This is a genomic window from Streptomyces sp. NPDC005925 (assembly GCF_040638805.1).
Classification (GTDB): Bacteria; Actinomycetota; Actinomycetes; order Streptomycetales; family Streptomycetaceae; genus Streptomyces.
Genome location: NZ_JBEXVL010000019.1, coordinates 1 through 57,671 on the forward strand (window position 1 = coordinate 1; position 57,671 = coordinate 57,671).

Here is a 57,671-nt window from a genome sequence, read left to right on the forward strand (position 1 = left end):
TGTCGCAATCCACACCAGGCCAGAAGGCCCTCACCCATTTCAAGATCGGTCAGCCGTGAGCCCTGTCACCGTCCACAACCTCCCGGGACAGAACACCTAGTCGGGCTGCCGGGGTCCGGGGCGAGCACCCCCGGACCCCGCCGCACGCTCCGGCCGCCCACCCCGTGCCCGTACGCGCACCGCCCGGTCCGCGCCCCGGCGGCCGAGGCTGTCGCTGGTTTCACGCTCAACGGCGTCGACCGCACGGGCCCGGACAGTCTGCGCACACGGGAATACATCTGTTGTTAACGTCGTCAACGAGTACTTGCATTGATAGCACCGGTGGCCCTGTGTACGGTTGCCTGTATGACGGACACCCCCCACTCGCAGGCCAACCCGCTGGTCACCGGCTCTGAGATCGCCCGGCTGGCAGGTGTCACCCGCGCAGCCGTCTCGAACTGGCGCCGGCGCTACGACGACTTCCCGGCACCGTCCGGCGGCGGGGTCAACAGTCCGCTGTTCGACCTGGCCGAGGTACAGGCGTGGCTGGACAAACAGAGCAAGGGACAGGACATCTCGGTCGAGGTGCAGCTGTGGCAGGCGCTGCGCGGAGTGTACGGCGACGACATGCTCGGCGGACTCGTGGACACCGCCCGCCTCCTCGCCGGGGACAAGGCACCCGAGGAACTTCCGTCGGAGATCGTCCGGCTCTCGCGGGAACTGGCCGGGGCCGATGGCGCGGCAGAAGCGGTGGGCGTTCTCGCGGAACGCTTCACCGACTCCGTACGCCGGGCCGGATCGGACCAGATCACCTCACCGCGCATCGTCCGCGCCGTACGCCACTTCGCCGGCGAGGTGGCATCCGACGCGGTCCTCTTCGACCCGGCCTGCGGCATCGGCTCCCTCCTGCTGGCCGTCGGACCCGAGCAGGGCCCCCGGCGCCGCGGGCAGGAATACGACACCCGCAGGGCCACGTTCGCGCAGCTGAGGGCCGACCTCGGCGGGCGCGGCGGCGCCGTCGTCGTCACGGGGGACTCCCTGCGTGACGACCAGTGGGCCGACCTCAAGGCCGACCTCGTCGTCTGTCATCCGCCCGTCGGTGAACCCGACTGGGGGCGCGAGGACCTGCTGCTCGACTCGCGCTGGGAGTTCGGCCTCCCGTCCCGCGCCGAGAGCGAACTCGCCTGGCTGCAGCACGCCTACGCGCACACCGCGCCCGGCGGCCGGGTCCTCCTGGTCCTGCCAGCCTCGGTCGCCTACCGCAAGGCGGGCCGCCGGATCCGCCGCAAGCTCGTCCAAGGGGGCATCCTCACGCAGGTCACCGCTCTTCCCTCCGGCACGGCGGCCGCGCACGCGCTCCCGGTGCACCTGTGGCACCTGCGCCGCCCCCGGGCCCCGAAGGACGTGGTCACTCATGTCCGGATGGTCGACCTGACGACGGGTGATCCGGACGGCCCGCTGGAACCGGGCCCCGAGCAGGTGGCCGACGTTCCCCTGCTCGATCTCCTCGACGACGCCGTGGACCTCACACCGGGACGTCACGTCGAGGACTCCCACCGCGACTACGCGGTGGAATACCAGGCGCTGCGGCGGGAGCTGACCGAGCAGCTGCGACTGCTGGCGGAGCTGCTGCCTGCCCTGTCGGCGGGCGGCAGGCCGAGCTCCCCGGACGGTCCCACCGTGAGCGTCGCCGACCTGGCGCGCGCGGGGCTCGTCGAGTACGGCGACCCGGAGCCCGTCTCGATCAGCGACCAGCTGGACACCGACTACCTGCGGGGTTTCCTGCGCAGCGCGGCCAACACCAGGCGCTCCACGAGCAGCAGTGGCACCTTCCGTCTCGACGGCAAGGGCTCCCGCATCCCGCAGATGGACATCGTCGAACAGCGGCGGTACGGGGCGGCCTTCCGCGCGCTCCAGGAGTTCGAGGAGCGGACGCGGAGACTGGTGGAGCTCAGCCGGGACGCGGCGGCCCTGGCCAGGGACGGCCTCGGCAACGGCGCGCTCACCCCGGAGAGCTGACACACGGCGTCACGGCACGAATGGGCTCGCCGACCCGCTCCACGTCACGGCCAACGCCTCCCGCGCCCGTGTGCACGCCACGAACAGCAGGCACCGTTCCCGCAGCAGATCCGACTCGTGCTGCAGGGCGTCCACGGAGGCGGGGGTCACCTCGCGGGTGAACGGCACCGCGCTCGCCGTCACCCCCAGGACGCCGACGCAGCGGAACTCCAGCCCTTTCATGGCGTGCATGGTGGCCAGCCGCACCCCCTCCGCGCCGGGCCCGGGGTGGTCCCGGACGCGGACCACCGGTATCCCGGCGGCGGACAGCTTGTCGTGTGCCTTGTCGAGCAGCACGTTGAAGCGGGTGCAGACGCCGATCTCCGACGGCCGGACGCCCCGGGCGATCCAGCCCTCGACGCGCTCGACGAGCGCCGCGACCTCCGCCTGCTCGGACCCGTACCCCGCCGCCTGGGGCCTGCGGCCGTGCAGCAGGGAGCGGTAGCCGGCCAGGCTGTCGCTGCCCTCGCCACCCAGGTCGTCCACGGGCACCGCACCGAGGATGCCCGTCGACCAGGCGAGGATCTCCTCCGTGGAGCGGTAGTTGATGCGCAGCCGGTGCGTGCGTCCGGCCACCGGGATGCCCAGGGAGCCCAGCGACACCTTGGCGTCGTAGATGCGCTGATGCGGGTCGCCCGTGATGAACAGGTCGTCGCTGCCGGGTGCCACCGCGCCGCGCAGGACGCGCCACTGCGAGGGATGCAGGTCCTGCGCCTCGTCGACCACGACGTGGTCGTGCGTCGGCCCGGAGGCGGCCAGGAGGTCGGCCGCACGCGCGCACACCGACAGGTGTGTGGTGGCCTTCTGCGCCCGCAGCATCGACTCGAACGACTCGACGGCCGACCACAGCTGGTCGCGCCGTGACGACGGCAGCGGGCTGCCACGACCGCGCCGCCGTGCGGTGCGGTAGGCCTCGGCGGTGCGCAGGTCCTGGGCGAGGACGACGTGCCGGTACTCCTGGGCCAGGAACTGATCCGTCCACGGCAGTCCGAGCTGTCTGACGACGCGCTGCCACAGCTGCCGTTCCTCCCGGTCGCCCACGGGGGCCGGCGACCTGCCGTCGAGGCGGGTCACGACACCGTGCGCGTACGCGTTGACCGTGGTCACGTCGACGCGGCCGAGGAGCGTACCGTCGCCGTCCAGCAGCATGGACAGGTTCTCGCGCAGCGAGCCGGCCAGCGCGTTGGTGTATGTGGTCAGCAGGATCCGGGTGCCGGGGGAGCGGGTGAGGAGGTGCTTGACGCGGTGCAGGGCCGCGACCGTCTTGCCGGTGCCGGGACCGCCGGTGATCTGGACGGGCCCGCCGTACGAGACCCGGTAGGCGACCCTGCGCTGCGACGGGTGCAGGAACACGCACCAGGCCGCGAACGGCTTCTCCAGGATGTCCGCGAGCTCTTCGGGTCCGGTGACCAGGGTGATGCGGCTCGTGGTGTTGGCGATGGCGACGGCGAGGCTCTCGTCGGGGTCGGGGCCCGCGTCGACCGGACGGCGGACGGCGACCACGTCCCGGTACACCTCTTCGGGGCTGAACCCCTCGGCGAGGTACTGGAGCACCTCGCACTGGTCCTCCGGCAGCAGCGTCTCGAACGCCGCGAGCTGTGCCTTGTCGACGATGGTCCGCACGGCACGCAGCACCTGCTCGTCGATGCCGAGTTCGCGCAGCACGGTGTCCGAGTACGCCGCGAAGAGCAGGGAGCCCGCGGCGGCCGCCGCTTTCCGCAGGGCCGGGGTCAGCTGCTCGATGGCGACCACGTTGCGCACCTCGAGGGCGCGCGTCGCGGAGTTCGTCGTGTACAGCCGCTTGGCCGCCCAGGTGTACGCGTCGTCGTGGCGTACGACGTTGACGAGCAGGAAGACGCCGCTGCCGTCGTCCGGGGCCAGGACGACTCCGCGCCAGAAGTCGTTGATGCGGATGGTCCGCATGCGCGGGTCCTGCGCGCCCTGCACGGACTCGAGGTGGAGGCCTTTGTCCGCGTGCAGTTCGGCCACGGTGAGCTGCTGGAACTTCTGCATCGCCTTGCGAACGCCGGCCTTGACGGGCTTTTCCAGGACGTCGTAGCTCTCCCAGAAACTGTTGGCGAACGCGAGCTGCGGCACGAGGCGAACTCCCCACCCTGAACGGACACTCCGCAGTCGATCATACGCGCGGCGTGTTCATCAGCCGTCCGGCCACCTCCTCGATGCCGGCGAGCAGTCCGGCCGGTTCCTGGTCCAGGTCGAGGGCGTGCTGGTGGAGGACGATGCCCGCGTGACGCACCCGGTGGGAGGTGTGCGGGGCGTTGCCCTTCGCGTACACGAGATGGCCCTCGCGCAGGCCGAGGGCGGTGCAGTAGGCCAGCATCTGGTACAGGTCGGCGTCCGGATAGCCGCCCGGCCGCCCGGCCTTGTACTTGGCGTCCACGACCGCGCAGGGCGTGCCGTCCGGCCCGTACAGCACGAGGTCCGGCCTCATGCGGATCACGGCGGCCTCGTCGAGGTGGTGCGGGTCCTGGAGGCGGGCGACGTACCCGCCCGGGCCCCGGCCCCGGTCCTGGACGGTCTCGCGCAGGGCGGTCGTCACGAAGTCCTCGAAGAGCTTGTTCATGTCGAAGAGGAAACCGTCGACGCGCAGGTCGCCGGGGGTGTGTTCGGCGGAGGCGCCGTCCAGGACGACGCGCGCGAGACGGAGGGCCCGGTGGTAACGGGCGTTGAGACGGGTGGGACGCCAGTCGGGAATCACCTGCCCCCGCACCGGCGCCGTGACGTCGGTGAGGCGGGCGCGCTGGTGCAGCAGCCGACGGCGTACGTCGCGGGGTACGCCGGGCAGGCGCAGGAGCCGTTCGACGGCCGCGCGCAGGATGCGGTTCTCCGCGATGTCGGTGGTGAACTCGTCGTACGCCACCTCGACCGGCGGCATCGTCCCGAAGCGCCGCCGTATCTGTTCGGCCTCCCGGATCCGGCCACGGACGACGAGCGCGGATGCCTCGGTCTCCCGGTATCCCTGCAGCAGGCCCTGGCGCAGGGCCCGGTCCACCTGCCGTTCCACGGCGTGGGCGAGCGCGGGCAGCAGGTCGCGGTGCTCGGCGACCTCGACCTCGCCGTCCCGCCAACTCCGTCGCGGATCGGCGCTGTAGCCGAGCAGGAAGAAGATCCGGGCGACGGGCACCTTGGGCGTGACGCGCACCGTGACCGGCCCGTCGCCGCCCGGTGCCGTCACGGCCACGGCACCGACCTTGCTGCCGGCCCGCAGCGTCCAGTGACCCGGGGTGTACGGGTCGGGGTTCGCCTCCACGACGCGCAGAGCGGCGAGGGCACGGCCGACGGCGTCCGGCAGGGCGAGCCGGGTCGCCGGCGCGTGCTCGACCAGCTCGACGGACCGCACCGGTTCCCCACCGGACCCTGTGGGCACAGCGGGGGAGAGGGGGGACACGGCGGGGACGCCGGGCACGGGGAAGCTCACCCCCCTGACCCGCGCAGCGCCGCCAGCCCGTACCGCTTCTCGATGTCCACGCCCTCCCCGTAGTGGTGCTCCTCCAGCAGGGGCAGGATCTTCGTCCGCCACGTGCGCTCCAGTCCGCCTTCCCGGTACACGCCCTTCTTCATCAGGTACGAGGGCCCCACGCGGAAGTCGGGCTCGTCGATGCGGGCGTTGAGCGCATCGAGCAGGTCGGCGGGTTCCGCGTCCTTGCCCTCCCTGGCCAGCCAGCGGCGCAGCAGGCCGCGGGTCGGTTCCGTACGAGGCGAGAGTTCGACGAAGGCGAAGCGGCGGCGCATCGCGGTGTCCACCAGCGCGATGGACCGGTCGGCGGTGTTCATCGTGCCGATGACGAACAGGTTCGGCGGGAGCGCGAAATCGTCGCCCGAGTAGGTCAGCCGCACCGACTTGTTGCGGTACTCCAGCAGGAAGTACAGCTCGCCGAAGACCTTCGCCAGGTTGGCCCGGTTGATCTCGTCGATGATCAGGAAGTGCGGGATGTGCCGGTTGCCCTCGCGGGAGGCCAGGTCGGCGAGTTCACGCAGCGGCCCGGCGGTGAGCCGGAAGGCGACCTCCCTGGTCTGCGGGTCCTCCTGGGGCCGGAAGCCCTCGAAGAAGTCCTCGTAGGCGTACGACGGGTGGAACTGCACGAGCTTGACCTGCTCGGGCCCGCCACCGAGGAACTCGGCGAGCTTCAGCGCGAGATACGTCTTGCCGGTGCCGGGCGGACCGTACAGCACCAGCTGGCGTTCGTCCCACAGCAGATCGCGTACTTCACGCAGCCACTCGGTGTCATGTACGAGTAGTTCCGCGGAGAGTGCGTCGGTCGGTTCGGGCAGCTCGAGCTCGCGGCGGGCGGTGATCGCGGGAATCTCCGCGCTCGGATCCTGTTCTGTGGCCTCGGCCTCCTCCACGAGCTCCTGGTCGGTGAGACCCAGCCCGTCGAGGTGGGCCTGGACGGAGGTGAGGTCGACGATGTCGTGCTGGACTGACAGCTTCTGCTGGAGCTCCTCGGGCAATTCGTCGTACGCGTATCCGGTCATCCGCCAGTCCACCGGTCTGCGCAGATTTGATCGCCGGTCTTCGGACTCGACCTGCTCGGCCTCACCGGTGATCTCACCGATGTACAGCTTCCCCGCGGAGATGGTGCACACGCTGTCACCGGGCCTCATCCGGGAGAGGAAGGCGTAAAGGTCCTCGACGAGCTGCTGCTTCTGGCTGTAGGTGGCGGTGGATTCGTAGTCCTCTTGGACGAGCATGCGTAATTCGTCCTTGCTGGTGCCTGGCCGGACCCCGGGCCGTAGGCGGGAGGCGGCCAGTGCCACGAGTGCTTCTGGCAGCCAAAGGCGCTGGACCACGTCGAGGCCGGCGACATTCGAACCACGGACGAGCCAGGAGCGGTTGGGGGCGGCCGACGGCTGCCCGAGGCACTCGATGAGTGAGCGGCCGTCGGAGACGGATTTCCAGACGTCCCACCCGTTGAGGCTGCATCCGCTGACAATTTCAGCGGCGGCCGACGGTGAGGTGCACTCGATGTCCGACACCGTCTCCAGACATCCCGGCCACCGCTCGGACGCACGGATGATTCCCTGGTCGATCAGTCGTCGACGTGTTGCGTACGAGGGGGGCTTCCGGGCCAGGAAGGAGGGGACGGGCTTGGCCCTGACCGGGGATCCCGCCGCCACGACGAAGGTGATGCTTCCCCGCGTGCCCGGCTCGGCCGGCGCCCACCCCCGGGCCACCGGGCCCCCGTTCGGCAGCCGTAGCTGAAATGCTGGATATGGCATGTGTGTGTCGCCCATGGTCGCCGCTCCCGCTGAACAAGTATCCGCCAAGACAGTAAGGGCGCCCACCGGCACCCGAGGCCCGGCAACCGGGCGCCTCTCCGTCGCGCATCCGCCGGCCCGCCCCTCAGGTCAGGGTGTTGGTCAGGTGCGGGCCCATGTAGCCGACGTAGATTCCGTGGTCGGCGCACGCCCCGTCGTAGTAGTGCAGCCGCGGTGCGATGGTGTTGCCGCCGCCGATCCGCAGGTGGGCCCCCATGAACAGCTTGCCGTCGGGGTGGACGTGGCGGGGGACGGGGAAGGTTCGCGCCCGGCTCCACTCACTGTTCGCCTTCACGGACTTCGACTCGTCCCTGACGACCTTGCGGGGCGAGATGACGTGCATTCCCTCGGGCGCGTCCGCGCACCACTGCTTGAAGTCGCTGTGCGCCGTGCCGCTGACGACGGCCTCCGCGAAGTCCTGGAGTGCCAGCAGGGCGTCCCAGGCCATCCGGACCCACGACGATCCGTAGGCCTGGTCGTCGAGTTCCAGGGTGTCCTTGCGCCGGCCGCTGAAGTGGACGTGGGGCATGCCGGTGATGCGGTCCAGGATCTCGGCGAAGGACGTGGGCGCGTTCACCGAGGGTTCCACCGCCGCGTACGCCTGCTCGGCGGAGGCTCCGAGCCTCAGGAGCTCCTTCTGCAGTTCGCGTACCTGCGCCTTGGCCCGGTGGAGTTCCTTGTACTGCTCGTCGTAGTCGACGACGATCTGGGTCTCGCTGTCCTCCGCCCGGCGCAGTTCCCGCTTGAGGTCCCGGATCTCGTCGGCTCTGACGCGCTGCTCGCGCGCCGCCTCTTCGAAGATCGCGTGCAGGGCGTCGTTCTCGTCGCGCAGCCGTTCCTGTTCGGAGCCGCCGACGGCGTCCCTGGCCCGCGTGCGCATGAGCGGGACGGAGTCCAGGGCGTCGGGCAGCGGCAGCCGGGTGGCGAGCCCTTGGGGGAGCTGGTTCAGGATGCGGGCGGCCAGCCGGGGGTTCTCGGTGATCAGCCGCTTCGACATCACGCGGTGCCGCTGGCCGTCGGCGGGCCAGGCCGGGTCCACGCCGGGCAGGTAGGTGCGGACACCCCCGTTGTACACGCGGTGGTGTTCCAGCGCCCGGTTGAAGACGGTCTCGGCCGCGGGAGTGAGGACGTAGAGGATCGCCAGACCCACCACGGGCCGGACGAGAGGGTCGATCGTCCCTTCGAGCCACGTGTCGAAGTCGACGTCGTGGGGTGTGCTCGCCATGATCACGGGGAGGCGCCGGTCGGCGTCGCAGAGTTCGTCGATGACCGCCTCGACGTCCTCCGCCTCGACGACCTGGGGCATGGCCGTCACGTCGGCCGGGCCGTCGTGCGCGTCGAGCGCCTCCAGCAGGTGTCTCGCGAGCCGGGGTGTCTTGGCGGCGTCGGGGACCGCCTCGGCGGCGTCGGGGAGGTGTTCGACGTCGAGTTGCACCCAGGTGGGCCCGTCGGCGATCTGCCGGGTCACGACGGTGGTCTGCCAGGTCCCGCGGGGCGCCGTCTCCCGGAGCCGCCAGCGCCCGTAGGTGCCGGTGGCACCCGTGACGGAGTCGTGGTCGAGCGTGACTCCCGGGGCTATCTCGTTGCGGCCCTCGGCGAACGCGTCGATGTTGTAGCGCTTGGGCGGCTGGGCGAGCCAGTTGCGCAGTCGCTCGTCGACGAGTGCGCCGGTGCGTACGTAGTCGGACCTGCTGGTGACCACCATGCGGTAGCGGCGGGCGTCCATCGGGCTGCTCCTCACGTGTACGGAAAGGCGGGTGGTTCAGGCGGTGGCGGCGGACAGGACGCGGAGCAGTTCACTCACGTCCTGGTGCCAGGCCCGTACCTCGGCGGGTGTGGGGGGCAGGTCGTACGTGTGGTAGTGACAGGCGGCGCTCAGACCGGACCAGACGGTGTACCACTGACGCGCGACGGAGGGACTGACGTACCACTGCAGGCAGAGCATGCGGGTGCGTCCGGTGCGGGTCATGCGGGGGCTGACCGACCGCCAGAAGGCGTCGAGGCTCTCGTCGAGGGCCAGCCGGAGCAGGGTGGCGGCGGCGCGGGCCCGGACACCGGGGGAGAGCGTGGTGCCGTGTGCGGGATCGAGCAGCCGGCCGGCGGCCGTCAGGAGTTCGTTCGTGGGGAGAACGCGGGTGGAGGGCGTGGGAGCGGTCACCGGGCCAGCACCTCCCTGGTGAGCCGTGTGGTGCGGCTGACCAGGTCCATGCGGTCGCCGACGGGCCTGGTCGGCGCCTGGTGCGACGCCTGGTTGAGTTCCTGGATCAGCTCCCGGGCCCAGGAGCCGTGGTCGTGGGCGACGGCGTTCAGGATCTCGGTGCGGTCCTTGTCCCGCATGCCCATCGCGAGGGCTGCGAGGGCGGTGAGCGGTCCGGGCCGGGTGACCCGGTCCTGGATGTCGCGCTGTCCGGTGCCGGCCTCGCGCAGGACGCGCCGCGCGGTGTCCTGGTAGGCGGCCTCGAGGGCGAGTCGGCACATCGAGGGCAGTACCCGGTCGGCGACCTCGGGCGGCAGGTGCGGATCGAGGGCGATGGCCCGCGCCTCCTCCAGGGCCTGGCTCACCGGGTCGCTGACGGAGGAGACGTGCACGACCGAGTCGGTCTGCCGGGACACCCGCATGACTCTCGCCCGCAGTCCGAGGCGCCGGACGGCCTCTTCGAGCCGGGTGTCGTGGGTGAAGACGACGACCTGCCGGTGCTGTGCGTACAGGTCGAGCACCCTGGCGAGACCGTCGACCTTCTCCGGGTCCATGGACTGCACCGGGTCGTCGATGACCAGGAAACCGAACGGGCTGTCCTGGTGGGTGGCCCTCGGGACGAACAGGGAGAGGGCGAGGGAGTGCAGTTCGCCCTGGCTCATGACACCGAACGCGGGCGCGTCGGCGTCGTCCACGGAGACGGGGAGACTGACCTGCCGTTGCGGGCCGACCCCCGTGAGCCCGATCGCGCCCAGCCGGACGCTGCTGCGCTCGCACAGCAGGCGCCAGATCTGCTCGGACTGGTCGGCGAACGGCTTGAACCGGGCGTCCCGCAACTCGTCGGTGAGCGCCCGCAGCCACGCGCGTACGGCCTTGACCTGTTTGAGGGCGGGCTTCGCCGCCTGCGCGGCCTCGGCCTGCGCGAGCCACGCGGACAGGCGTGCGGCGACGGGCTGCCACCGGCCGTCCTGGGCGGTGAGCTCGCCGCGGGCATGGTCACGGACCTGGTCACAGGCGTCACTGAGGACCGCGACGGCGCGCTCCGCACGGTCGGCCAGCTCCCGCGGATCCCGCACGGTGCGGCAGGCGGCCAGATCCCGCCAGAGCGCGGCGAGGGACGACTCGTCGGCATCGAGCCAGGCGGGAGCCGGGCGGGCCAGATCGTGCGCCTCCCGTACCGCGTCCACGAGTTCGCGGTGCGCCGCCTCGGCCTCGGCCGCTTCCGTCCGGAGCCTTTCGACCTGGGCCCGCGTCCTTTCCGCCCAGGACCGGTCGAGGAGGTCCGTGCTGCCGCAGACGGGGCAGTCGGAGCGCTCCGGACGGCGGCGGCGGTGTTCCAGCGCGGCGTCGAGGAGCGCGATCAACTGCCGGGCGTCCTCGGCGGTGCCGTGCCGTGCGTCGTCGGCCGCGGCGGCCGACGAACGCAGCCGGGCCACCGCCCGCGCGATCAGCGGCCGGTCCGGGCCTTCCAGATCGGCCAGTCTGCGCAGCCGGGCGAGGTACGCCCTCTCCGTGGCGCCGTAACCCTTCAACAGGGCCCGGACCGTCTCCAGGTCGGGAGTCCGGCCGGAGAGCGCGGTGATGGCTTCCCCGGCACGCGGGTCGTCCACCGCCGTCAGCTCCTCGATCACCGTGGCGGTCAGGGTCTTCGCGGTGTTCTCGGTCTCGGTCAGGGTCCTGGCCCGCGCCCGTGCCGCCGCGTCGGTGTCACTGAGCAGTTCGAGGCCCAGGATGCGGGAGATCTCGTCGTGCAGGGTGGTCAGTGGCCCGTTGATCACCGCACCGAGCTGGGTGTACGGCAGGAACGGCCGGTACAGCGACAGTTGCCCGGCGTCGATCACGTCGTGCGCGGTCTCGCCGGTGGCCCGTCCGGCCTTCTCCACGACGGTGCGGGACTCTTCGAGCTTGTCGCCGTGCCAGATCCGGCGTACGGTCACCGGCTCCTCGGCGTCCGCACGGTGACCGTCGCTGTCGCTGCCGGGGTCGAAGCAGAGCTCGACGGCGACCTCGGGGGCGGAGTGCTCGTGGAGGTTGCGCCAGCCCTTCTTCCATACCTGCGTACGCCCCTGCCAGCGGAAGTTGTCGCCCGTCAGGGCCATCTCGGCGGCCTCGGCGAAGCTCGACTTGCCGGAGCCGTTGCGGCCGACCACCAGTGTCAGACCGGGGCCGGGACGGAGCTGGACCGTGGTGGCCGGCCCGACGCCCCGCCATCCCGAGGCGGTGATGGACCGCATGTACACAGTCCCCGAGCCGCCGCCGCTCCGGGGCTGGGCGGCGGGCAGCAGATCCCGCACCAGCTCCTGTTCGCCGCTGGAGAGCCCCGACCCGGGCAGACGGGTGAGTAGCAGGTCACGCAGGTTGGTGTCGCTCATGCTCGGATCCCTTGGGCGCTGTGGACGGCTGCGGCGGGCGTGCCCACGTCGACGCGAGGGGACGGTGAGCCGTTGTCGGTCCGAGCATGGCGGAGCCTGTTAGCGCCGTCAACAGAACTGTATGAATTCCAGACAGGCGGCGTGTGTACGGGTGTTCGGGTGGGGTGTACGGAGGGGAGCCGCGCGACGTGTGCGTGTCGGCGCAGTACTGATCCGAGCCGCGCCGCACCCTGCTGGGGGTGGCGCGGGTGTCGACGCCGAGGATGTGGACGCTGCCAACTGGCGGCGCGGACAGCGCACTCGGAGCGATCGCCCGCTGTGACTGCCCGCTGGAGGCGGACGACGACGGCCCTCGGAGCGTCGGCGGACCCGTAGCCGCTGCCGTAGGTGAAGAGCCGGGTGGACGGTCGTCCGCGCTCACGCCCTGGCAGTCGTCGTGCGTGTGCGTGGCGTCCCATGGACAGCAGCGTGCGCGCGGCCGACCGTCGTGTCCCGGAGGGCTGAGCAGGAAGCCGGGCCGGAAGGCCGAGGGGTGCACAGGTCTCCGGCGACGGTGATGCCGGAGTGCGAGGCGGGGTCACGCGCCTCGCACGACCGCAACGGGTGCGAGGGTTCCCCCTACGCCCCGCCTCCGATGCGCCGTACCGCTGCCTTGATCTCGGCGAGTTCGGTCATGAGCCGGTCGGCGGCCGCGTCCAGAAGCAGCACCGGGTCGTGGGCGGACCAGAAGCGGACGACCTCGCGCAGTTCGTCCTCCCAGTAGGTCTCGGGGTTTTCCACCGGGAGCCGGAGCTGCCGGGCCAGCTCCACGAACCCGGGCCCGGGAACCCGTGAGTCCTGCGCCACGACCAGGGCCGACAGCATCGGCCTGCCGTGCTCGACCTCGTACGCGCTGACGCGTCCGAGCGCCGGGAACAACGTGCGGAACGGAGGCCGGCTCATGCCCGTGTTGAGGCCCTCGGGGTCGATCAGCAGCCCCAGTTCCTTGTAGGTCAGGCACGCCTCGCGCGGCTTCGCGATGTCGGCGTCGCGGGCGCGGACGCTGAGGACGCGGTGGATGTTCCGCTCTGTCGAGGTCAGGGTGATCACGGCGACTCCCGGAGTCGGAACGGCCCGTGGGCCGTGGATGCGTGGACGGTGGCCCGCGGGCCGTGGCAACTGTAGGGCCCTGGACGGTGGGCCGGAGCCGGATGCGCGTGGCCCGCCCTACTCGGAGATCATTCGTCGGCGTAGGCCCCCGGCGGGGCCGGACACCGTGCCCGGCTGCTCGCCGTGCCGGTCGAGCTCCGCCCAGATGGTCTTGCCGGAGGGCGGGCGGGGCTCGGTGCCCCAGCGGTCGGCCAGCGTGTCCACCAGGAGCAGTCCGCGGCCCGACTCCTCGTCCGCGCCCCGCCCCCGCAGGACCGCGGGCAGTCGTTCGCCCCGCGTGTCGCTCACCGCGATACGCAGCGTGCCGCCCCGCGCGTCGTCCGGCCCCAGCGTCAGCGCCAGCAGGAAGTCACGGCCCGGGACCCGCCCGTGCAGCGCGGCGTTCGCGGCCAGCTCCGCGACGACGAGCTCCGCCCGCTCGACGACCCCGGGCGACACCTCCCAGGCGGTCAGCTGTTCCACGGCCCTCACCCGGGCGAGCCGGGCACCGCGGCGGGTGGAGGAAAGCTGCTGCACGAACGTGCGTACGGTGGCACACAGGTGAGGCGTGGAGGCGTTCATGGGGAAACCGTGGCGGGTGAGAAGAGGCGTATTCCAGTGACCCGGCTCGTACGCTGCGTCAGCGTACGGGCGCATTTCGTGGACGGTACGGTGATCCATCCGTCACGCTGGGTGAGTTGATCGCGGGAGAGCAGCGCGTACGTACCTGGAGGTGGCCGCGGATGACGAACAGCACCGGCGGGAGTGACGACCTGGCGGCGTGTGAGGTGGAGCGGGAGCCCGAACCCTCGGACAGTCTGCGGACCTTCGGCTCCGTGGTCCAGGCCCTGCGCGAACACGCGGGCCTCAGCCGGGCCGAGTTCGCCGACCTCGTCCGCTTCTCCAAGCACACGGTGGAGTCCGTCGAACTGGGCCGCCGGATGCCGGACGAGTCGTTCGTGGAGCGCGCGGAGGAGGCCCTCGGCGACACGGGCGCGCTACGGAGGGCGGCCCGCCACCTGACACGGGGCGAGGCGGGACTCGCCGCCTGGTTCCGGCGATGGGCGCGGCTGGAGAAGGTGGCGGTGAGCCTCTATACCTACGAGTGTCGGCTGGTACCGGGGCTGTTGCAGTCGGAAGGGTACGCGCGAGCAGTCTTCGACAACAGCATCCCGCCGCTCTCGGACGATCAGTTGGAGGCGCAGGTCGTCGCACGGATGGAGCGGCAGAAGACGCTGCACGAGCGGCCGAACGTGCCGTTCAGCTTCATTGTCGAGGAGCACCTGTTCCGGCGGGGGCTCGGTGGACGGGACGTCACGCGCGGACTACTCGATCACGTCTTGGAGCTGACCGCGCCACGCAATGTCACGCTGCAAGTCATGCCGATGGATGCCGAGTTCCATGCTTGTCTGGACGGCCCCATGCGACTTTTGGAGACCCCCGAACGGCGTCGCCTCGCATACTCCGAAGGGCAGCAGAACGGGCGTCTCATCTCCGGCGCAAAAGAGGTAAGTCTCCTCTATCAGTGCTATGACACACTGCGGTCGCAGGCCCTCAACCCCAAAGACTCGCGGGGTCTGCTGGAGCGACTGCGAGGAGAGCTATGAGGACGACGGAACTCACCTGGTTCAAGTCCAGCTACAGCGGAACCCAGGGTGATGACTGTGTGGAAGTGGCCGTCACCAAGTCGGCCATCCGGGTACGGGACTCCAAGGATGTGACGCTGCCGTCCTTCGCCGTGGGGCGCGAGGAGTGGACGCGGTTCGTGCGGTACGCGTCGCACGGCTGAGCCCCTTGGCAGGGCTCAGCCGTACGGCTGCGGGAGTTCAGCCGACCTCGGGCCGGGGGTCGTGTCGAGGACCCTGGCCCGGGGGCGGAGTGAGGGTGGACGTGTAGTTCTCGCCGTCCACGAGGGGAGTCTCCAGGGTGAGCCCGGCCCTGGCCATGCGGTCGTACTCGGCGAGGACCAGACGCTTGGTGCGGTACTCGCCGTACTTGGCGATCTCGTTGTACTTGAGGCCGCCCTTCTTGTCCGTCTGGAAGGACTCCAGGATGTAATCGGCGTCCTCGGCGGAGACTCCGTAGAGGTGGAAGAAATAGGCGTCCAGTTCGGCGCGGAGCTGGGCGCGGCGGTGCTCGTTCCAGGTGAAAGGGGCGCCGGTGTCGCCGAGGTCCCTTGCTAAAGGTTGCATGTCCCAGGCCGTGTAGAAGAGTTCTAGGGTGCGAGGAGTAAGGAAAAAGGTGTGGCGGGCAAGGTCAGCGGGACGAGGGACAGGGAGCTGTTTCCAGGTCATCAGGGCCATGTGAATTCCGCCGACCTTTTGGCGGGCCACGAAGTCGAAGGCCAGGGAACTTTGGGTAGCGACCATGGCGGCCGTGAGTTCGATGTCGCCCTTGGGAAACATGAGCGGGAAAGTGTGTCCCACAGCCGTCTGCGGTAAGAACGCCGGGATGGCGGTCCGCTCATCCGTCGTCCTGGCGACATCGCGCCATCCCAATAGCCAGCCACGCTCCCACTTCAGCTCTTTCAGGCGGAGGGCGACACCGGCGATGGAGATTTCCTTGCCCTTGCGCACGGTGGGGATGCGCCCGATTTCCTGAATCCAGTGACGAGGCAAGGACTCGCCGTACGCGTTCTGCTTGTCCGTAAGCGAGGTTCGCTCGTAATCGTCATTGCCCACACCGTGGTAGCTGTTCCAGCGGTGGTCGAAGAGATGGGCCATCTTTCCTTCGTAAAGGGGCAGCATCCGTTCCCCGTCGCGTACGAAGACGTTACCTAGCAGCTCCCACCCCTGCGCCTCCAAGCTGGCCCGATCGCGGAAGAGATCGGAATCATCGGTCATGTCGAATAGGCGCTTGAATGTGATGCGCCACGGGTTGTCATCCGTCAATTCTTCATCAACCAGAACCGGGATGCGTCTCTGAATGGCAGCGGTCAGGTCGGCGTCCCTCCGTGTGCGGAACACTGGCAACGTCCCCGTGTTCGGATTGATCAGCGCGATCTCCTCGAATGAGAGCGCGAACACCGCGTCACTCTCGGCGAGTTCGTCGGGATGCCCAAGGAAGAACGCGAAACGCGCGGCGCGCTCGGCGATTCCGCGCCCGGTGAGAGAGATCACCGCGAACTGGTAGCTGGAGTGTACGGCTGGGAAGAGCCTCTCCCGCTTGCCGTTCTCGAAGTCGTACAGATGCTTTACCGCACCGCGTCGTGTCAGATCCTGGAAGAGGAACTGGGCGCCCGCGCCGGTCGCGATGGCCGTCGGGACCACGGTGCCGCAGCGACCGTCGGGAGCGGTGATGGAAACGAACCGCTCTGTGAACAGCTGATCCGTCTGGAGCGAGTTGACGCCCTTGACCGACAGTCCTTTCTGTAACTGCGGATACGCCCCCGAAGACCCCAGGAACAGAAACGAAGACTTGACCTTCCGCCGTGCCGCAGCGTACTGCTTGCCGGCCTCCGGATGTTCGCTCGCCCACTTCGCGATGGCCGTCCGCCGTGCCGTCCCGGAGATCTCCGCCAAGGACGGCTCGACCACGCTGAAGTATTTCTTGTCCTCGAAGTCGACCTTGTCCCAAGGCGGGTTACCCAACACGCAGTCGAACCCGCCGGCCCACCCCGTCACCGGGTCGATGTCCGGCGCCGACGGATCGTCCGGCACGTCGAAGACGTCGGGGAATTCCAGGTACCAGTGGAAGAACTGGTATTCCTGGCGTAGCCGGGCGATCTCTTCGTGCGTCTCGGGAAGCGCGCCCTCGCCGTTCGAGAGGGACACGAACACGCGCTGCGTGACCGGCGACGGCGCGTCCTGCGTCTTCTTCCACATGAACGCGGCGCACCACGCGTCGGCCTTGTCACGGGCATTGAGGTAGGAGGGCGCCCCGGCCCATTGCCGGTAGCGGTTGGCGAGCTTGCGGACCTGGCCGACTTTGTCCGTGGGGGAGGTGTCCAGGAGATTGCGCAGCTCGGACGCGAACGCGGTGTTGGTGACGCGCACTGCCTCGTCCATCGCCGCGTCCAGCATGAAGACGCCCTGGTGCTCGTTCTTGTTCCGCTTGAGCCAGTCCCGCGCGACCGTAGCGACGTCACCCTCGACGGCCTTGAACGCCGCATCCGGGATTCCTTGCCGCAGCAGCGCAGGCGTCGCGCCGATCAGCCCGTTGCCGAGCTTGACGTGGGCGTCGAGGAAACCCAGGGCCTTTCCGGGCTCCAGGGCTTCCATCCACAGGGAGACTTTGGCGAGTTCGACGGCCATCGGGTTGAGGTCCACGCCGTACACGCAGCGCGCGATGACGTCGTGCAGGGCCTCCCGGACGCACTCGACGGGCGGCTCGGGGGTCTGTGCCCTCACGGCCGCCACCCGCTTGGCGATCCGTCGCGCGGCGGCGACCAGGAAGTGCCCCGAGCCGCAGGCGGGGTCGCAGACCCGCAGGGACAGCAGCTCGGAGGCCACGGTGTCCCGGGTTTCCGCTTCCGTCTGCTCGGCCTCGGCGGCCTTCTTCTCGCCGCGCTCCTGTGCCGCGTCGATCACCGGGTCGAGGGTGGAGTCGAGGAGGACGTCGACCAGGGAACTCGGCGTGTAGTACGAGCCGGTCTTCTTGCGTTCGTTGCCCGCGCGGGGCACCAGCTCGAAGGTGCGGCACGCGTCGGGCTCGGGCACGAGGTCGAGGAGAGACTCGTAGATCGCGCCCAGTTCTTCGGCGTCCAGGGTGCGGTAGTCGACGGTCCGCCACCGCTTGGCCTCGGTGTCGCGGACGACGGCGAGGTGGCGTACGGCTGCCAGCAGGTGCACGTTGGCCAGGGACAGCCCGTGCAGCGGGGCGTCGGCCGGGGTGTCGTCGAAGAGGCCGCCGAGGCCCGGCAGGCCGAGTTCCGGGAGGCCCTCCTCCGTGCCGAGGGCGTCGAGGACGATGCGCAGTGCCTCGTACCGGTCCGCGTGGGAGGTGCCCCGGCGGCGGCGGGACTGCTCGCGCAGCCGGGCCGTGGAGAAGTAGTCGGCGTAGCGCTTGCGGGCTTCGTCCGGTGTGCCCGTGGGGTGGAGCGCGTCGCGGTCCTCGGCGACGAAGACGAACAGCAGGCGGTAGACCAGGCGCAGCAGGGCGGCGTGGTACGTGTGGCGGTCGAAGTCCTCGCGCAGTGTGCCGTTCGCCGGGTGCCGGAGGAAGCCCGTGCCCAATTCCTTGATCGCGAGGCGTACGCCCTCGCTGATGTCGTCCAGGAAGCGTGCGCCGAGCCGGATCGCGGTGTCCCGCCAGACCTCCAGCCAGCAGGTCCACTGCGTGCCGCCCTGGGGGCTCTCGAAGCGGGAGGCGTGCAGGAGCCGGTACAGGACGACGAACTCGCTGAACAGCTCGCCGTCGAAGATCGCTTCCAGGTCGAACTCGACGTACGCGGCGGTGGCCAGCGCGTTCGAGTCGCGCAGCAGGCGGAGCCGGCGGCCGTTGGTGAGCAGGGCCCACAGGTGCGGTTCGGTGCGGTTCAGGGCTTCCTGGAGGAGCGACTGGGGAGCCGGGCCGCCGGCGCCCCGGCCCTTGTCCAGCTTGACGTTCCAGGAGGTCACGTGGACGAGCGTGTGGTCCCGGCGGTGGCTGACGGGGAACGTCTTCGTGCCGTCGGCGGAGGTGATGCCGTCGGCGCCGACCGGGCTGAGGTGACCGAAGCCCAGGGCCTCGAAGAGGGGCTCCACCCAGTTGGTGCGGGCGTACCCCGTGCTGTCGGGGCGTACGGACGATTCGGGCTCGGCGGGCAGCTTCTGGCGTAATTCGCGCCAGAGCGACTTGAGGTTGTCCCAGTGGCGCTCCGCCTCGTCGCGCACCGAACGGGAGCCGGGGATGCGGTAGTCGGCGGGGGTGAGACCCCGGAGGTCCTTGGTGGGCCTGCCCTCGGATATCCGCACCAGCATGTCGGCGGGCAGCAGCCCCCCGACCGTGTGGACAGCGGTGAACACCTGGTGACGGGTGGTGGCTGACATCAGGCGGAGACTCCAGGAGCGGCGGCCGGGACGGCGGAGGGGGCGGGGACGGCGGGCAGGTAGGCGTACACGCCGAGGACATCGGCGGGCTTCTGCGCGGTGACGGACAGGCCGCGGACGATCTCGCCGGAGGCCTGCCGTACGCGGCGGTGCGAGGCGTCCAGCTCGGCGGCCAGTTCCTCGCCGTACGACTCCACGTGGCCGTGGGCGTCGGACAGGTGGGTGAGCAGGCGGGTCATGGTGCGCTCGGCGTAGTGGCGGTCCGTGCTCCGCGTCGCCGTCGCCTCCAGCAGGGCGCGGGCCTGCTCGGGCGGCAGCCATCGCGCTTTCCTGGGGGAGCCCTCGAAGGCGAGCAGGCGGGCGTCCTCGGCGATGAGCTGCTTGTCGCCGTTGCGGGAGGGCAGCGTGAGGTGGAAGCGGTAGCGGACCAGGAGCAGGGTGGTGAGGGTGCCGACCGCGTCGGTGGTGATGACGCCGCAGCGGCGGGCCGGGCGGGCGCCGTCGGCCTGCGGGTCCAGCGCGGAGTTCAGCACGTGGGAGGCGAGGGCGCCCACCACCGGGTCCGTGCGCACCAGGGCCGCCTCGCCGCGCGCCACCGCAGGGTCCGCCCGGAACGGAATGGGGCGGTCCCTCTCGATCACCTCCGCGCCGACCGTGGGGGCGAGAGCGTCGCGCAGACCGGCGGGGGTGCCGCCGACCTGGGCCGTGAAGTCGTCGCCGTCGCCGCGCAGCACGGCACCGAGGGCGCCCAGCGACTCCCGTACGAACGTGTCGATCTCGCCCGCGCCGCCGAGGGCCTCGCGGATCGCGGCGACCTCCCGGGCCACCTCCTGCGGGCGCACGGAACGCTGCGCGAACCTCGACCGCGACGCCTTCTCCCGCTCGGCCGCCGAGTTCCAGTCGCTGTCCAGCCTGGCCGTGCTCACCTTGAACGCGTCCGCGCCGAACAGCGCGTCCTGGTCCTCCCGGCCGCGCATCAGCAGCCACTCGACGATCGCGTCCGTGACACCCGTCGACAGCTCGTCGGGCACGGACACGGAGATGCCGAGGTCCTTCTTGATCTGGCGGTGCTTCTTGATGAGGACCTCGAGGACCTTGCCGTCGATGCCGTTGTCGTCGCCGTACAGGGTGATGACGCGGACCTGGTCGCGGCGCTGGCCGTAGCGGTCGACGCGGCCCTCGCGCTGGTCGTGGCGGGTCGGATTCCAGGCGAGGTCGTAATGCACGACCGCGTCGAAGTGGTGCTGGAGGTTGACGCCCTCGGAGAGGCAGTCGGTGGCGATGAGGACGCGGCGGGCGGCGGCGTCCTCGCCGGCCTCCTCGGCGAGCCGCTCGATGCGCTCGATGCGCTGCTGCGGGGAGAGCGTGCCGGTGACCGCCCTCACGACGGTCTTCGCGCCGAGCGGGCCGCGCCTGCCGGACTCCTTGTCGTTCTCCAGTTGCTCGGCGAGATATTCCGCCGTGGGTATGTAGCGGCAGAACACGATCGGGTTGTGGCCGTCGGCGAGGAGCGCCTTGAGATGTTTGATGAGCGCCTTGAGTTTCAGGTCCTTGGCCGGTCCCTCCAACTGCTCCGCGATCTTGGCGAGGTCGGAGAGGTAGGAGCGCGGGTCCTCGGTGGTCTCCGCGCCCGGGGCGACGTCCATGCCTTCCATCGCGTCACTGTCGGCGGCGTCGCCGGTGAGCGGCGCGCCCAGCCTGTCGGCCTCCTCCGCCGACGCGGCGATCGCCGCCGCCGAACGTGTCCGCAGGGTCTGCGCGGCGGCGCGCGGCGACGACACCAGCGAGCGCAGCAGCGCGATCGCCGACCACCAGGCGATCCGCGCCTCCCGCCGGCCCTGGCTGCCCGCCTGCTCGACGCGCTCACTCGCGTACGCGATCGCATCGTCCAGCAGGGCCCGGTACTCCGGCGACAGCTTGTACGTCTCGTCCTTGAAGAAGCGGTCCGAGGGGAACGCCGTCCGCTCCGCGAGGGAGTCGTCGCCGAGACCGTCCTCCTTCGTGAGGTACTGGCGCACGTCCGCCCGCTTGCGCGCCACGAAATGCCGGGCGAGCAGCTTGCGGCCGGACTCCGAGTCCAGGCTCACGTCGGCCAGCTCGGGCCTGACCAGGCCGAGCAGGTTGCGGAACGCGGACTCCTTGCCGCTGTGCGGCGTCGCCGTCACCAGCAGCAGATGCCGGGTCTCGTCCTCGGCGACGCGGCGCAGCAGCTCGTAGCGGAGCTGGCTCTGCGAGGCCGTCGAGGTGTCTTCGGCGACCACGCAGGTGTGCGCCTCGTCCACGATCACCAGGTCGGGGCAGTGGCGGACGAAGTCGTCGCGGTGGCGCGGGGACTTGATGAAGTCCGTCGACACGATCACGTGGGGGTACCTGTCGAAGAGGGACTGGCCCAGGTCCAGGCCCCGTTCGAGACGCGAGACCGTCGAGGAGAGCACCAGTTCCGCGTCGATGCCGAACTTGGTGCGCAACTCCTGCTGCCACTGCTCGGCGAGCGCGGGCGAGCAGAGCACGGCCAGGCCCTTCGCCTCGCCCTGCGCGAGGAGCTCGCTCGCGATCAGGCCCGCCTCGATCGTCTTGCCGATGCCCACGTCGTCCGAGATCAGCAGGCGGACCGTCCTCTGACGCAGCGCCATGAGGAGCGGCACGAGCTGGTAGGCGCGCGGCTCCACCGCGATGCCGGCCAGCGAGCGGAACGGGCCCGCGCCCGAGCGGAACCCGACGCGCAGCGCCGTACGCAGCAGGCCCGCGGCGCGCTGGTCACCGAGATCGCCCGGCTCCGGCGGGGCGAACGTGGCGTCCTCCACCGTCTCGAACGGCAGCACGGCGGCTATGTCGTCGTCCGAGCCGCCCAGGGGGCGCAGGACGAGAAGGTCGGGGCAGCTCGCGGGGAGCACGACCCATTCGCGGCCGCGGGCCCTCACCAGGGAACCGGCCGAGTAGTCGAATGCCATGAAAGTTGTGAAGTCCTGTGTCTCGAAGGTCAGTTGCCGGCGGGAGTGCCGAAGTAGCGGGTGCCGGCGGCGATGGCGTCCCAGTCCGCGCCGAGCGGGAAGCGGACGACGTCCCAGCGGGCGTTGTACAGCCGTTCCTCGGCGTCCTCGTCGCGGAAGCTGTCCTGCTCCTGGTCCGGCAGGTCCACGAAGACCGCCACGTTCACGCCGGGCAGGCGGTAGAGGAAATCGGGGGTCGCCATCGCCTCGGTGAGGAACGAGCCGGGCTCGTCCGGCAGCCGCAGGCCGCGCGCCTTCGCCCAGCCCAGGAAGTCACCCCGGGCCGCCAGTTCGGCGGCCGACGCCTCGACCCGGGTGGACTCGACCGGCGTCGGCCCGGCGGGAGAGGCGGGGGAGACCCCGGCGGTGGGGGAGGCGGAGGTCCGGTCGAGCAGCCGCCGGTACTGCTCCGAGCGCGACTCCCCGCGCGCCTCACGGCGGGCCGTCGCCGCCGCGAACCGCACCAGCAGGTCCCGCGCCGCGTGCCGGCTGATCAGGGCGTGGTTGAGCTGGTTGCCGTACGTCAGCAGGCACTCGTAGCAGCCGAGCGCGCACGGCCGGTCCGGGTGCGGGCCGCCCAGGTCGGTGCCGTCCGCGTCGAAGTGGCAGATGTCCAGGGCGCGTACGGCCGCCTTCGCCAGTGCGTCCGGCTCGGCCTGGAGACGGCGCAGCACCCCGGCTCCGCCCTCGGCGGCCTCCGTGAACAGGATGCGCTTGCGGGGACCGCCCTCCGGCGGCAGCAGCTCGCTGGACAACTCGGCGTCCTCCAGCTCGAACGCGGCCTCGATACCCCGCTCCAGCGCGTACATCAGGGACAGCGCCACCGGCTCCGGCAGCGCCTCGTCCAGGGTGACGACGAGGATGTTGCGGCGGTCCTCCACGTACGGGATGACCCGCTTCTTGCGGCGCCGCTCGTTGCCGTCCGGGTCGATCACGGGCAGCTCGCTGGAGTCGCCGGACGCCTCGGAGGCGTCCTTGTCGTTCATCCAGCGGCCGTCCGCCAGGTCCAGCCAGTACCCGGCCGGCTCGTCCTTCTTGGCGCGCACCCGGCCGGTGTTGGTGATCCGGACCGTCGCCGAGTCGCCGTACGCCACCTCGGCGAGCGGTGCGCCCGAGGCGTCGGCGACCGCCGCGTTGAGCCGGCCCGTGCGGCTGCCGTGGTCCTGGAAGCGGTACGACGTCTCCAGCTTGTATCCGGCGCGGCGCCGCTCCTCCTCGTCGGACGAGATCCGCTCCCGGCGCGTCGTGTACACGGTGTGCAGCTGGAGCAGGCCGTACGTCGCCGCGCCCAGCGGCTCGTCGCACATGGCGCAGCGGTCCTCCAGCTGCTCCGGATCGTGGTGGTAGCCGCACTGCGCGCACCGGCGGGCCTCGCTCGTGGCCAGCTCGCCCGAGGAGTCCGGCGGCAGCTGAATACGCGTCACCTGGTAGCGGGCACCCTCGTGGTAGATCAGAGCCCCGGGGCCGAACTCCCTGATCGCCAGGAAGCGGGGCCGCTGGAGGTAGTCGCCGTCCCCGCGGCGGCGGCCCACGGTCGGGATGTACGCGGCGAGGGGCAGCCGCGGAAAGCTGTAGCCGGGCAGGAAGCCCTCGGACGCGAGGTAGCGGTACGGGTTGAAGTCGGAGAGCACCGACTTGCTGTCGACGCTCTCGTTCCTCAGCAGGTTCAGCTGGGTCTCGGCCTCACGGCGGCGGGCGCTGGCACGGATGCGGTCGCCCTCGGTGAGGCTGTAGTCCAGGCGGCGCCGGTTCTGGATGTACTGGTCGTCGAGCGCGGCACGGAACAGCTGCCGCCAGCGGTCGAAGGCCCGGTCGAAGCGGGTCGCCACCGTCCGCACCCGGTCCCGGATCCATTCGTCGTGCCACCACGTGGTGTCGGCGAACTGCGGCAGCAGCGGGCCGAGGACCCGCAGGGCCGCGTCGATCGTGCGGCTCTGGGCGCATTCGTCCAGGGACGCCGCGAGGATGTCCGGCAGCAGCCCCAGCGCCGGGTTCGGGCGGTCACCCGTGTCCGGGGACGACACGTCGAGCACCTCGGGGATCGCCCGGCCCAGTTTCAGGCCGGCCTCCGCGATCCAGATGCCCTGAAGATGGGAGAGCACCAGGTCCTCGTTGGCGAGGTCCAGACGCGGCGGCGCGACGGCGCCCGCCACCATGCGCTCCGAACGGCGGAAGTAGTACTGGTCGTGGCTGTTGCCCGTCGCGCAGTACGTGGTGACCAGCGCCGGCTGGCCGCTGCGGCCCGCGCGTCCCGAACGCTGCGCGTAGTTCGCGGGCGTCGGCGGCACGTTGCGCAGCATCACCGCGTTCAGCTGGGAAATGTCGACGCCCAGCTCCATCGTCGGGGAGCAGTACAGCAGCTTCAGCTCCGCCTTGCGGAACGCCTTCTCGCGCCGCTCCCGCTCCTCGGGCGACACCTGCGCGGTGTGCTCGCGCGCGAACAGCCCGGACAGGGTGCCCGCCGCGTCCCTGTACAGGTCGCGGAAGAACGTGTTGACCCGGGGGCCGTCACCGCTCTGATACGTACGGGTCAGCGGGTCGTGCGTACCCGTCTCACCCCTGCCCGCACGCCAGACGAGGCACTGGGCGGCCACACGGTAACCGGTCGCCGTCTGCGTGGAGGACCTGCGGTAACGGCCCCCCGAACGCTGCGGCGCCTCCGACACCTCCTTCACCAGGCCCGCCGTGGCCAGCACCTTCAGCAACTCCTCGACGACCAGCTGGAGATCGGCCGCGTCGAGCCTCTTGAACGAGGTGTCCGTACGCCGCAGGTACTTCCCGAACTTGCCGCGCGCCGACAGGAACAGGGCCGAGCGGTCCATGCCGGGCCGGGACGGATGCGGATAGGCCGTGCCGACCTTCGGCCTGTCGGCGGCGGACAGCACCCACGGGTCGGTCAGCCGCTCCTCGCTCGCCCGCTGGAGCGAGTCGAAGTCGTCACGGAAGTACGAGACGTCGATGGCGAGGGACCGGCGCATCTCGTTGAGCAGCGCCTTCATGACCTCGGCGCGCAGCGCCGGGTCCGCGTCACGCAGCGCCCGGTGCGTGCCCGCCCACCGCTCCTGCCGGGCCGCCACCCAGTCCAGGTCCTCGTAGCCGATCTCCAGCAGGCCGGTCTGCTCCAGGTTCGGCATCGTGATGCGCCAGCCGCGCTCCAGGTCCAGATAGAGCCGGAACGCGATCACGTCACGGAGCGTCCTGGCGGCGTTGTGGGCCAGGGACGGCGGCAGATCGCTCTCGCCGGTGTAGTCGACCGGGTCGAGCGCGAGCGCACTCGTCACCGACGAGGCCAGGTCCTCGTGGCGGACGCCGTTCTCGCCCGCGTCCAGAGCCGCGCGGTACAGGGCCCCGCGCAACTGGGTGATCTGCACGAAGTCGTTGAAGTGCCCCGCCTGGAGCGACGCGTCCTGACGGTTGTCGACGAACGTGAGGAGCTTGCGCGCCTCCTTGTCCAGCGACTCCCGCGGCACCGACTTCAGCGAGCGCACCACCGAAGCCGAGATCAGCGACGTCGCGGAGGACCGGCCCTCCTGGTCGAGCGTCGCCAGCTTCGCGAAGTCCCGGCCGCGCGTCTGCTCGTACGCCACCCCGCAGTGCAGACAGAACAGGAAGGGGGAGGGGACGAACGCGGCCCGCAGCTCACCGCGCCCCTCGTAGCCGCGTGGATCGACGGTGACGGCACGCGGCACCCGGTCGCGGTACGACTTCTTCACGACCTCCTGGCCCCTGTCGTCCAGCTCCAGCCAGGACTCGGGCAGCCGCCGGGTGTTCACGGCGTACTGCACGTCGGCCGGCCACGCCCGTTCGTGGTCCTCGACGTACAGATAGCCGTCGCCCTGCCGGCCGCCCGTCGCGGAGGTGTCCCGGCGTGCCTCGTAGCGGACCTCGCCGTCCTTCTCGGACCGCCACACCGTCAGGTACTCCTGGCCGCACTCCCGGCAGAACGCCAGCGGCATCAGCACCTTGCCGTCACTGCCCGGCTGTTCGAGCTGGTAGGAGCGGGTGAGATGGCGCGAGAGCTTGTCCTCCAGGGTGACGTACACGGTGTCGCCCTTGGAGAGGAACTGGTGCAGCCGGAACGCGAACAGCGGCCGCTCGGTCACCGGGTGCCGGGCCTGCGAACCGGCCTCCAGGGTGGCGCGGATCGCGGCGGCACACTGCTCCTCGGCGACCCCGGACCGCTCGTGCAGCTCCCTCGCCGCGACCTCGATCTTCGTGGGCCGCTGCCGCACCAGCCGGCCCGTGGCCCCGTCGGTGGCCAGACCGAAACGGGTCTCGATCCAGCGGGCCAGCGGGTCGCGCACGAGATCGCCGTACGCGCGCGGCGCCGCCGGGGAGGTCAGACGTTCGGCGGGAACGGCGTCGGGTGTGTCGTGCGTGGCGCGGACCAAAGTCTCGCCGATGACGTGCTCCGGGTGCACCCGCGTCCCGAACAGGGTGCTCGCCACGGAGGCCACGACGTTCTTCTGGTCGTCGAGCGTCCCCTCCGTCGACATGGTGGCCGACGTGCCGATGCACTGCAGATCGCGGGCCCGGCAGGCCTCACGGACGCGGCGGATCAGCAGGGCGACGTCGGCGCCTTGCCGCCCCCGGTAGGTGTGCAGCTCGTCGAAGACCAGGAACTCCAGGCCCCGCGCCATCCTGATGAGGCTCGCCCGGTCGGCGGGACGGGTCAGCATCAGCTCCAGCATCACGTAGTTGGTGAGCAGGATGTCGGGCGGGGCGTCGCGGATCTCCCTGCGCTTCTCGTCGTCCTCCTGGCCCGTGTACCGGGCGAAGGTGACCGGCTCGCGGCCCTCGCCGTAGCCGTCGCGCAGATACTTCTCCAGCTCCTTGAGCTGGCTGTTGGCGAGCGCGTTCATCGGGTAGACGATGATCGCCCGCACCCTCTTGGCCGCGTCCGGTCCTTCGGCGTCCCGCTGGTGGAGCACCTTGTTCACGATCGGCACGATGTACGCGAGCGACTTGCCGGACCCGGTCCCCGTCGTCAGGACGTACGACGCGCCGGACGCGGCGGCGTCGATGGCCTCACGCTGGTGCTGGTGCAGCGTCAGCGGGCGGCCGTCGGGGACCGTACCGCCCTCGGTCTTCCTGGCCTGGAAGATACGGCCGCACTCCTCGTGCAGGACCTTCTGCCCGGCCAGCTCCACCACCGTGCCCCCGCTCTGGAAGAACGGGTTCAGCGACAGCCACGGATCGGGCCACTGCGACTTGCTGTCGAGGTCCTCCTCGACGTACGCCGCGATGCGGTCGTCACGGATGACCGTGCCGCCCTCGGTGAAGGAGCGGTAGTCCTCGATGAGCGTGCGGTGGACGCGGAAGACGTCCATGCCCGCGCCGGAGGCCGTCACCGGCGGGGGCACGGGTGTGGTGGCCGGCGACGCGGGGACCGGGGCCGCGGCCTCCGGAGCGCTCAGGGGCCGGGTCGGGTCCAGGGCGCTCCAGTGCGGCAGCCGCGGGGTGTCCTCGGCCTGCCGGGCGGACGGGAGCAGCGCGTCGCGTACGGTCACCGCGTCCTCGGGACGGGCCGCCGGGTCCTTGGCGAGCAGCCGGTCCACGAGCCGGACGAGCTCCGCGGGGACCTCGCCGCGGATGACGGCGATGGGCGTCGGCGCTTCACGCGTGTGCTTGGTGGCGAGCTCGAAGGGTGACTCGCTGGTGAACGGCGGAACGCCCACGAGCATCTCGTAGAGCACACATCCCAGCGCGTACAGATCGGCGGCCTGCGTGACCCGCTTGGCCTCGAACTGCTCCGGGGCCATGTAGCGGGCGGTGCCCACACTGACGCCGGTGCTGGTCAGCCGGGCCTCGTCCGGGTCGTCCACGATGCGGCCCATGCCGAAGTCGAGGACCTTGACGGTGCCGCCCAGGGTCAGCATGACGTTGGCGGGCTTGAGGTCGCGGTGCACGACGCCGGCGGCGTGCGCGGCGGCGAGACCCGAAGCGATCTGCGCACCGATGGCGGCGGCCCAGGTCACGGGGAGCTGCCGTTCCTCCTCGATCAGATCGCGCAGCGTCTCGCCGCTGAGTAACTCCATCGCGAGGTAGGGCAGGCCGACCGGGTCCCCGGCCACACCGCCGGCGACGATCCGCGTGAGGTGGGGATCGTCGAGGCGGCGCATGATGCGCACTTCGCGCGCGAAGCGTTCGGCGGCCTTCGGATCCGCGCCGGTGTCGATACGGATGCCCGTGCGGTGACGCAGGATGGTCTTGACGGCGACCATGCGCTCAGGACTGCCCTCGGCCGCCCGGAGATCCTCGGCACGGTGAACCTCCCCCATGTTGCCCTTGCCGATGACCTGCCCGATCCGGAACCTGCCGTCCAGCAGCTCCTGGCCCACTGACACTCCCCTCGTCCGCCGCGTGCCGTCCCGTCCCGCGCCCGCCGGGTGTGGCTCCCGCGCGAGGTCGAGGAATCGGGACGCGCCCCCTGCATTCGTCCCATTCGCCACCGCGCGCCCATCGTGAAATAGGAAGAACGTGGCGCCCTCACCGTACACGATCGTGCCGCGTGGTTACAGCGCGTCAGTCTGTTGACGATGTCAACGCGCTCGCTCTATGCTGTGCACGTCAAGGGGAGGGGGCGGGTGCAATGACGCATCAATCCGCCGGGGAGCGGGGGGCTCGGCCGTCGGGTCGTGAGCCCGGAATGAAGGCGGCCGTGGCGGGGCTGCTGGCCCGTCTGCGCCGTGCGGCGGTCGGCGGGATCGTGCCGGAGCAGGTGTTCCTGGAGCAGGCTCGCGCGCTGGGGCTCGGTGACGTGGAGCGGGAGCGGCTTCGCGGGGAACTGGCCGGTCTGGGGCTGCCGGTGGGGGAGTCGGGGATGCGCGGCGGTGTGTGCGCTGGAGCGCGTAGGGGGTTGCATGCAGACGGTGACGGTCCGTATGTGGAAATGGTTGCACCGACTCGTGAAGAAAATGTGCCCACCGAGGTGAGTGGGCCGGGGTTCCGCTCCGGTGACGTGGCCAGGGCACTGCTGAGCCGGTACGCCGACCCCGACGGGTACGTGACCCGGCGCGCCCTGGACGGCGTGATCCGGCTGGCCGGCCTCGGCGCGCGGGAGGCGGCGGTGCTGCGGGCGGGGGTGCGGGTACGGGGCGGGGAGGCCGCCGCGGAGACGGGCCGGGCCACCGGAGACGGTCGCCCCGGTGGCCCTCCTCGTGGCCGGTCCGTCCATCCCGCCGACGCCGAGCAGTACGAACCGGAAGACGGGCCGGACGAGGACGAGCCCTTACCGCCGGCGCAGACGGCGACCGGACGGGGTCCCGGCGACCTCGCGGCCGCGGTGGCCGCCGCGAAGGCCGTCCTGGAGAACGACCGCTTCCGGCGGCGGCCCGAGACGCGTCTGCTGAGCGCCGAGGCGGAGGTCGGACTCGCCGTGCTGCTGCGGGGCGGTCCCGATCACGTCGCGGAGGAACCCGACGACCTCGGCGGGCTGCCCCCCGACGACCTCCGGGTCCGCGCCCGCGACTGTCTCGTCCTGCACAACCAGCGGCTCGTGCGCACAATGGTGCCCCGCTATCTGCAACAGGGGCTGGACTACGAGGACCTCTTCCAGCACGGCGTGCTGGGACTGATGCGGGCGGCGCGGAAGTTCGACCCGGCCAGGGGCTTCAAGTTCTCGACGTACGCCACCTGGTGGATCCGCCAGTCGATGACCCGGAGTATCGCGGACGAGGGGGCCGTGATCCGCGTTCCGGTGCACATGCACGAACAGATGCGCAAGGTGGCGCGGGCAGAGAGCACCCTCGCGACGCGGGGGCGCCCGGCCTCGGTCGCGGACGTGGCCGTGTACTGCGACACGACCACGCAGAAGGTCGAGGAAGTCCGGAAACTGAGCAGGCGTACCGACTCCCTCGACCGGGTCGTCGGGGACGGGGTCACCCTCGGCGACTTCATCGGGTGGTCGAACCCCCTGCCGCCGGTGGAGAAGGGCGTGCTCGACGCGATGCTGCTGGAGCAGGTCATGGAAGTGCTCGGCACGCTCCCGGCACGCGAGGCCCATATCCTCTCCCGGCGTCTGGGGCTGGACGGCGGCGAGCCGTCGACCCTGGAGGAGCTGGGGCAGCAGATCGGCAGGACCAGGGAACGCGTCCGGCAGATCGAGTCGAAAGCCAAGAAGAAGTTCCGGTCCCGGCTGGTGGAGGCCGGGCTCACCGCCGCGTGCCTGTACGGCGGCGACCTCGGTGAGGTGCCCGGGGAATCCGCGGAAGCCGGGAAACCAGGGGAAACGGGCGCAGCCCGGGAGCCGAGGCGATCGGGCAGGGCCGGGGAGCGGGTCGGCGGGCGGCGATCCGGCAGCGGAACCAAGCGACCCGGCAGCGCAGGGGCGGGGTCCTGCAGCGCAGTCGCGAGGCCCGGCGGCGCAAGCGCCGGGTGCAGCGGCGGAGTCCGACAGCCAGGCGTCGGGACCAGGGGCGTGGCGGGGGGCCCGGAGACGAGGTCCTGGGAACAGCACGTGCCTGACACGTTGCCGGCTCGTCCGGCGCGGCAGACACGCCCGGACGTAGGACCGTCCGCCGTATCCGACGAGGCGTCGACGGACTCCCCCTCGGCCACGCCGCCGGAGACTCTCCCCCCACGTGCGGCGCAGCCGGTGCTGCACAGGGGGCAGACGGACCGGCGGTACGACGGACACGCGGGCGATACCCCCGTGACGACTGGGCAGGGGCGGGGAGCGGTGGTCGACACGCAGAGCGCCGACGCGGACAGCGGGCCGGCCCGCGAGCGCCGCGCGGAGCGGGCACCGGAGCCGGAGGCCGCGGTGGAGGGCTCACGTTCGCCGCGTGCCGACACGGCGGAGAGCGGGCCGCCGGCCCCCGGGGCTGCGGCTCCCCGGCCCACGCAGTACACGGCGGACTGGCACAGGGCGGTGCGGCTGACGGCCGACCCCGGCGGGGGAGTGGCCTGGCTCGCCGCGTACGCGCTGCTGGCGGTGGGGCACGCACAGCTCACCGTGCTGCTCGGCCCCTCCCCGGCCGATGCCGTGGTGCGTGCCGTGCGGGACAGGGAGATGCTCGACCGGCCGGTGGTCACGGCACTGGAGGTGCTGCGGCGCGTCTTCGACGCGGTGAAGGAGGCCGGGCTGCGGCCGGAGGACTTCTTCGAGAGGCCTGCCGAGGCACTGGTGGGTGTGACTCCGCGCGCGTACCTGGCGGCCAAGCCCCTGGTGCTGGGCGAATCGCGCCTCGCGCTGCGCGACTCGTTGCGGGAATTCGTCGCCGAGGTCTCCCCGCGTGCCGGGGAGCAGAGGGCCCGCGCCGACAGCGCGCCGGACGGCAGGGACCAGGCTCGTCCTCCGGTGGAGACGCCCCCGCCCGCCCACCTCCCGGAAAGCGCGCCCCCCGCCGGGACGGCGGACCCCGGCACGGGGCGGACCGAGGCGGAGCCCGACGCCGAACCGCGTCGTCCCGGCGTACACGCCGCGTGCGAAGCCGGGGCGACGCGCGTACAGGACGTACGGGATGAGGCCCGGGGACGACCCGCCGAGGAGTCACGGGCCGCCGACGCCCGGCACCTCGCCGCCCGGGCGGACACCGAGCAGCAGCTCGACGCTCTGGAAGAGGCACTGCTGCGCCGCGTGGACAGGGCCCTGCTGCGCCAGGAGCGGCACCTGCGCGCACAGGCCGAGGAGCAGATTGCGCGGATCGTGGACGGGCACCACCAGACGCAGCGAACCCTGGCCGAGCGGGCCGGACACGCCGAGCGAAGGGAACGCGCGGCACGGACGGCCCTGGCCGCGTCGGCGGAGCGCGGCGCCCGGGCGGAGCAGCGCGCCACAGAAGCCGAACAGCGCACCGAGTACGCCGAGCAACGCGCCCACGCGGCCGAGCACCGCGCGAACCGGGCCGAGCAAAGGGCGAACGAGGCCGAGCGCAGGGCGAGTACAGCCGAAGAGCGGGCCACGGCGCTGCTCGCCCGGGCGAACGAGGCGCAGCGGCGGGCCGAGGAGACCGGCCAGCGGCTGCGGCGCCACCGTGACGAAGGGCAGACCCGCATCGCGGACCTGGAGCAGCGGCTGCGGCGGACGGAGGTCCTGCTCGCCGAACGCGACGGTGCGCTGCGCGCCGCCAGGCAGCAGACGTCGGCACAGGCTTCGGCGCAGGTGGCGGCGGCCGAACAGCGGGCCGCGGCGCGCGTCGCCCAGACCGAACAGGACGCCCGGGCCCGCATCGCCGAACTCCAGCAACAGCTCGCCGCCGAACGCGAGGCCGCCGCCGACCGCCCCACCCTCCGGGACCGCTGGCGCCGCTCCTGACCGGGCAGCCCACGCACCGCGTGCCCCGCATCCGCGCCCCACCGAGCGCCCCGCATCACGCCGCAGCACGCGGCGCCGCACCCTCCCGTGCCGCCCCCCCCGTACCGCTCCAGGAGCATCCCCATGGACCCCAGGCAAGAACTCGTCTCCTCCCTGCACCGCCGGCTCGTCGGCCCCGCCCTCGGAGACCACGAGGTGCTCGAGGCGCCGCCCGACCGCGAATACCTCATGGGCACCCTGTACCCCCAGGAAGCCGACCTCCAGCGGCAGCTCGACCTCGCCGCCGAGGAACTCGACGGCACCGGCACGGAGGGCGGCGCCGAGGACACGGCGCCCGCGGCGGACCCCGTACCCGAGTCCAACTCCTGGCTGCCGTCCTCGCTCGGCCTCAGTTTCTACACCGACGCCACGACCATCGACGTCCGCTGCGCCGCGGCCCGCTACCGGACCCACCCCGCCACCGGGGAGCGGGGCCGCCGCTGGGAACGCGTCCCCCTGCCCGGGGAGACCCACACGCTCGGACCCGGCCGGGACCAGGTCCCCGTGCTCGACGGACGCGCCGAGATCCGGGTCCGCAGGCGCGCCTTCGGCTCCGGACAGCTCGTCACCGTGGCCCTGGTCAACGAGGCCCATCACGAACAGGCCCTCGGCAAGGCCGCACAGTGGGACCGGATGCTCTTCCAGGTCCAGCTGGAGGCGCGTCCCGTGGACGGCGGGGTCCTGCCCTACCCGAGCGTACGGCTGGCCAGCCGTGACCCGGAGGAACAGGAACTGCGTCTGCAGTACCGGCACGTTCGCACCCACGCCGTCGGCCACGGGTGCGCGGTCGAGGAACGGTACGGCGAGGACACCGCGGGCGGCCGGGACGGAGAGCGGGCGGTCGTGGCACTGAAGGCCGCCGTCATGCCGGAGGCCGAGGTCAGCGGAGTCCGGGCGGCCGGATTCACCGGATCCTCCGTCCTGAACGTGCTCCACCTCGCCGACCCCGACATACCCCGTGCCCAGCTCCGCGAGGAACTCGCCGAGTTCGCCGCCGACTACCGTGCCTGGTACGTGGGCCAGCTGAACACCGCGGTGCCCGCCTGGGGCCGCGAGGCCGCCGACCGCGTTCTGGCCCGTATCAACTCCGCCGCCACCCGGATCGAGTCCGGCGTCCGCACCCTCTGCGACCCGGCGCGGCCCGAGCTGCTGCACGCCTTCCGCACCGCCAACCGCGCGATGGCACTCCAGATGCGGCACTCCGCCCGCGACCAGGCGGGTGAGCGCCGCGCCCGCCGCGACCCGGTGCACCTCGACCCGGAGCCCGGCCCGGACGCCGTATGGCGGCCCTTCCAGCTCGCGTTCTTCCTGCTCGCCCTGGACGGTGTGGCCGACCCCCGGCACCCCGACCGGGCGACCGCCGACCTGATCTGGTTCCCGACCGGCGGCGGCAAGACGGAGGCGTACCTGCTGCTGGCCGCCTTCACCATGGTGCTCCGCCGGGGCGAGAAGGGCGGCGGGGGCACCGCCGTCCTGAGCCGCTACACGCTGAGCCTGCTCACCACCCAGCAGTTCCAGCGCGCGGCCACCACCGTCTGCGCACTGGAGACACTGCGCCGCGCCGACCCGGCCACCTACGGCGACGAGCCGTTCTCCATCGGCCTGTGGGTGGGCGAGGCCACCTCCCCGAACTCGTACGAGAAGGCCAGGGCGGTCTTCGACGACGTACGCCTCGCCGCCCGGCCCGACGACGTGTTCATCCTCGACCGCTGCCCCTGGTGCGGCACCCGCATCGTGCCCGCCCACAAGTCGACCGACATCGGGGACTACGGGATCCGCGCCACCGCCGACTCCTTCGCGTTCTTCTGCCCGCGAGCGGAGTGCGCCTTCCACGACGAGCTGCCCGTCGCCGTCGTCGACCAGCAGCTCTACGACCGGCCGCCCACCTTCGTCCTCGGCACCGTGGACAAGTTCGCCCGGCTCGCGTGGGAACCGCACGCGGGACGGCTGTTCGGCGCGGACAGCCCGAACCTGCCGCCGTCCCTCGTCATCCAGGACGAACTCCACCTGCTCACCGGCCCGCTCGGCACCACCGTCGGCCTGTACGAGGCGGCCGTGCTCGGCCTGTGCACCACCCGCGACGGCACCGGACCCAAGATCGTGGCGTCCACGGCGACGATCCGCCGCTCCGGCGAGCAGATCCGCGCCCTGTACGGCAGCGACGCCCAGCTCTTCCCTCCCGCCGGGCTCGACGCCCGCCACTCCTACTTCGCCGAACCCGACACGTCACGGCCCGGCCGCCGCTACCTCGGCGTCATGGCCCAGGGACACACCGCGGGCCGCGCGGCCGTCGCCACCGCTGCCGCGATGCTCCAGGGCGCCCACGAACTCCCCGAGGAACACCGCGACGCCTACTGGACGCTGGTCGCCTACCACCACAGCCTCCGTGAACTCGGCCGCACCGTCACCGCCGCGGCCGACGACATCCCCGCACAGCTCACCGGGCTGGACTCGGGCGCGGGGGTCAGGCAACTGACGGACCACCAGGTGCAGGAACTCACCAGCAACCTGCCGCGCGCCGAACAGCCCGTACTCCTCGACCGGCTCGAGAAACCCTGGGACGACCGGCAATCGGTGTCGTTCCTGCCCTGCACCAACATGCTGTCCGTCGGCATCGACGTGAAGCGACTCGCGCTGATGCTCATGCAGGGACAGCCCAAGACGACCGCGGAGTACATCCAGGCCACCAGCCGGGTCGGACGGCACACCGTGCCCGGTCTCGTCGTCACCTTCTTCAACGCCACCCGCCCCAGGGACCGTTCCCACTACGAGACCTTCGGCGTCTACCACCGCTCCCTCTACCGTCACGTCGAACCGACCAGCGTCACCCCCTGGTCCGTGCCCTCCCGTCGGCGCGCCCTGCACGCAGCGCTCGTCATCCTCGTACGCCATCGTCTGGGCCTGGCCGCCGAGAACCAGGCGGGGCATCTCCTCGACCGGCTGCCCGAGGCACAGGCACTCGCCGAGGAACTCGCCGGGCGGGCCGCCGCCGGGGAGCCGCACACGGCCGACGCCGTACGCAAGGAACTCGGCGGACTCCTCGCCGACTGGGAGGACGCCGCCCGGGAGGCCCGCAAGGACGGCCGCGAACTGTACTACCGCAGCCAGGGCAAGGGGCAGTCCAACCTCATCAAGAGCTTCGAGCAGCGTTACGGCCTGTGGGAGACACCGAACTCGATGCGCAACGTCGACCGGGAATGCCAGGTGACGGTGAAGGGGGCCGACCTGTGAGCCGCACACTCCGCGTACGCCAGGCACAGACCGTACTGCCGTTCGGCGTCGGAGCCGTCTTCGACATCCAGGGCGAGTCCTTCGTCGCGACCGGTATCGGCGACTGGCCGCAGAAGGCCAAACAGCGCGTCGAATCGCCCCGGCTCGCGGCCCGGCTCGGCGTCACCGGGTTCTACGCCGCGCCCGCCACGGCCAACGACCGGTTCGACACCCCCGACGCGCCCGGAGCCCCCTACATCCGCTTCCCGTCCTGGCTGTTCTGCGGAGCCTGCCGCCGCATGAAGCGGTGGCGCATCGCCGACGAGAAGCCGGGACAACCGCCCCGCTGCCCGTCCTGCTCACCCGGCCGGACCCTCGCCCCCATGCGTTTCGTGCAGATCTGCGTGGCCGGGCACCTCGGCGACGTCGACTGGTGGTTCTGGGCGCACTCCAGGCAGGAGGCCGGCCAGCGGCGCCGGTGCGGCGAACGCGAGAGGCTCCGCTTCCTCGTCTCCGAGCGTGCCGCCGGACTCGAAGCGCTCTGCGTCGCCTGCACGGCCCAGGGGTGCGGGGCCCGCCGCGACCTGCTCGACCTCCTCGGCACGCACGGCATGCGCTGCTCGGGACGCAACCCCTGGCAGCGGGCCCACGAGGCCGCGCCGTGCGGCAAGCCCGTCCAGATCGTGCAGCGCACGGCGGGCAACCTCTACTACCCGGTGGTGCACTCCGCGCTCGACATCCCCGAGTCGGACACGCCGGCCGCGCAGGAGGACGAGGAACTCGCCCGACACGTACGCGACCACGACCTGTGGGTGTCGCTGTGCCGGGTCGCCGGCACCCCCCGCGCCGACGTCTTCCGCACGATGATCGAGGAGGACACCGGCGCCACCGGCCACCTCCTCGACGCCCTGCTCGCCGAAGAGACCGGACAGCCCCTGCCCGTCCCCTCCCCGGACCCGGCCGCAGCGCCGGTCCGCCCCGACCTCAGCCGCGAGGAGTGGGCCGCCTTCACCGCCCCGGCACCCCCCGCCACCAGGGATTTCGCACTGCGCGAGACCACCCTCGGACTCGGGCGGGAGACCGCCGAACCCTGGGCCGGCCTGCACCGTCGCATCGGCCGGATCGTGCTCGCCGACCGGCTGCGCGAAGTCCGCGCCCTGTCCGGCTTCACCCGGGTCACCCCGGACGCCCCCCTCGTCCCCGCCGACACCGCCCGGCGTCTCAACTGGCTCCCGGCGGTCGAGGTCTTCGGCGAAGGCATCCTCCTCACCCTCGACAAGCACGAACTCACCGCCTGGGAAGGCGACACGGACGTGCGCCGACGTGTCGCGGGAATGCGCGCGGACCTCGACCGCTCCTTCCAGAGGGACCGGCTCCAGGCGCTGACCGGGAACGAGCTCTCCCCGCGCTTCGTCCTCCTGCACACCCTCGCCCACCTGCTGATCCGCCAGCTCTCCTTCGAATGCGGCTACACGACGGCCGGCCTGCGCGAACGCGTCTACGCCCGCCCCGAACAGGACCAGTACGGCATCCTCGTCTACACCGCCGCGGGAGACGCCGAAGGCACCCTCGGCGGACTCGTCCAGCAGGGCGAACCGCCGCGTCTGGCCGAGACCCTGCTGCGGATGACCGAAGCCGCCGCCTGGTGCTCGGCCGACCCGCTCTGCTCCGAACACACCGGCCAGGGCTTCGGCAACCTCAACCGAGCGGCCTGCCACGCCTGCGCACTGCTGCCCGAGACGAGCTGCGAGACCGGCAACACCCTCCTCGACCGTGCCCTCGTCGTCGGTGGCGACCGCGTACCCGGCTACCTCGAGTCGATCGTCACGGCCGCCAGGAGCGCCGCGGCGGACGCCCTGGAGGACAAGTGACACGCACCTACCTCGACCTCGTACCGGAACAGCGCGGCTGTCTCGAGGGCCTGCCCTTCGACGGCAATCACCTGGTCAGCGGCCCGCCCGGCAGCGGCAAGAGCCTCCTGGCCGTCCAGCGGGCCGTCATGCTCGCCCTCACCGGCACCCCGGTCGTCCTGCTGACCCGGTCCCACCTGCTCCGCCAGTCCCTGGCCGCGGCCGTACACACCCTCGGCCCCGCGGACGGCGGTGTGCGCGTGGCGACCGCACACGCGTGGCTCACCGAGTGGTACGGCGGGCACCCCCCACGCGGCACGGACGGCTGGTTCGACTGGGCGGCCCTCTACGAGCGTGCCGTGGAGACCGGCCCGGCGCCCGGACTCACCCTCGTGGTCGACGAGGGCCAGGACCTGCCACCGGAGTTCTACCGCCTCTGCCGCCTGCTCGGAGCCCGCACGACGGTGTTCGCGGACGAGTGCCAGCGGTTGACCGACGCCCACTCCACACTGGCGGAGATCGCCGAACGGCTCGGCCGCTGCACTCGTGCCGCACTCGACGGCAACCATCGCAACACACGTCAGATCGCGTCCCTCGCCGCCCACTTCCACACCGGGACCGGCCTGCCCGCCCTCCCCGGACGCGACGGGCCGCCCCCGCGCCTGCACCGGCTTCCGCACCACGGCGCGGCCGACCTGCTGATCCCGCTGGCGCAGCGGCACCCGCAGCACAGCATCGGCGTGATCGTGAACTCCACCCAGACGCAGTTCTCACTGCTCACCAGCCTGGAACGCCGAGCACCACGGCTCAGACCCCAGCTGTACACCTCCCAGGCGCGAACGGCACACAGCCGTTACCGCACCCTGGACCTCGACCGCCCGGGCATCGTGCTCGTCCACCGGGCGAGCGCCAAAGGACTCGGCTTCGACACCGTCGTCATCCCCGACACGCACACCGACGCGGCGGTCGACCCCACCTCGGCCGCCCTGCGCATGACCTACTACGTCCTCGCGACCCGGGCACGGCACGAACTCCACCTGGCGTACGAGGGAGAAACGGAGCCACCTCTCTGCGCGCAAGTGGGCACCGGCGACCTGCTGCGCGGCTGACGCCTCCCGCCTTCCGCGCCGGCGGCGGCCCGGACCCGCCCGGGGGCCGGACACCGGACACGGCGATCACTGGTCCATGGCTCCGGGCATGGCTCCGGGCCCGATCTCCACGGCGGGCGGGACCACGTCGGCCGGACGCAGCCCGGTGGCCCGCCGCTCCGCAAACCCGACGCGGGCGAGGGGAGACGTCTGCCGGGCGGGGACCGGGATCAGGCGGGTCACGCGGGCGGCCTCTGCCGTTCCCCACTCCTCCAGCAGCGCTCGCGCCTGTCGCTCGCCCAGGAGACGTCCGGTCTGCCGGTGGATGGCCAGCGCGCGGTGCGCGAAGTCGTGGGCCTCGGGGCCGCCCGGCGTCTGCGTCCGGGCCAGGATGAGCAGACTGTCGGCCTCGCACATGCGGTAGCGGTGGGTCACCGCCAGCTGCAGCGCCTGATAGGCGTAGTCGCGCGCGGCGTCGGGCAGTCCCAGGACCTCGGCCGTGGCCGCGGTCGCCACCAGGGCGCGGCTGTGCCAGCCCGGGTTGCCCGACTCGTCCGCCAGGACGACCGCCGACAGGTGTTCCTCCAGATCCCGGTTCACCGTCGCCAGGACGCTGCGTGCCAGCCAGCTCCAGCGTGGCGCCTTAAGACCCTGCGCCAGGCGCCACGCCTTCTCCGCGCACTCGCGCGCCGCGTCCGGCCGCCCGGCGTCCAGGTGCACCGTCGCCAGTTCGCTGTGGGCCGCCGACTCCAGGTCCGTGTCGCCGAACCCCCGGAGGAGAACCAGGGCGCGGGCGTACAGCGCCCCGGCCACCTCCACGTCACCCAGGGCGTGCTTCACGATGGCCAGATTGACCAGGACGTACGGCTCCTGACTGCGCGCACCGGCCCGGGTGGCCAGTTCCAGGGCCTGGCGCCGGACGCGCAGCGAGTCGGCCAGGCGGCCCAACTCGAAGTACACCTCGCCGAGCCGTGACAGCGTGACCACCGTGCTGGACGCGCCGCGGGCCGACGCCACCGCGGGCATCACCGCCTCCAGGCGGCCTGCCGCCTCGTCGAGGTGCCCGGTGAAGATCAGGATCTGCGCGATGAAGTTCTCGCAGCCGTCGATTCCCTGGCGGTGGTCGACGGCGCGCGCGATGGACAGCGCCGTCTTGAAGCTCCTCATCGCCTTCGGGTAGTCCCGCACGCTCATGCTCGCGTGCGCGAGGCTGTACCACCCGCTGAAGCGGGCTTCGGCGTTGCCCAGACGCTCGGCGGCCGTGATGGCGGCGTTGGCGGCGTCGATCCAGTCGCCGACGTTCATCCGGGTGGCGAAGTAGGGGCGCAGGCCGTCGGCGATCCGCCAGGTGTGGGCGCCGATCGGGTCGTCGTGCAGGACCGCGATCAGGTTCGGGATCTCGTTGTCGAACCAGGCCAGCGCCTCGGCCGCGGTGTCGAAGTCCGCGCCGGGGGAGTGCTCCGCGCCGGACAGGCGGGCATACCCGGGGTAGGCCAGCGCCTGGGCGGCCAGGGTGCGTTCCAGGTACCAGTCGGTCAGACGGCCGCGTGCCGTGGCGCGGTCGGGCTCAGGGTCCTCGGCCTCGGCCCGCGCCCGCGCGTACAGGCGGGTCAGGTCGTGGAGGACGAAACGGTCCGCCGACGACTGGCCGATCAGGTGGGCGTCCAGCAGCCGGTCCACCAGGCGGCCGGCCTCGGCCTGGCTCAGACCTGCCAGTACCGAGGCCGCCGCGACCGTGAAGTCCAGCCCCGGGGAGAGCCCGAGGCGGCGGAACATGCGGCGGGTGTCGGGGTCCAGCGCGTCGTAGGACTGTCCGAGGACGGTCTGCATCGTGCTGTCGCTGTCGCCGGGAGTCTGGAGTGCGGCCAGGCGGTTGCCGTCGAGCAAGTCCCTGATGTGGTCGGCGATCGACGCCAGCGGATGGTTGGCGATGTTGGCCGCCGCGATGCTCAGCGCCAGAGGTATGCGCCCGCACGCCTCGGCCAGGCTGTGGGCCGCGCCCGGCTCGGCGCGCAGGCGCCCGGCACCGAGCATGCGCTCCAGTAAGTGCTCGGCCTCCTGCGGCGACATCGGGCCCACCGCCACCTGGCGCGCCCCGTCCCGCACCACCAGGCCGGTCAGCCGGAAGCGGCTGGTGATCAGGGTCGCCGAGCCCGGCCCGGTGGTCAGCAGCGGGCGGACCTGGTCGACCGACCGGGCGTCGTCGAGCAGCACCAGCAGGCGCTTGTCGGCAACCGTGGAACGGTACAGGTCGATGAGCTCGTCGGCCTCGGCCGGGATGGCGTGCCGGGGCAGCCCCAGCGAGCGCAGCGCGCGGGAGATCGTGCGCGCCGGGGTCATCGCGCGCTGCGTGTCGTGGCCGTGCAGGTTGATGTAGAGCTGGCCGTCGGGGAAGCGGTCGGCCATCGTACGGGCCCAGTGCACGGCCAGCGTCGTCTTGCCGACGCCGGCGGGACCGACCACCGCGACCGTGCCCGGGGCGCCGTCGTCGGACAGGCTCCCGGCGAGAAACCCGTCGAGCTGGTCGAGCAGGTCCCGGCGCCCCACCAGTTGCGGCGTCGACGGCAACTGCATCGGCACCGGCGGTGCCGGGGGCGCGGACGGGGCGTCGGGGAGAGAGGTGTCCGCCGGGGCGTCGGGCATGGGGCACGCCTCCTGCTCGGGGATCGCGTGCGGTGTCTCGGCCGACGGGCTCGGTGCCAGGGCGTCCAGCGAGGGATCGGCGCGCAGGATCGCCTGTTCCATGTCGGTGAACCTGCGGCCCGGGGTGAGCCCCTGCTGCTCGGCCAGCAGTGAGCGCAGCTCCCGCGCCTGCTCAAGGGCCGCTGTCTGACGGCCCGAACGGTACAGCGCGAGCATCAGCTTCACCCGCAGGTTCTCGTGGAGGGGGTGCGCCGCGACCAGGGGCATCAGGTCGTCGATGAGCGCGCCGTGGTGCCCTTCGCCGATCTCCAGGTCGGCCAGGTCCTCATAGGCGGTCAGGCGCAGGCTGGTCAGCTGGGTCTGCGCGGACTCGGCGTAGCTGACAGCGATGTCGGCCAGCGGCATGCCCTGCCACAGCGCGAGCGCCTTGCGGATGAGACGCACCGCCGAGCATCTGTCGCCGCGCGCTGCCTCCTGGCGGGCCCGGGCCATGTCGCTGCGGAAGACGTCCAGGTCGAGCTCGCCGTCCTCGACGGCGATCGAATAGCCGGGGGCGCGGCTCTCGACCGGGATCTCCGCTCCGGCGTCGCGGCACACCCGGCGCAGCGCCGCGATGTCGGCCTGTATCTGCGAGCGGGCCGTCTGTGGCTCCGAGCCGCCCCACAGCGCTTCGATCAGCTGCCGGGTGGAGACCACGTGGTTGGCGTGCAGCAGTAGATAGGCCAGGACTGCCCGGCACCGCGGACGCTTGACCGCCAGCGGCACGCCCTCGAAGTCCATCCCGACCGGTCCGAGTAATGTGTAGCGCATAGCCGTCAGTAACCCCCGTAAGCCGGGATTGCCGCCGGGGTTGCCGGCTGCGCGCCCGGCGTGCGTTGTCAGCTCCGGTTCGCCTGCGTGTGCCAAGTCACCATTGCACGCTGATCGACTTGCAGTCGACCCCCGCATGGTTGCCGCATAGCGGACGTATGGCGCGTGCCCAAGGCGGGTATTCCAGGGCGTTTCGATTGCAGTTCAGGTGAATGGCGAAACCTGTGAATACGGGGACCGTGGGTTTCGAGACATCGGGTCGCGTCGACCGTCAGGGCAGCGCGAGGGGCCGGTTCACTGGCCCGGTGAACCGGACGTCTCGGTCGAGACCGTCAGTGAGGGAACCGAAGCGGCCTCGGGGAGGGGCGCGGCGATGCCCTCCTCGCCCGCGATGCCGATCGTGCCGTCGGGGAAGCGCTGGACCGAGCGCACGCCCGGCAGCAGGTTCAGCAGCAGGCAGGGTGTGCCGATGAGGGCCGCGGCGGCCAGCAGGGTCGTGCGCATCCCGAGAAGCTCGGCGACCGGGGCGGCGGCCGCGTAGCCGGCGGGCATGGCGATCAACGAGATCATCCAGTCCAGCGAGCTGACGCGGGCCAGCAACTCCTCGGGGAACAGCTGCTGCTGCGTGGTCGCCAGAATCTCGCCGACGAGCGAGGTCATGGTGAACGCCACGGCCACGCCCAGGGCGATGACGAAGAGCGGGGCGGGCGGGGCAAGCAGAGCCAGCGGGCCGATGCCGATCACCGCGGCCGCGTTCGCGGTGACCAGGGGGCGGCGCGGCCGGTAGTGAAGCGCGGCCAGCCCGCCGACGATGGAACCCACCGAACCGGTGATCATGATCACGCTCCAGGCGGTGGCTCCGCCGTGGCCGTTCTGCATCACGACCGGACCCAGGACGAAGAAGAACGCTATCGCGAAGTTCCACACGCCCCAGCAGAGCAGGTTGGCCAGATACCAGCGGTGCTTGGCCACCGCCAGCCAGCCGTCGCGCAGGTCCGCGAAGAAGTGCTGTTTCCCGGACCGCTGCGCCTGCCTGTGCAGCTGCATGCGGCCGATCAGCACGAAGCTCAGCAGGAAACTGAGGGAGTTGACGAGGATCGCCGTGCCGGGACTGGAGACCGCCAGCAGCAGCGCGGCGAGGGCCGGGCCCAGCACCTTGGTGGTGCTGTCGGTCAGACCGAGCAGGGCGTTCGCCGGTTGCAGATGCTCGGCGCCGACGAGCTCGGGTAAGACGGCCCTGGACGCCGGGGTGAAGAAGGCCATGGCCATGCCGGCGATCGTGTAGGTGGCGGCGAACTGCCAGACCGCCGCCTGGTCCAGGAAGATCATCACGGCGAGCAGGCCGTAGCAGACCGCCTGGATGGCGTCGCTCGCCATCAGCACCAGCTTGCGGGACAGCCGGTCCGCCCAGACCCCGCCCACCGGCAGCATCGCCACCTGGCCGACCGCATGACAGGTCAGCACGGTGCCGACGTTCATGGCGCTGCCACCTGAGCGGAGGATGGCGAAGACCACGGTCACCGGTATCAGGGCATTGCCCATGGCGGAGATGCTGCGCGCGGTCCACAGGAGCCGGTAGGGGCGCTCCCGCAGCGTACTCAACGATTTCGGCATGGATATGGGCATGGGCGGCCCCGCTTTCTGATGAATGGGGTGACACGGAACTGCTGGGGGGCGGACAAACAACACGCAATTGTGTGGGCGGTTCAGGAACGGAACAAGAGCTCCCCATCGGCCCGCAACCGCGGTGCGCGGGGCCACGGGCAGGCCGGCGCCGAGGCGCTCAGGGACCGACGGCGTACTGCTCGTTCCCGTACAGGACGGTCGCCGGTGTGTGGTCGACCCGGGTCCACGTCACGGTGCCCGCGATCAGGGTGTGGTCCAGGAGGGACACTGTCTCCCGTACGGCGCAGACCACGGTGACCGACGCCTGCGTCAGGACGGGCACGCCGCCCACCCGCTGCCAGGGCACCCCCGCGAACCGCTCCGCCGGGGTGCCGGTGGCGAACTGCGCCACCAGACGCCGGTCCGCCCACGTCAGGACGTTCACCGCGAAGCACCCCTCTGATCGGATGCGCGTCAGTGTCCGGCTCGCCGTGGTCAGGGACAGGAGCACGCTGGGCGGATCCACGGACAGGGACATGACCGCGTTGGCGGTGCACCCGACGGGTCCGGCCGCGGTGACGACCGTGACACCGGTCGGCAGCCGGGAGATCGCATGTCGGTAGTCCTCGGCGGAGACACTCGGACGGCTTGGTACGCGGTCCTCGGTCTTCATCGCGCTCCTTTCGGCCGGGCGGCGGCTATCCGCGCCGACTGGCGATCATGGCGGCCACGGTCTGTCGGTCGATCTTCCCGTTGATGTTCAGGGGCAGTTCGTCACACACGGTCACGCTCCGCGGGACCATGTACTCGGGTATGCGGGAGCGCAGGTCAGCGAGGATCCGTTCCGGCTGAGGATCCGGGCCCGTGCACACGGCTTCCAGGAACATCTCGCCGCCGGCGTCCGGAATCGCCGTCACGATCGCGTCGCGGACCCCGGACCGCTCACGCAGCAGGGCCTCGATCTCGCCCAGTTCGACGCGGTAGCCGCGGACCTTCACCTGCTGGTCCATCCGCCCCAGGTGAAGCAGTTGCCCGTCCAGCCGGGTGACTCGGTCACCCGTGCGGTACCAGTGGTCGGCGGTGACCGGGGTGTCCCCGGAGTGGGGGACCGGGGTGCCGGTGGCGCCGTCGTGCAGCAGGAAGCGGTCCGTGTTGTTCTGCGGGTCGAGATAGCCGGGGAAGCGCTGGGGGCCGCGGACCACCAGTTCGCCGTCGTCGCAGGGATGCCCGTCCGCATCGAGCACCAGGTGGTCGAGTCCTGGATACAGCGTCCCGATGGGAACCGTGCCGTTGGCCGTGCGGGGCCACTGCGCGACGTCGGGCGGCAGCCGGAACTCGGCGCAGCTGATGGTCAGTTCGGTCGGCCCGTAGAGATTCTCCAGCGTGCTCTTCGGCGCAGCCGCGGCCCACGCCGCCGCCTGCTGCAACGTCAGGGGTTCACCGCAGAACAGACTCCAGCGCAGGGCCGGCAAGGACCCCGGCCTCAGCGCCCGCATCCGGCGTGCGAAAGACACCAGTGACGGCACGGAGAACCAGTGCGTGAGCTCCGCCTGCGCCGCCCACCGAACTGGTGCCATCAGGTCGCGGGGGGTGGGCACGACCAGGGTGGCGCCACTGCCCCAGGCGGCGAACATGTCGAACACGGACAGGTCGAAAGTGAGGTCGAAGGTCTGGGACACCCGGCTCCCCGGCCCCAGCTCGTACCGCGGTATGACGTGGGAGAGATACGCCGAGACATTGCCGTGCCGGACGGGTACACCCTTGGGCGTGCCCGTCGAACCGGAGGTGAACAGCACGTACGCGATGCTGTCGGGCCCGGCGGGCCGCACGGCGGACACGCCGTTCCCGTTCGCTGTCGCCGCCGTACGGGTGAGGGGCACGACCGGGGCCGGCAGGGCGGGAGCCGTGTCCTGTCCACCGGTTGTCCTCGCGAGGACGAGGCCGATGTCGCCGGCGGTCACGATCGCGGCGTTCCGGGCGGCCGGGAACGCCCGGTTGAGCGGGACGACCGTGGCGCCCAGGAGCTGCACCGCCAGATAACCGGCGTAGGCGAGGACGCTGCGTTCGGCCAGCAGCCCGACGCGCCGCGGTACCCCGTCGGCCGCGGTGAGGAGCCGCGCCGCGATCCCTTCGGCCGCGTCGTGGAGCTCCCGGTAGGTCAGGCGGTCTGCTCCGACCTCGAGGGCCACTCGGCCGGGAAACTCCGCGACGGAGGCGGCGAACCACTCGTACAGCGTCTGCCTCATGGTCGTCCCCCACCCGGTGTGACGGCACTCGACTTCTCGGTGGCCCGGATCAGATCGGTGAACGCCTCCTCGACCAGCCCGGGCCGCGGCCGGCCGCGCGCCGCGGACAGGGCCGCGATGCGCAGAATCCTGGGGAGCTCCTGCCAGGCCGCGGTCTCGGAGGCAGCCGCCTCGGGATCCAGCAGGCCGTCCGAGACCAGGACCGTGTTCCGGTGCGCGTAATGGCGTGCGGCGGCCCACATGTCGTCCGTGTAACGGGCGGCCGCCACCGGGTCTGCGAGCATCGTCGCGTGGGTGTGGGACAGCACCGCCACCGGCTCGAACAGCCACCGTCCGTCGTCCGGCGCGCCGTCACGCGACTCCGGTACGGGCGCGCCGTCACCCCGGGTGCGCACGAGCCAGCGGTAGTGGCTCATGGGCGGAACGGCCGTAGCCCGGCCCAGGGCCATGCGGTCCCGGCGGGCCACCTCGGGCCCGGACCCCTCGACCGGCGTCATGGCCCGTGCGAGTTGTGCGTCCTCCAGCCGCCCCAGGAAGGGCTCCTGTTCGCCGTGCGGGGTGAGCGCGGCGAAATGGTCGGCCAACTCCCAGGAGCCGCCGCGCCGTCCACGGATCAGGATCCAGTGGGGCGCCGCGGCCCGGCCGTATCCCGGTGCCCACGTGACGTGCCGGGTGTTGGCGACAGCCAGCACCCGGCCCCGGGCCTCCAGTTCGGCGAGCAGCCCCTCCTCGGCCGTCCTCCAGTCGGCGGCGCCCCGATAGGCCAGCTCTCCGCCGTCCACGGTGAGGTCGATGCGGGTGTGGTGGGAGAACGCCAGCTCGCTCCCGGGCAGACCGGTGCGCACCGCCAGCCGGGTCGCCTCGGCGAAACGGCGCGCCACGGCGGGGATCTCCGGGGCCAGGTAGCAGACCAGGCTGGTCGTGTAGCAGCTCAACTGCGGCGGTTTCGCCAGGACGTCAGGCACGTCAGCACTCCAGGTCGGCGGGCGGGGCGTCGGTACGGCCCCCGGTATCGAGGTCCTCGCGAGGGGTGAAGGCGCAGCTGAGCGGTACCGGGGAGCTGTCGCGCAGACTGGCCCACCGGTACCGGCCCCAGCGGCCGTGGCGGTGGCCGGGCGTCACGTCGATGGTCCAGGGGCGGCCGGCGAGACCGGTGCCCGCCGCCTTGACGCACGACTCCTGGACGGTCCAGACCCAGGCGAGTTCGCGCGCCCGCTCCGGAGCGGGCAAGCTCTCGAGCGGTGCGGCGTGCCCCTGGAGACAACGCCGGAGCATGCCTTCGTACGGTTCGTCGGGCGGGAGTTGCACGTCGACACCGACACGGCGGCCCGGTGCCACGGCCGCGGCGCTGAGGCCGCCGTCGTGGGAGACGCTCACGCCGACGTCCGGATGCCCGACCAGGCAGGGGCGTCCCCGCGCGTCGGGGCGGACCGCGGTGTCCGCGAGGTCGGGGCGGACCTCGCGGAGGAGCCGGCGCAGGGCGGCTCGCCCCGCCAGGAACCGCTCGGCCCGCCAGGACGGAAGGCTTGCCGCCCGGGCCAGATCGTCTCCGAGGAGTTCCGCCGTGTCCGTCGCCCGGTCGGTGCGGCACAGCACCCACACCCCGTCCGCGACGTCGTACCGTCCACCGGGCTTCCCGGTGCGCGTCGACGTGCTCGCGGATTCTCGGGCCGGCCCGTGCGCCGTCATGCCCGTAGCTCCGCCAGGAGCTGTTCGGACATGTCGGCCACACCGGCGAGCATCAACTCGGTCACGCCCCCGCCGATACCGAGGACGCCCGCCTCCGCGCGGACACCCTGGGCACCGCCCGCGGCGAAGCCGTCCGCTCCCTGGAGCTGGGCGCACTGGGCGAGCACGGGGTCGACCGTCAGCCCGACGGCGGACTTCAACAGGGCCCCGGCCGACAGGTCCTGTCCTCTCACGGCTGTCCCGGCGAGCCGGTCGCACAGCGCTCGCAGCTGGGCGACGCGTACCAGGCACTCGGCGAAGCGCTGGCGCACGACCTCGTTGTGCCACAGCGGCTCCCCGTCCACAGTGCGCTGCCTGAGGCGTTCGCGGGTGTCCGCGAGCAGGCGGCTGGTGAGCGCGACGGCCCACAGCGCCCCGGCGAGCCGCTCCGTGCTCATGTGCCGGGCGAACACGGCCATGCCCCGGCCGTTTCCGCCCACCAGGTGGTCGGCGGGCAGGCGCACCGAGTCGAACCCGATGTGCCCGGTCGCCGCGTTCGTGAGCAGGCCGGTCGTCGCGGTCCGTACGGTCACGCCCGCCGTCCTCGCCGGTACCAGGACCCAGCTGAAGGCGGTGAAGTGCCGTCCGGGGCGGTGCCGGGCCAGGACCAGCAGGTACTCGGCGCTGCCGGCGTTGGTCACCCAGCGTTTGCCGCCGTCGACCACCAGTTCGTCGCCCTCGGTCCGCACCTGTGTGCCGAGCCCGCTGAGATCGGAGCCCGCGGCCGCCTCGTCGGTGGCGGCGAGCGCCACCTGTGCGGTCCCCGACACCACCTTTTCCCAGGCGGCCGCGACGGGAGAGGACGCGGCCGACGCGGCGCCGGACCGGCCGGAACCGAGGATCGGCAGCGCGCTGGCCGCCTGCACCAGAACGCTGAGCGTCGCCCCGTTGTCCCCGCGGGCGTCGACAGCCCGGAGCAGGGCGCCCAGGCGTGCCGGGTCCGCGACCGGGCCCAGGGCGTTGCTGCTCCCGTACAGCGTGGACAGGGTGCCGGCCGCCCCGAGCGCCCGCCACACGGCGGTGGCCGGAGCGCCGACGGGAACGCCCTCCAGCGCCTGCGGGATGAGCCTGTGCCAGGCGGCCGACGACGACTGACGGGACGCGGATGCCAGGTCAGACAAACCGCACCCCGGGATCGAGGAGGGCGAGCTTGCCGTCTGCCAGGTGGAGGCGGTCGTTGCTGTAGTTCAAGGACGCGGAGCGCAGGTCCCGTAGCGCCTGTTCGAGGCGGGTCGGGGAGCCCTTGAGGTAGCCGTGCCGCATGCCGACCGCCTCGATGAGGCCGTCGACGACCGCGAAGCACTCCTCGGCGGCCGTGATCTTGAGCGCGTTCAACTGCAGCTGGATCTTCGGCACGCTCAGATCGGGGCTCCGGCTGACCGTACGCTCCGTCTGCGCGAGCAGGGCGTGCACGGTGTCCAGACGCCTGCGTGCCTGGGACAGCCTCGTCAGGAGCAGCTCGGAGCCGAGGTCGACCCGGTTGCGGTTGTCCGGCGAGCGCAGCATCCGCAGGACCCGGGAGAGCGCTCCGGCCGCGGTGCCCAGCCAGGACGCCGCCCAGGTTAGATGCGCCATCGGGCCGAACACCGAGGTGACGATGGTACGGAAGTCGCCCTGCTCGCCGACCACGTGATGCTCCGGCACCCTGCCGCGCAGGCGCAGCGCGACGCTGTGGCTGGCCCGCATGCCCAGCGGCTGCCAGTCGCCCGTCTGCTCGATGGTGAGCCGGTCGCGGTGCGCGTAGACGAGCGACACCTGATGAGGTGACGTGGCGCCCGGCGCGAGCATGGTCACCAGGAAGCCGTCGGCGTGCGCGCCGCCGGTGACGATGGGCGCGAACCGGTCCACGTCCAGTCCGCCGCCCGTGGCGTCGAGGGCCGCCTCGGCGGTGAGCAGGTGGCCGCCCTTGCCGGCCTCGGTGGTGACCGAGGCGAGGTAGATCCTGCCGTCGGCGATCCGCGGCAGGAGTTCGGTGCGCAGCCGCTCGTTGCCGTGACGCACCACCGCTGCGACCTGCTGGCAGTGCATGGCGAAGATCATCGCCACGGACATGTCGACACGCCCCAGCGACGTGCACGCTTCGATCGTGTCCCGCAGGCCGCCGCCGAGCCCGCCGTACTCGGCCGGCACCAGCAGGCCCAGCAGCCCGGTGCGGCGCATCTCGTCCAGTGCCTCGACGGGGAAGACGGCGTCGCGGTCGGTCCTGTCCAGGTGTTCGGCGGCCACGGCGGCGACCCGGTCGGTCAGCCCGGCCGCCCCTCCGGGCGCGGGCGGAGCCGCGGCGACCGCGGGTCCGGACGCGATCGCGTTCATGTGCGCTCCTCGGTTCGGCGGGCGTGGCCGGTCATCGGACGCTCTCCGCCCGGCCCGCTTCGGAGGCCGCGCTGATCACGTTCCACAGGTCGCCGGCGGTGGCGAAGGTGGCGTCGTTCATGGCTTCGTCGGGCAGCACCACGGCGAAGGTGTCCTCGATGGCGAAGAGCAGTTCGATGGCCTGCATCGAGTCCAGGCCCTGCTCCCGCAACGCGGTCTCGGCGGTGATCTCCTGGTCGCCGAGGAACTTGAGGAAGGGGGCGAGCAGGTCGGTGAAGCGGGGGTCCATCAGTTCACTCCAGGGGTGGGACGGGGATCCGGGGAAACAGGGGCGCGGGTCAGTGCCATGCGGGTCGTCACCGGGGCGGTGCCGGGCCGGTCGCTGTCGACCACGGCCTCCGCGGGCAGCGGGTGGCCGAGGAAACCGATGAGGCTGGCGCACAGTCCGTAGGCGCCGACATTGGGTACGGCGACCAGATCACCCGGGCTGAGGGCGGGCAGCTTCGCACCGCGTGCCCAGGTGTCGAGCGGGGTGCACAGCGGCCCCGCCACGACGGCGTCCAGCTCGGGGGCCGAGTCGGACCCGGCGGCCGTGCGCACCACGTGCGGAGCGAGCAGCGGAAGGCGGCGCAGTCCGGACATCCCGCCGAGATGGTGGATGCCGGAGGCCAGGACGACGATGTCCTTGCCGTGGGAGCGCTTCACATCCAGGACGGGAGTGATCAGCGTGCCGGCGGTGCCGACGAGGTAGCGGCCCGACTCGAACACCACCTCGGGCGCCCCCTCGCGCCAACCGGGTATCTGCTCGTCGAAGAGCTCCTGCAGGCGGGGGCGGAGCGTGGCGAGGTCGACGGCCCCGCCCGTCCTGGCGAACGGTGCGCCGAACCCGCCGCCCAGGTCCAGGACGCGCACGTGTGAGCCGTGTCCGGCGAGCAGCCCGGTCAACCGCCGAGCGGTGGCCAGTGAGCGCCGGAACTGGCCGTACAGGGAGTCGACGTCGGTGAGGTTCGTCCCCATGTACAGATGCAGTCCGACGACTTTCGCCCTGGGCCGGTCCGTGAACCGTTCCGGCTCGGCCATCACCCAGCCCGTGTCCGCGCCGAACTGCGAAGCGACGCCGGTCATGACCAGGCCCTGGCCGGGGACCGGCTGGTCGTCGTTGATCCGCAGCAGACAGCGGGCGGTGACATCGCCCTGCGCGGCGAGCCGGTCCAACTGCTCGATGGCGTAGGGCGAGTCGACGGAGAACAGCCGCACACCGCGGGTGAGGGCGTCCCGGATCTCGGCGTCGCTCTTTCCCGGCCCGGTGTACAACGCGTCGGCGGGGTCCCAGCCCGCGCCGAGCGCCGCGTCCAGTTCGCCGGTCGAGCAGACCTCCGGCCGCGCCCCCGACGCGCGCAGCGTGGCCAGCAGCGCCGGGTGCGGGTTCGCCTTCAGCGAGTAGAAAAGGCCGGCCCGGTCCGGCAGGGCCGCGCGCAGCAGATCGTGATTGCGGCGCACCTCCGCCACGTCGTAGACGTACGCGGGCGTCGGGACGCCCTCCAGATCGGCCAGCGGAACCGGCAGCACACCGGCGTGGCCCTCAACCACGGACATGGTCCACCCGGTTCGCCAGTGCGGCCAGCGCCTTGCGGTCGGTCTTTCCGTTGCCGGTGAGGGGCAGCTCCGGCACCACCAGACAGGTGCGCGGAATCTTGTACTCCTCGATCACCTGGCGCATCGCCTGCAGCACGTCCGCCCCGCTCGACTCGTCGGTGACGGTCACGAAGAGACGGGCGGGCGCCGATCCGTCCGGGGCCAGGACGGCCGCCGAACCGACGGCGGGCAGACGGCGTGCCGCTGCCTCCACCTCGATGACGCTGACACGGAAGCCGTTCTCCTTGTAGACGTCGTCGCGCCGGCCCTCGACGTACAGATAGCCCTCTTCGTCGAGCCGGCCGAAGTCGCCGGTGCGCAGTTCGGGGAACAGGCCCTCGGCTCTGGGGTAGCGCTGGGCGCTGAGTTCGGCATGCCGCCAGTAGCCGGACATGACGTTCGGGCCGCGGACCACGATCTCGCCGATCTCGCCGGCCGGCAGGCGCTGCCCGTTCGCGTCGACGACGAAGACCTCGGTGCCCGGCAGGGCCGGCCCGCTGGAACCCGGCCTGGCCAGATCCCCGTTCGCCGGCATGATGGTGGCACGCTTGCACTCGGTGAGCCCGAACATCAGGTGGACGTCCAGCCCGGGGAGATTCGCGCGCAGCACGGCCAGTGTGTCCTGCGGCATCGCGGCACCGGTGTTGGTCAGCATGCGCAGGGCGGGCTTGCGGTCTCCGGTGCGCCGCAGCAGCCGCGCCAGGGTGTCGGCGACCGAGGGGACCGCGGGCAGCACGGTGGCCCGCGAGCGCAGCAGGTTGGTCAGCAGCGGCGGCCCCACTTCCGCGGCGCGGCCCAGCCAGACGTGGGCGCCACCGCAGGCCCCGAGGAAGAGCTGGTAGAGGCCGTAGTCGAAGGAGAGCGGGAGCGGACTGTAGACCACGTCGTCCGGGCGGTAGCCCAGCACGTGCTGGATCGCCCGTACCGCGAAGAGCATCTGCTGGTGGGTGCTGACGACGGCTTTGGGAAGCGACGTCGTGCCGGAGGTGTAGATCAGGCAGACCGGGTCCACGGCGAGCGGCGCGGTCGGTACCGGCCCGTCCTTGCCCTCGGTGTCGAAGGCGCGTGCCGTCACGGTCGCGAGGTCCTCGGCCCGTACGCCCCGCCCCGCCGCCGTCGCCCGGTTAGGCGCCGAGTCGCTGACCAGGAGCATGGGTTCGCTGTCGTCGAGCACGTGCTCGAGCTGCTCGCCCTGCACCTGCTCGTGCAACAGGGAGAAGGCCACGCCCAGACGAGAGGCGGCGTAGACCAGAACGGGCACCGTGGTGGACGCCTGTGCGCCGACCAGCAACCGGTGCCCGCGCCGCAGGCCCAGCTCGCCCAGCCAGTACGCGACGCGCCGGCTCGCGGCGGCCAGTTCCCGGTACGTGAGGGTGTGGTCGTGGCAGGTCACAGCGGGCCGGTCCGGCCGGCGCGCCGCCGTCTCGTCCAGCAGTTCGTGCAGCAACGCGGCGGGAAGCTGAGTAGTCATCAGGCCTCTTCGAGGTGAGCGAGCGCAGGCTCGGCGTACAGAGACCGCCGCACGATTGCGCAGATGGCGTCGATGTCGTGCAGGTTCTCGGGCACCAGGTCGTCGGCGTCGAACTCGAAGTGCAGCTCCTCCTCCAGACGTTCCACGATCTCCACGATCCGGAAGGAGCTGAACCGCGGTACGTCGCTGAGGAGCTGCCCCTCCAGGAGCGGCCCGACCCCGGTGCCGAGCACCGCCGCGGCCACACCGGCGACGGTGCCGCGCAGCTCGCCGCCCACCACGGAGGGCGGCTCGGCGATGCCGCCCGCGGCCGGGGCGTCGCCGAAGACCACGCTGTCGGCGTGCAGCTGCTCGCGGAGGCGGGGCAGCAGCGCCGGGGGCTCCGTCCGGCCGCGCTCGACCCGGCGTACGGCCAGGTAGGTCTGCTCGGTGAGGGAGCCCCAGGCGCCCAGGTGGGCGTCGACGGCGCTGTCCGGCGACGGTGCGAAGCGTGCGCGGAAGGCGGCGTGCAGCCTGCGGGAACGGGCGAGGAACCAGGTCTCCAGGGTGAGTTGATCGAGGGCCGCGCGCCGGTCGGGGTGCTGCGCGTAGGCGTCGACGTACGCGTCGACGGCCTCGGGGCCCGCGAGGTCGACGGCGGTCGCAGTCGCGGTGGGCGCCCCGGTCGCGGGCGCGAGCTCGGCGACCAGGCAGGGGCGGGGCACGGCGGCGGCGAAGGCCCGGGACGACAGGGTCCACCGCCCGGGGCGCGCGCTGCCCCACGGGGTTTCGTTGTGATACCCGTCCACGACGTTCACCTCGTCCGTGCCGCCGGCCTCGGCGAGGAAACTGTGCGCCATGTGGCGCTGCTGGAAGTAGGGCACCCACGGCAAGTGATAGGCGTCCGAGACCACGTAGCACCCCTCGGCCGGAGGGATGTCGGTCGTCGCGGGCTCCCGGTGCAGCGCACGCACCGTGATCCCGAGAGCGCTTTGCGCCTCGGCAAGGTGCTGCTCGACGGTCCGTGCCACGGTCGGCAACCCGTTGGCCCCGGTCCCGGGACGGAAGTGCAGCGTCGCGCCGAGACGCAGATGGGTGCCCGTACCGTGCCACCTGTCGGCGAGCACGGCGAGATTCACCTGGAGACAGTCGAAGAGCTCGTACGGGAGGGTGGGCGGCGGGGCCTGCGTCATACCGTGGCTCCCGTGCCGAGGACCTCGGGCGACCGGGTCGGTGAGTGCACCGGGCCGACGGGGGTTCCCGAGCCGCCCGCCGTCCCTGTGGGCGGTATGCCGCCGAACCCGGGCGGGAGGAGCTTCGCCGGTTCCCCGTACAGCGGTTCGGCGCCGCTCGGGCCGACGGTCCGCGCCGTGGGGCCGACCGGGGCGTCCGTGATGCGCCCGTACCCGGCAGGCAAGGCGGGGGCCTCGTGCCGGGCTGTGACCCGGTGCGCGGGGCCCGCTTTCCGGTGTGCGGGCAGCGCGTGGTCTCCGGGTGCCGTCCGGGCCGGCCGTAACCGTCCGCGCGGCGAGGCTCGTTGCCTGCGCATGGTCGCGTACGTCGTGGGGACTGTGTCCCCGCCGCGAAGGTCAGCACCGCTGGAACCTGATGCAACGTGGCGCACGCCGGCCCCTCCCTCATGACATTGGTTTGTGACTCGTCACAGGAAACTATCGGGGTGACGTGATATCGCCGCCATTCGTTCGCCATGCGTTCAGCATGCGGGGCGCCGACGAGAATACGTTCACGCTCGGACGTGACGTGCCGGTGTGAACGAAAACCAATGACACTTCACGGAATGTACCCGCACTGCTCCGAGGTTTCGGGCGGATCGGAATTCCGGTCGTCGGTGCGGGACTTCGGGTGAGGGCCGGGACCGCACAGAGGAGAAGGCCCGAACCGGGGGGATATCGGCAGTGATCGGCCCCGACCCAACCGCCCGCTGTGCGGCAGCAGTCGGCCGGGAGAAAGGCATCCCGCCAGGTCAAGCGGTCGCTGTGCCACCGGATACGCGGCCGCGCCCACCAGACTCCGCGTGCCGGCGCCCGGAGCGCCACGGCGGCCGGCGAGTCGGCCTCCCGCTCGAAGACCACACATACGCAGCCCTGTTCGCGCGGCGGCGCGACTGAAAACCGCGACCTTCGCCGCGGCCGTCCGATTTCCTCGTGGACGGAACTCATGGTGCCCGCATGGCACGCGAATGGCGGTGATATCACATCACTCCGATAGCTTCCTGTGACGAGCCACAAACCAATGTCATGAGGGAGGGGCCGGCGTGCGCCACGAGGCATCAAGCTCAAGCAATGCTGACCTTCGCGGAAACAGCGGAGCTGACAACTTGCATGCGAACGACCACTCCGGCATCGGTGTCGATGCCGCCGAAGCCGGCGACCTCGACATCGCGGTGATCGGCATGGCGGGTTCCTTCCCCGGGGCACCCGATCTCGACCGGTTCTGGACGACGGTCCGTGCCGGGCACCGGACCGTGCACACGGAGCCGGCCCCCGACTCCGGCGCCCGTGACGCGGCTCCCGGCGCCCCGACCGCCGTACGCGCCGGGGGCGTGCTCGAGGGGGCCGACCTGTTCGACGCGGCGTTCTTCGGCTACAGCCCCCGCGAGGCCGAACTGCTCGACCCCCAGCAGCGGGTGTTCCTGGAGTGCGCGTGGACCGCCCTGGAGGGGGCGGGCTACGGCTCGGCCGTCGGGCGGCCCGTCACCGGGGTCTACGCCGGGGCCAGCCTGAGCACCTATCTGATCCGCCACCTGCTGCCCAACCCCGGCCTGGCCGACCTGCGCGAGGAGCAGATGCTCGGCAACATCACCGACACCCTGGCCACCCGCGCCGCCTACCACCTGGACCTCTCGGGGCCGGCGCTGTCCGTGCAGAGCGCCTGCTCGACCTCCCTGGTCGCGATCCACCTCGCCTGTCAGGCCCTGCTCGCCGGGGACTGCGAGATCGCGGTGGCCGGGGGCGCCTCGGTACGCCTGCCGCAACTGTCCGTCCACGACGGCCGCGAGAACGGCATCCTCTCCCCGGACGGCGGCTGCCTGCCCTTCGACGCCCGCAGCGCGGGCACCGTGAGCGGCAACGGGGTCGGAGCGGTGGTGCTCAAACCGCTGGCCGCCGCGCTCGCCGCAGGCGACCGCGTCCACGCCGTGGTCAAGGCCACCGCGGTCAACAACGACGGCCGCCGCAAGGTCGGGTTCACCGCGCCCAGCGTCCAGGGCCAGTCCGCCGTGCTGCGCGCCGCCCGCGACCTCGCCGGAGTCGACCCGGCCGACATCGGCTATCTGGAGGCGCACGGCACCGCCACGCCGCTGGGCGACCCGATCGAGTTCGCGGCGCTCGCCGAAGCCTTCGCAGGACGCGACCCCGGCCTCGACGGGCGCTGCGCCCTGGGCTCGGTCAAAGCCCTGATCGGGCACCTGGACGCGGCCGCCGGCATCACCGGGTTCCTCAAGGTCGTGCTGGCACTGGAGCACGCCGTCGTGCCACCGAGCCCGTACTTCGGCGAACCGAACCCCGGCATCGACCTGGCAGGCAGCCCTTTCGACGTGCCCACCGCCGAGCGGCCCTGGCAGCGGCCCCGCGGCGGCCGGCGCGTGGGGGCGGTGAGCAGCTTCGGCATGGGAGGCACCAACGCGCACGTGATCCTCCAAGAGGCGCCCGACCCGGCCCCGGCCGCTCCACCGGTGCGTCGACAACACCTCCTCGTGCTCTCGGCCCGTACCCCGAGCGCGCTGGAAACGGCGCGGGAGCGGCTGCGTCAGCATCTCCTCACGGGACCGGCGACCAGTCCCGCCGACCTCGCCGACGCCGCGTCCACCCTGCAACTCGGCCGCACCGCCTTCCCGCACCGCATGGCTTTGATCGCGGACTGCGCGGCGGACGCGGCGGCCGCCCTCCTCCCCGGATCGCCGGACGTCCTGTCCGGTCACGTCGAGACCGGCAGCCGCGACATCGTGTTCATGTTCTCCGGCCAGGGCGCCCAGCACGTCGGCATGGGAGCCGAGCTGTACCGCACCGAGCCCGTCTACCGCGACGCCTTCGACACCTGCGCCGACCTGCTCATACCGACCCTCGGCCGGGACCTGCGCGACCTCGTCCTCGGCGACACCGCGGCCCGCCGGGCGCCGGGCGCCGTGGACGACCCGGCCCGCGCCGGACAACTGCGCCGCACCGAATACGCCCAGCCCGCGCTCTTCGCGGTCGAATACGCCCTCGCGCGGCTCTGGGAGTCCTGGGGCATCCGGCCCGCCGCGATGATCGGCCACAGCGTCGGCGAATACGTGGCCGCCTGCCTGGCCGGCACGATGCCCCTCCAGGACGCCCTGCGTCTGGTCGCCCTGCGCGGGCGCATGATGCAGGCGCTGCCGCCGGGCAGCATGCTGTCGGTCGCGCTGCCGATCGAGGAGGCCGAGCGGTTCGTCTCGGGCGACGTGGCCGTCGCCGCGTCCAACGCCCCGTCGCTCACCGTCCTGTCCGGGCCGGCCGAGGCCCTCGACGCCATCGGGCGGACGCTGGCCGCCCAGGGCGTCGCGGTCCGTGCGCTGCACACCTCGCACGCCTTCCACTCCCCGGCGATGGATCCCGTCCTCGAGGATTTCCGTGCCCTCGCGGCCGCCGTCCCGCTCGCCGCACCGGCTCTCCCGTTCGTCTCCAACCTGTCCGGGACCTGGATCACCGGCGAGGAAGCCACCTCGCCGGACTACTGGGTACGACACCTGCGCGGCCGGGTCCGCTTCCACGAGGGCCTCATGACCCTCGCCGAGACCGGACCGCTGGCGCTGGTCGAGGTCGGCCCGGGCACCGCCCTGGCCA

General features: G+C 71.8%; 31 protein-coding genes (1 of these 31 running past the window's edge). 8 read left to right on the top strand and 23 right to left on the bottom strand.

Annotated features, from left to right (window positions below; genetic code table 11):
* Positions 1-345 precede the first annotated feature (345 nt).
* Positions 346-1,998, top strand: coding sequence for an N-6 DNA methylase (locus ABZ354_RS20640; RefSeq protein ID WP_358658715.1), 1,653 nt, complete (start codon positions 346-348; stop codon positions 1,996-1,998).
* A gap of 9 nt (positions 1,999-2,007) precedes the next feature.
* Here the strand turns inward: ABZ354_RS20640 and ABZ354_RS20645 are convergent, their stop codons facing one another.
* The 8 genes from ABZ354_RS20645 to ABZ354_RS20680 all read right to left on the bottom strand — a co-directional run bounded on the left by ABZ354_RS20645 (position 2,008) and on the right by ABZ354_RS20680 (position 13,596).
* Positions 2,008-4,134 carry a UvrD-helicase domain-containing protein gene (locus ABZ354_RS20645; RefSeq protein ID WP_358658717.1) on the bottom strand — a complete coding sequence of 709 codons (2,127 nt, stop codon included), beginning with the start codon at positions 4,132-4,134 and terminating at the stop codon, positions 2,008-2,010.
* Positions 4,135-4,174: 40 nt separating this feature from the next.
* Positions 4,175-5,398 carry a restriction endonuclease gene (locus ABZ354_RS20650; protein ID WP_358658719.1) on the bottom strand — a complete coding sequence of 408 codons (1,224 nt, stop codon included), beginning with the start codon at positions 5,396-5,398 and terminating at the stop codon, positions 4,175-4,177.
* Between the two features lie 74 nt (positions 5,399-5,472).
* Positions 5,473-7,293 carry a DUF4357 domain-containing protein gene (locus tag ABZ354_RS20655; RefSeq protein WP_358658721.1) on the bottom strand — a complete coding sequence of 607 codons (1,821 nt, stop codon included), beginning with the start codon at positions 7,291-7,293 and terminating at the stop codon, positions 5,473-5,475.
* A 109-nt stretch (positions 7,294-7,402) separates the two neighbouring features.
* Positions 7,403-9,043, bottom strand: a complete 1,641-nt coding sequence (locus ABZ354_RS20660; protein WP_358658723.1) for a hypothetical protein — start codon at positions 9,041-9,043, stop codon at positions 7,403-7,405.
* A gap of 36 nt (positions 9,044-9,079) precedes the next feature.
* Entirely contained in the window at positions 9,080-9,475 is a 396-nt protein-coding gene (locus ABZ354_RS20665; protein ID WP_358658725.1) for a hypothetical protein, read from the bottom strand.
* Positions 9,472-11,886, bottom strand: coding sequence for an AAA family ATPase (locus ABZ354_RS20670; protein WP_358658727.1), 2,415 nt, complete (start codon positions 11,884-11,886; stop codon positions 9,472-9,474). Before ABZ354_RS20670 ends, ABZ354_RS20665 begins: the two co-directional genes overlap by 4 nt.
* 618 nt (positions 11,887-12,504) lie before the next feature.
* Entirely contained in the window at positions 12,505-12,975 is a 471-nt protein-coding gene (locus tag ABZ354_RS20675) for a hypothetical protein (RefSeq protein ID WP_358658728.1), read from the bottom strand.
* Between the two features lie 117 nt (positions 12,976-13,092).
* Complete coding sequence (locus ABZ354_RS20680) at positions 13,093-13,596, bottom strand: ATP-binding protein (protein ID WP_358658729.1); 504 nt, start codon at positions 13,594-13,596, stop codon at positions 13,093-13,095.
* 161 nt (positions 13,597-13,757) lie between these two features.
* Here ABZ354_RS20680 and ABZ354_RS20685 point away from each other — a divergent pair, with 161 nt between their 5' ends.
* Together ABZ354_RS20685 and ABZ354_RS20690 are read left to right on the top strand one after the other, a co-directional pair.
* Positions 13,758-14,621, top strand: coding sequence for a helix-turn-helix transcriptional regulator (locus ABZ354_RS20685; RefSeq protein WP_358658731.1), 864 nt, complete (start codon positions 13,758-13,760; stop codon positions 14,619-14,621).
* Positions 14,618-14,803 (top strand): DUF397 domain-containing protein, encoded by a 186-nt coding sequence (locus tag ABZ354_RS20690; protein ID WP_358658733.1) that lies wholly within the window; start codon positions 14,618-14,620, stop codon positions 14,801-14,803. The genes ABZ354_RS20685 and ABZ354_RS20690 overlap by 4 nt, the downstream gene beginning before the upstream one ends.
* 37 nt (positions 14,804-14,840) lie before the next feature.
* Here ABZ354_RS20690 and ABZ354_RS20695 read toward each other — a convergent pair whose 3' ends face one another.
* From ABZ354_RS20695 to ABZ354_RS20705, 3 genes are read right to left on the bottom strand one after another with little or no spacing between them, the layout of a single operon-like run.
* Positions 14,841-18,983, bottom strand: a complete 4,143-nt coding sequence (locus ABZ354_RS20695) for a DNA methyltransferase (RefSeq protein ID WP_358658735.1) — start codon at positions 18,981-18,983, stop codon at positions 14,841-14,843.
* A complete protein-coding gene (locus ABZ354_RS20700; protein WP_358658737.1) occupies positions 18,983-21,934 on the bottom strand; it encodes a helicase-related protein in 2,952 nt (983 codons plus the stop codon). Before ABZ354_RS20700 ends, ABZ354_RS20695 begins: the two co-directional genes overlap by 1 nt.
* A gap of 29 nt (positions 21,935-21,963) precedes the next feature.
* Positions 21,964-28,314 carry a protein kinase gene (locus ABZ354_RS20705; RefSeq protein WP_358658739.1) on the bottom strand — a complete coding sequence of 2,117 codons (6,351 nt, stop codon included), beginning with the start codon at positions 28,312-28,314 and terminating at the stop codon, positions 21,964-21,966.
* A 308-nt stretch (positions 28,315-28,622) separates the two neighbouring features.
* Between ABZ354_RS20705 and ABZ354_RS20710 the strand changes: the two genes are divergently transcribed.
* The 4 genes from ABZ354_RS20710 (at position 28,623) to ABZ354_RS20725 (ending at position 38,439) form a co-directional block, all read left to right on the top strand.
* Complete coding sequence (locus tag ABZ354_RS20710; RefSeq protein WP_358658741.1) at positions 28,623-32,231, top strand: sigma-70 family RNA polymerase sigma factor; 3,609 nt, start codon at positions 28,623-28,625, stop codon at positions 32,229-32,231.
* A gap of 123 nt (positions 32,232-32,354) precedes the next feature.
* Positions 32,355-35,501, top strand: coding sequence for a helicase-related protein (locus tag ABZ354_RS20715; RefSeq protein ID WP_358658743.1), 3,147 nt, complete (start codon positions 32,355-32,357; stop codon positions 35,499-35,501).
* On the top strand, positions 35,498-37,351 hold the full coding sequence (locus ABZ354_RS20720; protein WP_358658745.1) for a DUF1998 domain-containing protein: 1,854 nt from the start codon (positions 35,498-35,500) through the stop codon (positions 37,349-37,351). Before ABZ354_RS20715 ends, ABZ354_RS20720 begins: the two co-directional genes overlap by 4 nt.
* The gene (locus ABZ354_RS20725) at positions 37,348-38,439 is read left to right on the top strand and encodes a DNA helicase (RefSeq protein WP_358658746.1); all 1,092 of its coding nucleotides are present in this window, start codon (positions 37,348-37,350) and stop codon (positions 38,437-38,439) included. The genes ABZ354_RS20720 and ABZ354_RS20725 overlap by 4 nt, the downstream gene beginning before the upstream one ends.
* Positions 38,440-38,505: 66 nt before the next feature.
* Here ABZ354_RS20725 and ABZ354_RS20730 read toward each other — a convergent pair whose 3' ends face one another.
* From ABZ354_RS20730 to ABZ354_RS20785, 12 genes are all read right to left on the bottom strand, one after another.
* Positions 38,506-41,871, bottom strand: coding sequence for a BTAD domain-containing putative transcriptional regulator (locus tag ABZ354_RS20730; RefSeq protein ID WP_358658748.1), 3,366 nt, complete (start codon positions 41,869-41,871; stop codon positions 38,506-38,508).
* 294 nt (positions 41,872-42,165) lie between these two features.
* On the bottom strand, positions 42,166-43,485 hold the full coding sequence (locus ABZ354_RS20735; protein ID WP_358658750.1) for an MFS transporter: 1,320 nt from the start codon (positions 43,483-43,485) through the stop codon (positions 42,166-42,168).
* A 169-nt stretch (positions 43,486-43,654) separates the two neighbouring features.
* Positions 43,655-44,149: a flavin reductase family protein gene (locus tag ABZ354_RS20740; RefSeq protein WP_358658752.1), complete on the bottom strand. Its 495-nt coding sequence runs from the start codon at positions 44,147-44,149 to the stop codon at positions 43,655-43,657.
* 25 nt (positions 44,150-44,174) lie between these two features.
* Positions 44,175-45,722 (bottom strand): amino acid adenylation domain-containing protein, encoded by a 1,548-nt coding sequence (locus tag ABZ354_RS20745; RefSeq protein WP_358658754.1) that lies wholly within the window; start codon positions 45,720-45,722, stop codon positions 44,175-44,177.
* The gene (locus ABZ354_RS20750) at positions 45,719-46,687 is read right to left on the bottom strand and encodes a hypothetical protein (protein WP_358658756.1); all 969 of its coding nucleotides are present in this window, start codon (positions 46,685-46,687) and stop codon (positions 45,719-45,721) included. Before ABZ354_RS20750 ends, ABZ354_RS20745 begins: the two co-directional genes overlap by 4 nt.
* A 1-nt stretch (position 46,688) precedes the next feature.
* A complete protein-coding gene (locus ABZ354_RS20755) occupies positions 46,689-47,411 on the bottom strand; it encodes a 4'-phosphopantetheinyl transferase superfamily protein (protein ID WP_358658758.1) in 723 nt (240 codons plus the stop codon).
* Complete coding sequence (locus ABZ354_RS20760) at positions 47,408-48,571, bottom strand: acyl-CoA dehydrogenase family protein (RefSeq protein ID WP_358658760.1); 1,164 nt, start codon at positions 48,569-48,571, stop codon at positions 47,408-47,410. Before ABZ354_RS20760 ends, ABZ354_RS20755 begins: the two co-directional genes overlap by 4 nt.
* The gene (locus tag ABZ354_RS20765) at positions 48,564-49,763 is read right to left on the bottom strand and encodes an acyl-CoA dehydrogenase family protein (protein ID WP_358658762.1); all 1,200 of its coding nucleotides are present in this window, start codon (positions 49,761-49,763) and stop codon (positions 48,564-48,566) included. The genes ABZ354_RS20760 and ABZ354_RS20765 overlap by 8 nt, the downstream gene beginning before the upstream one ends.
* Before the next feature lie 31 nt (positions 49,764-49,794).
* Positions 49,795-50,052 carry an acyl carrier protein gene (locus ABZ354_RS20770; protein WP_358658764.1) on the bottom strand — a complete coding sequence of 86 codons (258 nt, stop codon included), beginning with the start codon at positions 50,050-50,052 and terminating at the stop codon, positions 49,795-49,797.
* Positions 50,052-51,359: a type III PLP-dependent enzyme gene (locus ABZ354_RS20775; RefSeq protein WP_358658766.1), complete on the bottom strand. Its 1,308-nt coding sequence runs from the start codon at positions 51,357-51,359 to the stop codon at positions 50,052-50,054. Before ABZ354_RS20775 ends, ABZ354_RS20770 begins: the two co-directional genes overlap by 1 nt.
* The gene (locus tag ABZ354_RS20780; RefSeq protein ID WP_358658768.1) at positions 51,346-52,869 is read right to left on the bottom strand and encodes a class I adenylate-forming enzyme family protein; all 1,524 of its coding nucleotides are present in this window, start codon (positions 52,867-52,869) and stop codon (positions 51,346-51,348) included. The genes ABZ354_RS20775 and ABZ354_RS20780 overlap by 14 nt, the downstream gene beginning before the upstream one ends.
* Entirely contained in the window at positions 52,869-54,041 is a 1,173-nt protein-coding gene (locus ABZ354_RS20785; RefSeq protein WP_358658770.1) for a hypothetical protein, read from the bottom strand. Before ABZ354_RS20785 ends, ABZ354_RS20780 begins: the two co-directional genes overlap by 1 nt.
* 1,145 nt (positions 54,042-55,186) lie before the next feature.
* On the opposite strand from ABZ354_RS20785, the gene ABZ354_RS20790 reads away from it, so the two are divergent.
* A protein-coding gene (locus tag ABZ354_RS20790) for a beta-ketoacyl synthase N-terminal-like domain-containing protein (RefSeq protein WP_358658772.1) crosses the window boundary here: on the top strand, positions 55,187-57,671 show its 5' portion. It continues 722 nt past the right edge of the window; only the first 2,485 of its 3,207 coding nucleotides appear in the window; it begins with the start codon at positions 55,187-55,189; the stop codon falls past the right edge of the window.

What these genes read in the sequence shown, in the direction of transcription:
- ABZ354_RS20640 (WP_358658715.1), top strand. Translation starts at nt 346, where the DNA reads ATGACGGACACCCCCCACTCGCAGGCCAACCCGCTGGTCACCGGCTCT.
- ABZ354_RS20655 (WP_358658721.1), bottom strand. Translation starts at nt 7,293, where the DNA reads ATGGGCGACACACACATGCCATATCCAGCATTTCAGCTACGGCTGCCG.
- ABZ354_RS20660 (WP_358658723.1), bottom strand. Translation starts at nt 9,043, where the DNA reads ATGGACGCCCGCCGCTACCGCATGGTGGTCACCAGCAGGTCCGACTAC.
- ABZ354_RS20670 (WP_358658727.1), bottom strand. Translation starts at nt 11,886, where the DNA reads ATGAGCGACACCAACCTGCGTGACCTGCTACTCACCCGTCTGCCCGGG.
- ABZ354_RS20680 (WP_358658729.1), bottom strand. Translation starts at nt 13,596, where the DNA reads ATGAACGCCTCCACGCCTCACCTGTGTGCCACCGTACGCACGTTCGTG.
- ABZ354_RS20685 (WP_358658731.1), top strand. Translation starts at nt 13,758, where the DNA reads ATGACGAACAGCACCGGCGGGAGTGACGACCTGGCGGCGTGTGAGGTG.
- ABZ354_RS20690 (WP_358658733.1), top strand. Translation starts at nt 14,618, where the DNA reads ATGAGGACGACGGAACTCACCTGGTTCAAGTCCAGCTACAGCGGAACC.
- ABZ354_RS20695 (WP_358658735.1), bottom strand. Translation starts at nt 18,983, where the DNA reads ATGTCAGCCACCACCCGTCACCAGGTGTTCACCGCTGTCCACACGGTC.
- ABZ354_RS20700 (WP_358658737.1), bottom strand. Translation starts at nt 21,934, where the DNA reads ATGGCATTCGACTACTCGGCCGGTTCCCTGGTGAGGGCCCGCGGCCGC.
- ABZ354_RS20710 (WP_358658741.1), top strand. Translation starts at nt 28,623, where the DNA reads ATGAAGGCGGCCGTGGCGGGGCTGCTGGCCCGTCTGCGCCGTGCGGCG.
- ABZ354_RS20715 (WP_358658743.1), top strand. Translation starts at nt 32,355, where the DNA reads ATGGACCCCAGGCAAGAACTCGTCTCCTCCCTGCACCGCCGGCTCGTC.
- ABZ354_RS20730 (WP_358658748.1), bottom strand. Translation starts at nt 41,871, where the DNA reads ATGCGCTACACATTACTCGGACCGGTCGGGATGGACTTCGAGGGCGTG.
- ABZ354_RS20735 (WP_358658750.1), bottom strand. Translation starts at nt 43,485, where the DNA reads ATGCCGAAATCGTTGAGTACGCTGCGGGAGCGCCCCTACCGGCTCCTG.
- ABZ354_RS20740 (WP_358658752.1), bottom strand. Translation starts at nt 44,149, where the DNA reads ATGAAGACCGAGGACCGCGTACCAAGCCGTCCGAGTGTCTCCGCCGAG.
- ABZ354_RS20745 (WP_358658754.1), bottom strand. Translation starts at nt 45,722, where the DNA reads ATGAGGCAGACGCTGTACGAGTGGTTCGCCGCCTCCGTCGCGGAGTTT.
- ABZ354_RS20755 (WP_358658758.1), bottom strand. Translation starts at nt 47,411, where the DNA reads ATGACGGCGCACGGGCCGGCCCGAGAATCCGCGAGCACGTCGACGCGC.
- ABZ354_RS20765 (WP_358658762.1), bottom strand. Translation starts at nt 49,763, where the DNA reads ATGAACGCGATCGCGTCCGGACCCGCGGTCGCCGCGGCTCCGCCCGCG.
- ABZ354_RS20770 (WP_358658764.1), bottom strand. Translation starts at nt 50,052, where the DNA reads ATGGACCCCCGCTTCACCGACCTGCTCGCCCCCTTCCTCAAGTTCCTC.
- ABZ354_RS20775 (WP_358658766.1), bottom strand. Translation starts at nt 51,359, where the DNA reads ATGTCCGTGGTTGAGGGCCACGCCGGTGTGCTGCCGGTTCCGCTGGCC.
- ABZ354_RS20780 (WP_358658768.1), bottom strand. Translation starts at nt 52,869, where the DNA reads ATGACTACTCAGCTTCCCGCCGCGTTGCTGCACGAACTGCTGGACGAG.
- ABZ354_RS20785 (WP_358658770.1), bottom strand. Translation starts at nt 54,041, where the DNA reads ATGACGCAGGCCCCGCCGCCCACCCTCCCGTACGAGCTCTTCGACTGT.